Here is a 56,884-nt window from a genome sequence, read left to right as displayed (position 1 = left end):
TCCACCCAGCACAGGTGCGCGTGGCCGAGGTCCGGCTGCTGCTCGGTGGCGGCCTGGCACAGTGCCGTCGGCTTCTCCCCGATGGATACGACGCAGGTGTCACCACCCATCGGGTTCAACCAGGTGACAGCGCCCCGACCGGCCGGGGCGAACGACGCGTCGAACACCTCGTTGCGGCCCAGCCGCACGTAGCACGGCCAGTCGCCGTCGGCGGCGGCCCGGATCGCCTCGCGGGTCTCGGCCTCACCGGCGGGTACGGCGATCCGCACACCCGGCAGGCTCTGCATCACCGCGAGGTCCTCCAGGCAGTGGTGGGTCGGCCCGAACCACGCGCCGGACACCCCGCCGTACGGGCTGACCAGGACCACGGGGGCACCGAGGTACCCGAGGCCGAGCTTGACACTCTCCCCCGCGCGGAACGCCGCGAACGTGGCGAACGTGCTGACGAACGGCCGCAGCCCGGCGGAGGCGAGGCCCACCGCGATGTCCACCGCGGACGCTTCGGCGATACCGAGGTTCAGGAACCGGTCGGGAAACCGGTCCTGGAAACAGTGCTTGGGGCCGCCGAGATCCGCCTCCAGGCACACAATGCGCGGGTCGTCCGCGGCCAGCTCGGTCAGCTCGAGCCGGTACGCCTCCCGCGCGGACACCGTGGCCGTCATCACCGGATCGCCGCCTTCCACTGCCGCGCCCGCGCGGGACTGATCTTCACGTAGTGCGAGCCGGCCTTGCCCTCGGTGGCCGGCACGCCCTTGCCCTTCACCGTGGTGGCCAGCACCGCGAGCGGCCGGTCGGTCGGCGCCATCGTCCGCACCAACTTCTCGATGTCGTGCCCGTCGACCTCGGCCACCTCGAACCCGAACGCGGCCAGCCGGGCCGGCAGGTCGGTCAGCGGCGAGATGTCGGAGACGTACCCGTCGTTCTGGCCACCGTTGAGGTCCACCACCACGGTGAGCCCGCCGACCCGCTTGGCCTGGGCCACCTGTAGCGCCTCCCAGACCAGGCCCTCCTGCAACTCGCCGTCACCGACCACCGCGATGGCCCCGCCCGGCCGGTTCAGCAACCGTCGGGAGAGGGCCCAGCCGACCGCGTACGCGAGCCCGTGGCCGAGACTGCCGGTGGGGAACCGGACGCCGGGCACCTTCGGGCCGGGATGTCCGGTGTAGGGCGACCCGGCGCGGCCGTACCGGGGTGCCGGGTTCTCCTCGATGACGCCGACCTCGTGCAGCACCGCGTAGAGGGCGGCCGCCGCGTGGCCCTTGCTGAGGACGACCTCCGTGCCCGGCTCGGACCGGGCGACGGCATACGCGGCGACCAGGATGTCCACCACCGAAAGGCTGCCGCCGAGGTGACACCCGACCCCGCTGGCCGCCATGTCGACCACCAGCCGGCGAGCCCGGCTGGCCTGCTCCCGAAGCAGATCGATCTCGTCCATCACCGCACACACCAATCCCGTACGGCGGCGGACAACACCGTCCGCGCCCGCCGGTACTCGTCGGCTGACAGCCGCTCGTCGGGCGTGTGGTCCAGGTGAGCATCTCCCGGCCCGTACGCCACCATCGGAACGCCGCGCCACCTGGTGGCGAGCGTGTTCATGTCGCTGCTCCCCTTCTTCGCGAGCAGCCGTGGAGCGTCACCGGTCGCCGCGCGCAGCGCCCGGGTGAACGCCCGTACCAGCGGATCGGTCCGGGGTGTGCTCACCGGCGGCGTGGCGAGCAGCAGCTCACCGTCCTCGAAGACGGACAGCATGCTGTCCAGTTCGGTTCCCGGCGGGACCCGGACATCCAGCACCGCCGAGGCGGTCTGCGTGCCACCGGAGCCGCCCGAGGCCAGATCGAGCACCGCGAACAACGCTTCCGGACTGCACTTGCCGACCTCGGCCTCGACCTCGCCGATGAGGTCGACGAGGGAACTGGCGGCGGTCCGCCGTTCCTTGCCCGCCGTGTGACCGGTGGTCCGGGCGACATCCATCCGCACCTTGCAGACGCCGTGGTAGCCGATGGTCACCGCACCGGCGCCGCTGGGCTCGCCGATGATGACCGCGTCCGCCGGGTAGTGGTCACGCGCGTAGAGCGAACCGGACGCCGTCCGCTCCTCCTCCACGGTGCCGACCACCCGCACCGTGACACCCTCGGGTGGTTCGAACTCCACGAGCGTCTGCAGGAACACGGCCAGGCTGGCCTTGGCGTCCACGCAGCCCCGGCCGGTCAGCGCGGCACCGTCCCAGGCCACCGGCCAGCGGTAGGGGACGGTGTCCAGGTGGCCGAGCATCAGCAGCCGGCGTGGCCCGCTGCCGCGCGTGGCGACCAGGTTGCCGGCTGGGTCGATGACCGCGTGCACGCCCTTCTCGGTCAGCCACTTCAGCAGGTACAGCGCCAGTTCCCGTTCGCCGCCGGAGACCGAGGAGATCTCCACCATGCGGGTCAGCAGGTCCAGGTCCGGCTCCGGTGCGGCGGCCCGCCAGAACCGGGTACCGCCGTGGGTGTTTGCGGTGTGCGGGCCGGTGATGGCGACGTCAGCGGTCCCCTTCAGGGCCAGCTCCGCCGCCCGGACCTTCTGCCGCATCCGTCCGCTCGCGTACGTCATTCCCTCACCACTGCACAGGTGCGGCAGGGTGCTGGTGCGGTCGGACGGGTCGGCGAGCAGGCCCGGGGTGCCGGTCACCAGGCGCAGGTGATCGGCGTCGAGCGCGTTCGCCACCTCGGCGGCGAGCACGTCGGCATCGACGTTGATCGGCGCGCCGCCGTCGCTCGCGGTCACCGGCGGTGACACGCAGACCACGTCGAAGGTGTCCAGGAGGGACAGCAGCCGCGCCACGTCCACCGCGGAGACCGCGCCGGCGCGGTGGTCGCGGACCAGCCGCTGCCGGTCACCCTCGACCACCCGCAGCGGCCGGTTCGGGGTGCCCGTGACCAGCCCCTCCGGCGTGGCCGTCGCGGCGTAAACCGTCAACTCACGCTGGCCCAGGTTCTCCCGGATCCGGGGGAGGGTCAGCTGTTCGTACGCGGCGACGATGTGCGGCATCTCGTCGGGCGGGCAGTACCGCACCTCGTCGCCGGAGGCCAGTCGCAGCATCCGCATCGGGCGCTCGATACCGGCGTAGTAGTCAGCGATGTCGGCCGCGCCGCCGGCGACCAGCAACAGTCGGGCACCGCCCGCGCTCAGCGCGGCCAGGTCGTCGTAGACGGAGGCGTGCCGCAGGCTCGAACTGCCCACCTTGACCACGTACAGCGGCCGGTAGGGGAAGATCCCCGCCAACGCCTCGTTATTCATCACGGCCATCCGCCGGCCTCCGGGAGTCCTAGCCGTTCGTCCATTCCGTGGATTCGGTTCATCGCCTGCACCGCCTGGCCGGCGCCGCCCTTGATGAGGTTGTCCAGGGCGGACACCACCACCCAGCGGTCACCGGACACCACCGCCGCGACCTCGGCGACGTTGGCGCCCACGACCGTCTTGAGCATCGGCATCCCCATCGGGGACCGCCCGGCCGCCACCCGCACGAAGGGCGCGTCGGCGTACGCCCGGGCGAACGCCCGGCGCACGTCGCTCTCCCCCGCACCGGGCTTCAGCCGCCCGTACGCCGAGACCATGACGCCGCGCGCGACCGGCAGGCTGAAGGTGGAGAACTGCAGGTCCGGAGCCCGACCGGTCAGGTCGGTGAGGGCCTGGCGCACCTCGGGGGAGTGCCGGTGACCGTGCAGCTTGTGCACCCGGACGTTCCCGTCGCGTACGGCCGGATGCTCCACACTGCCGGTGCCGCTGCCGCTCGACCCCGACTTGGCGTCCACCACCACGTCCTCCGCCGCCAGGTCCGCCTTGAACAGCGGGTAGAGCGCGTAGATGGTGGCCGCCGCCATACAGCCCGACAGGTTGAGCACCGGTTCTGTCGGGGTAGGCGCGAACTCCGGGATGTAGTAGGGGATGGGCTGGCGCCAGCCGCCAGCCGACGCGGGATAGTGGCGCTCGACCTGGTCCGTCTGGCGCAGCCGGTAATCGCCGGCCAGGTTGATCACGACCTTGGCGCGGTTGGCCACGTCGTCGAGCACTGACGGCAGTACGCCGTTGGGCAGGCAGGCGAACGCGACGTCCACGTCCGGCATCTCGTCGAGCTTGCGCATGTGGTGCCCGCCGATCGACGTGTTGCGCAACCCCGGCACGACCTGCCCGACGCGCTGACCGGCGTGCCGGGCCGAGGACACGAACGTCGGCACCACCTGGGGGTGGGCGGCCAGCAGCCGGATCAGCTCGGCTCCGATGAACCCGCTGCCGCCGAGGACGGCGGCGCTGATGTGCTCGCTCACGCCGCCACCCCCGCCCGTGCGAACACCGCGTCCCGCACGTACGCGGCGACGTGGCCGGCGATGTCGACGCCGTGGATCTTCGAGGACTGGGCGAAGTCCGGGTTGGTGTTGACCTCCAGCACGTACATCTCGCCGGTCTCCCTGGACTCGGCCAGGTCGACGCCGTAGAACCCGGGGCCGAAGCACGCCACGACCCGGGCGCACAGTTCGCGGGCGCGGTCCGAGATCGGGATGGGCTCCACGGCGCCGCCCTGGTGGGTGTTGGTGCGCAGACCGGCGCCCACCTGGCGGTACGCCACGATCGGACGGTCCCCCACCACGTGCACCCGCTCGTTGAAGCCGGGCTTGGGCACGTACTGCTGCACCACGACGGGGAACTCCTTGCCGGCCGGGTCCAACGCCTCCCGGCCGCCGGCCCAGGCGTCGAACTGCGCCTCGTCGGTGATGCGGACAATCCCGCGTCCCCACGAGCCGCTGATCGGCTTGACGACAGCGTCCCCGCCGAGCTCGTCGACGTAGCCACGAACCTGCTCGACGGTGAACGCGACGTGCGTCGTCGGGTGCGGGACGTCGTGGTTGGCGAAGGCGATCGCCTGGAGATCCTTGGCGAGACACAGCCGCACCGCGTGCGGTGTGTTCAGCGTCTCGATGTCGGCGTGCTCGAACCGGGCCGCCATCGAGGCCAGTTCCCGGTGGGACACGTTGCGCAGCAGCACCATCCGGGGCCGCGGCGCGGCGTTGTTGAGTATGGCGGCGGTATGGCGGGGCAGCGCCGACTGCGCGGTCAGCCCGGTCGCCCGGAGCGCCCCCAGGAGCAGCCGCTCCTCCGGGCGCACCATGGTCACGGAGACCAGCACATCGGCCGTCTCACTCACCCCAGTCCTCCTCGATCTCCGGTGCGCGGTCGAGCCGGATCGCGGGCGTGACCTCGACTACCTCGTGTTCCTGGCCGCAGCCGCGGCACGACAGGATGTCGCCCAGCTCCGCCTCGGTCGACACGACGACCTCGGTGTCGCACTCCAGGCAGACCGGTGCGGTGGTCAGATTGGACATGGGATCCCTCCGGAAGACTAGGCTCGCTCGAAATCGATGATCATCATGTCGCGGGTCGCGACTGTCGCACCCTCGGGTCCGATCGGGGTAACTTCGTGTTCCATTGCGCGATCGTCGAGCAGAATGGTTTCCATAGGATTCACCATCGCGTGCTCGAACAACGGCTCGCTCTCACCCTTGCGGAAGACACGGCTGATGCCACCGGCGCAATTCTGCCGGCCGACCAGATGGATGGCCACATAGTCGTGGCCGTCGCTGTGCCGCCCCTCCGGGGCGGGCGCCGAAGTGCCTTCACTGCCGGCCGTCACACGGATCATGTGGACGGTTATCAACCAGTCGCTGTCAATTCCGCTGGCACGGCTGACAAAGCCCAGGTCGTGTGTGATGACGGCTTGGAAGTTCGCGTTCTCGTACGCCTCCGGCGTGATCGGCGCGAACTGCCTGGCCTGCCCACCGTAGACCCGGTTCACGTCCGTCGCCTGGTAGAACGGCTGGGCGGGCAGCGTTTCCAGGGCACCTCCGGCGCGTCCCAGCAGCCGCCCCAACCGGCGGTATCGGCGTGTCCGGTGGCTCGGTTGGACGTACGGGTCGATTGGAAGGTCCTCCCATAATTTCGCGAATTCATACCACCCGTCACTGACGGAAACGGGTAGTTGCTCGTGGGCCCACCCGTTCTTCACGATGTCCTGCGCGCGGAGCAGGGCGAAATTGTTGATAGGCATTGCGTGCCTCCCTTCTTATCCAGGAATGAACGTACTCGCGGGGCGGTACTCTGCACCCGACTGAGCTCCACTCAAGACCTCGGTAAATGGCACCCAGAACCCGTTTGAGCCGCCACCCACGCCGTTGTGCGTCGAGCTGCCGCTGGCGGAGTCGCGAGCCGGCGGGCGGCACAACGACCGTTGTGCTGGCCGACCTCGCCCGCACTGTTCACTGACGCCCGCCCGCGAGGCCCCCGTCGCCGCACCCTGCGCTCGGACCCGGTCAGACCTGCAAAGCTTCCCGTCAATCGCCTAGCGGTAGTAGCTCGGCCGGCTTCCCCGCATCGCCCGCGCCACTCCGACACGAGGCTGACGTGCGCAAACATCTCTAGTGTGGACATGGCGAGGGATGGCGGTCCAGATATGCTACCTTCAAAACCCGGTTAGCCGGTATCACGCAAGCGGACCTGCGGTTGAGTAGCGCCGTCGAGACGAACGAGTGTCTGTTGTGTACCGCTTGCGTGGCGACTTCTTGCTACACCTTGTCCAGGAATTGGGAGGTAGCCATGGTGCACCAACGACGCGCGGTCTATGCCCTCACCGCGTTGTCCGCCGCCACTTTCTGTTACGTCACCACCGAAGTGCTTCCGATCGGTCTGCTCACGCTGATCGCGCCGGACCTGGGACGCTCCAGGTCGGAGACCGGTCTGCTGGTGACCGGGTACGCGGTGGTGGTCATGATCGTGGCGCTTCCGCTGACCCGGGTCACTCGACGAGTACCCCGACGGCCGCTGCTCGCCGGCGCCCTCGGCGTGTTCGCCGCGGCGACGGCGGTGTCAGCCCTCGCCACCTCGTACGAGGTGCTGCTCGCCGCCCGGCTGGTGTCCGCCATCACCAACGGTGTCTTCTGGGCGGTGGTGTTCCCCGTGGCTATCTCGATGTTCCCCGAGAACATCCGAGGCCGCATCGTGGCGCGACTGTCGATAGGCAACGCTCTCGGCCCGGTCCTCGGCGTACCGCTGGGCACCTGGTTGGGCGGACAGGCCGGCTGGCGGGCCGCCTTCGTCGCGATGGCCGCCCTCGGCTTCGTCACCTGCATCGCGGTCGCCCTGCTCCTGCCGAGCGTCGCACCGCAACAGAGCGCGAGCGACGTGGGGCCGATGCCGGACCGGCAGCGTTTCGTGGTGCTCCTCGTCGCCACCATCCTCGCGGTCACCGGGGCCATGGGCGCGTTCACCTACATGACCGTGTTCCTCCTCGACGTGAGCGGGTTCGCCGCGGCATCTCTCGGCCTGCTGCTCTTCGTCCAGGGCTCGTTCGGCGTCGCCGGCACGTGGGCGGTCGGTCGGGTCCTGGACCGGTTCCCACTCGGTGTCGTGCTGGGGCTGCTCGGGCTCATCACCGCGGCGATGCTCGGCCTCTACGGGGTTGGTTCGAGCAAGATATTGACGATCCCTCTGCTCGCCGTGGCGGGCATGTCGTTCAGTTCGCTGATCGCGGGAATCCAGCACCGAATCATGCAGGTGGCCCCGTCGACCACCGACATGGCGTCCGCCAGCCTCAGCGTCGCGTTCAACTTCGGCCTCGCGGCCGGCTCGTTCATCGGCGCGGGCCTGCTGGCGACGGCCGGGGTCCGCGTCATCCCGTTGTTCGGTGGCCTGCTGACGGCCGCCGCGTTCGCGCTGCTCGCCTTCCACGAAATGTCCCGCAAGAAGAGGAGAGGCCATGAAACTGTCCGTCGTAATCCCGACCTACAACCGGTCGGACATTCTGCAGCTCACCCTTGAGTCCCTGGTCCGCCAGGACCTGGATCACGACGACTACGAGGTGCTGGTGGTCGACGACGGATCGTCGGACGACACCGCGGACGTCGTGAAGAAGTACATGGACCAGATGAACCTGCGCTACTTCTTCCAGGAGGACGAGGGTTACCGGGCCGCCGGGGCCCGCAACCTCGGCATCAGCCACGCCGAGGGCGAGATCACCGTCTTCATGGACGCGGGTGTGATGGCGCACTCCAGCCTCCTGCGCGTGCACCTCGCCACCCACGAGGCCTACAGCGAACCGATCGCCCTGTGCGGGTACGTCTTCGGCTACAGCCTGAACAACGAGAACGCCGACGAGGTCCTGGCCGACCTCGACGTCAACGATGTGGACGGCACGATCGAGCAGTGGCGTGAGAAGGGCCTGCACCCCGACATCAGGGAGGACTTCTTCATCCGGGAGGGCGACGACTTCTCCGACGCGCCGGCACCCTGGCTCATGTACTGGACGTTCAACTCCTCGGTGCGCACGGAACAGCTACGGCGGGTCGGCATGTTCGACGACGCGTTCCGCGCCTGGGGCGGCGAGGACGTCGACCTCGGCTACCGACTGCACCGCGACGGGGCCCGCATGTTCCTCAACCGCGACGCGGTGTCGCTGCACTGGCCGCACGCGCGGGACGGCGAAGGCGCCGACGCGGTCGCCAACTACCAGTACATGGCCCGCAAGTACGACACCCCCATCACGCGACTGCTGGACATCGTCCCGACCATCAACTTCTTCGTCATCAACGACGTCATCCGGGGCAGGAAGCTGACCCACTGACCTGATCGCAGCTGGTATGCGGCCCGCACGGGCCACCTACCTTCGCGGCGCCCTCTGCGCGCCGGCCACCGTCAATGCGACACCGGCCGGCGCGCTGCGCTGTTCGGCGACTTCCGCGGCCCGGATCCCATGGCACTTCTGCCGACTCTCGGGGAAATCTCCTCAGTAGTAAATCCCCGTTCTGATGAGCAGTTCCACAGAATCTATTGAGTAATCGGGAGAACGCTAGTGCGGTACCGCCGCCGGAGTACGTTGCTGCTACGAATATAAAGGAACTGCGGAAGGGCGGGATCGCGTTCAGCCTATCGGGAGAGCGGACACGAATTGTGCGCTCTCCCGTCACTGGTTCCAACGAGTCGAGCAGCAAGCGCGTACGAGATGGTCCGAGGTCCACCAGGGGCTGGCACCCGGCAATCGACCAGGAAGGTCGACCCTTTGGCCGCCGGACTCTCAATAGGCAGGTCCGGCGCACCGAAAGGAGCTCGGGCGCAGCCGGAACGCGGCCCGGTCGCGGGCACGCGGACCGGCGGACGGTAGAAGTCTGGTCGAAATGAGGCGGTCATGGGACAAGAGTCGGTTACCTCCATGATATTGGACGATGCCCGGTCGCATCGGTCGTTCGAGCAGGACTACTCACCAACCTCAATAGCCGAGGAACCAACAGGTGAGAGTTCTCGCGTGTCGTACGATCTGGCAGTTGTTGGTCTTGGCTATGTGGGTCTGCCCCTGCTGAAAGAGGCGGCCGCTGCCGGACTGCGCGTCATCGGAGTGGATATCGACGCCAATCGCGTCGATATGCTGAACAGCGGGAAATCCTACATCGACGACATCTCCAAGGACGATCTCGGCGAGATGCTCGACGCCGGCTTCCGGGCGACGACGGACCCGGCGTCGTTCGCCGAGAGCGCGGTCATCATCGTCTGCGTGCCGACGCCACTCAGCGACGATCACGGGCCGGACCTGTCGGCGGTGCGCAGCGCGGCACACATGGTCGCCGCCTGCCTGACGCCGGGCACCCTGGTCGTGCTCGAGTCCACCACGTACCCCGGCACGACCGAGGAGGTCGTCCGGCCGATCCTGGAGAAGTCAGGCCTCACGGCGGGGCGCGACTTCAGCCTGGCGTACTCACCCGAGCGCATCGATCCGGGCAACGGCCAGTTCGGACTGCGGAACACGCCGAAGGTCGTCGGCGGCCTCACCGAGAGCTGCCGTGACCAGGCGGCCACCTTCTACGGCAAGCTCGTGTCCCGGGTGGTGCCCACCTCCGGCCTGCGCGAAGCCGAGATGGCGAAGCTGCTGGAGAACACCTATCGCAACGTGAACATCGCCCTGGTCAACGAGATGGCGATCTTCTGCGAGGAACTGGGCATCGACCTGTGGGAGACCATCGAGGCCGCTGCCACCAAGCCTTTCGGCTTCCACAAGTTCCTCCCCGGGCCGGGAGTCGGCGGCCACTGCATCCCGGTCGACCCCTCCTACCTGTCGCACACCGTCCGCAAGCTCGGCTACACCTTCCGGCTGGCCGAGACGGCTGACGAGATCAACGGGCGGATGCCGAAGTACGTCGCCAGCCGCCTGCAGCGGGCGCTCAACCGGGAGCGGAAGTCGGTCAACGGCGCGCGCGTGATGCTGCTGGGTGTGACGTACAAGCCGGACATCGCCGACGACCGCGAGACCCCGGCCCTGCCACTGGCCCGTGAGCTGCTCAGCCTCGGCGCCGAGTTGTGTTTCGCCGATCCCTACGTACGGAACTGGACCGTCGACGGCGTGAGCATCACTCCGGTCGAGGCACCCCTGTACGCGGTCCACGACTGCGACGCCGTCGTGCTGCTGCAGCCGCACTCGGCGTTCGACCTCGCGGCCATTGCCCGGCGCTCCCGGCTGGTGCTCGACACGAGCGGCCGCATGGGGCGCTACGACAACGTCGAACGACTCTGAGCCGCGCTCCAGAAGACCTTCGGATGACTCACGGAAACGGACACCCACGATGACGTTCAGCTGGTCGCAGCAGCGCATTCTCATCCTTTCGCCGCACCCCGACGACGAGGTTCTCGGCTGTGGCGGATTGATCCACAAGGCGAAGTCCGCAGGCGCCGAGGTCTTCGTCCAGTTCCTCACGGTCGGCAACACCACCGACCAGTCCTCGTCGGTCTCTACCAGCCCGGAGGACCGCAACGACGAGATCAAGCGGGTCGCCGACCACCAACAGTGGGACGGCTGGCACATGGCCTTTCCGGGCGACGAGTACCACCTCCGGCTCGACCAGCTTCCCCGACTCGAACTCGCCAACATGGTGGAGCAGGAGAGCCCGCTCGCCATCGCCAGGCTGCGGCCCACGATGTTGATCGCTCCGCACCGTTCGAGCTACAACCAGGACCACCAGGCCGTGGCTGAGGCGGCCCACACCGCGACGCGGCCGTCCAACAACCGGCTACGCCATCACCCCGACTTCGTGCTGGCCTACGAGGAGGCGGCGGATCAGTGGCGAACCGATTCGGTTCCCATGCCCAACCTCCTGGTCGAGCTCACCGAGGAAGACCTCGGCAGCAAGCTCGAAGCGATGCGGCAGTACGCCACCCAGATTCACGAGCATCCACATACACGGTCCGAAGAAACCCTCCGCAGCCTCGCGGTCCTGCGCGGCATGCAGGCCGGCGTACCGCTGGCCGAGGCGTACCACATCATGCGGTGCCTGGCCTGACCGTCCGCGCCCGACACCCGCACCCCACCTGCTGCCGAAAGGAAGCGAGCAATGCGAATTCTTGTCACCGGGGGCGCCGGATTCATCGGCTCCCACCTCTGTGAATTCCTGGTTGAGCAAGAACACGACGTCACAGTGCTCGACGAGCTGTCCACTGGTTCGGTGGCAAACCTCGCCAGTTGCCTGGACGCCGGCACCGTACGCCTGGTCGAGGGGTCGATCCTCGACCGGGACCTGGTGAACGAGTGCGTCCGCGGCAAGGATCTGGTCTTCCATCTCGCCGCCGCCGTCGGCGTGCGAACCATCGTCGACAGTCCCCTGCACTCACTGCGGGTCAACCTGTACGGCACGGAGAACGTCGTCGAGGCGGCGGTCACGCACGGCGTGCCGTTCGGCGTCACGTCGACCAGCGAGGTGTACGGCAAGAACGACGCCGACGGGCTCCGCGAGGACGCCGACCGGATCCTGGGGTCCCCGCTGCTCAGCCGGTGGTCGTACGCGGCGGCCAAGGGTCTCGACGAGTTGGTGGCGCACATCCGCGCGTCCGAGACGGGCACCCCCTGCGTGAGTTACCGACTGTTCAACGTCGTCGGACCGCGGCAGACCGGCCGGTACGGCATGGTCCTGCCGCGGTTCGTCACGCAGGCGCTCAACCACGAACCGATCACCGTGTACGGCGACGGCACGCAGCGCCGGTGCTTCGGGTCGGTCTACGACGTGGTGCCCGCGATCGTCAAGCTGCTGCAGACCCCGGCGGCGCACGGTAGGGCGGTGAACCTCGGCGGGCGTGAGGAGGTCTCCATCCGCGGACTGGCCGAGAAGATCAAGGATTTCACCGGCTCGACCAGCGACATCCAGACGGTGCCGTACGAGGTCGCCTACGGTAGCGGCTTCGAGGACATGGCCCGCCGCATGCCGGATCTGTCACTGGCCCACGAACTCATCGGCTACACCGCCCGCTACGACCTCGACGACATCGTGCGGTCAGTCGTCACCGACATGCAGCGCGCAGGCGAACGCGAGTCGCTGCTGGCCGCCCCGTAACTCCGGACTCCCGGTCGCGTCGCCACGGCAGGGACCGGCCCGGCGCGGAGAGTGTCCTCCGCGCCGGGCCGTGACATCGGATCGGGTCAGGCGGTCACACACTCCGCCAGCACACCCGGGCCGGTGCCGGTGCCCTGGAAGCCGAAGTTGGTCGACTGCCGGCCGGCGACCCGGCCGTTGTAGCTCACGTTGGTGAACTCGACAGTGCCGCTGGAGCCGCTGGCCTGGGCGTTCCAGGTGCCGGTGACTCCGGCGCCGCCGGGCAGCACGATGGTCACGGTCCAGCCGTTGATGTCCGACTTGCCGGCGGTGACCGTCACGCTCGCGGTGAAGCCCTCGGCCCACTGGTTGATCGCCACCGATGCGTAGCAGCCGTCACCGGCCGGCGGCGTCGTATTCGGCGGGGTGACCGGCGGCGTGGTCGGCGGGGTCGTGGTCGGCGGCGTGGTGGTCGGCGGCGTCGTGGTGGGCGGGGTGGTGGTCGGCGGGTTCGGCGCGCCGTTGGCCAGGCTGAAGGCCAGATCGGGCTGGAACGAACCGGCAGTGAAGCGGCAGCCGTCCGCCTCACCCGGCGGCTTCACCCAGAGGTACGCGTCGATGTTGTTGTCGCCGGTGTTGGTCGTCGGGTACTGACCGATGCGCCGGTCGGTGTTGTCGTCGCCGCACCAGTCCCCGCTGGCGCCCCCGTTACGGCTGGTGTCGATGACCTGGCGCTTGCCCGAGATCCCCATGCCGTTGAGGGAGGAGATGACCGCCCGGCCGAAGTTCGCCTCGTTGGAGGTGGAGTTGTAGTTCGACACGTTGGTGAAGAAGCCGTCGGCGTACTGCACGCCGGCCGCCCGGAGCCGGTTGGCCGTCTCACCGGCGCTGTTCCAGGTGGAGTGGCCGCCGTCGAGGTACACCTTGGCGTTGGGGTTGCCCGACTTGATGGTGCGGGTGGCCGTCGAGATCGCCTGGTTGCGCGCGTTGATCTCGTTGGTGTTCAGGCAGGTCAGCAGGGCGAGCGAGTCGGTTTCCAGGATGATGATGACGGTCTGGTTGCCGAGTCCCCTGGCGAAGTTGGACACCCACGTCTGGTACTGGTTGAGGTCCGGCGCCCCACCGGCGCTGGCCCCGCCGCAGTCCCGGTTGGTGATCTCGTAGACCGCCAGCACCGGGATCTGCTGCGCCGCGTTGGCGGCGCCGATGAACCCGGAGACCTCGGACTGCACCGTCGAGGGGTTGAAGTTGGCGAACCAGCGCGCCTGCGGCTGACTCGCGATCTTGTCGCGGATGACGGCGGCACGCGAGTCACCGGGGTTGGCGGCGACCCAGCGGACGACGGCCGAGCTCGGGTCGCGGTAGAGCGACCCGGACAGTGTGCCGGCGGATGCGCTGCTGACGGCGAGGCAGACGCCGACAGCGGTGGCGCCCGCGACGGCCGCCACACCGATGGCCGCCGATCTGCGGCGGAGCGAGGAGAGGATGGCCACGTCGTGTTGCCTCCAGATCACATAGATGTGTCTAAGTTCATGGGAGCGTTCCCAGGACGGTAGCGGAGGCGCGCGCCGCTGCCAAGACGTGGACGCCCGTCGATGGGGCAATTGCCCGCGTTTGTAGGTCAAAGGCTCATGCGGCTCAACGCGACGCGGCTGTCGCCGGACATCCAGGCAGTGGTCAGTGCGAGGTCGGGGCGAGCGCTATGACCGGCCGAGTGCGACAGCGAGTCGGCGGACCGCTTCGTCCATCAACTCCGCCGGGGCAGCCGCGTACGTGAGGCGCAGGTGGGGCGCTGGAGCCTCGGCTGCGTACCAGGGCCGGCCGGGGAAGACGATGACGCCCGCGGCGGCAGCGGCGGCGGACAACGCCACGTCGTCAGTGCCGTCGGGAAGCCGGACCCACAGGTGCAGCCCACCGCGCGGAACGCCCTGCGGGGTCAGCGACGGCACGTGCCGCGCCAGCGCGGACAGCAGCGCCTCGCGCCGGGAGCGCAGCTCGTTTCGCAGGTTACGACGATGCCGGGCCCAGGCAGGTGCGGTGACGAACTCCAACGTGGCCTGTTGCAGCGGCCCGGCGACGAAGAAGTCGTCGAGCAGCCGGGCAGCCCGCAGTCGGGTGCCAGCCGGACCGCGCGCACCGATCGCGGCGACCCGGAGGCCGGGTGCGGCGGATTTGGTCAGCGAGCGCAGGTAGATGACGTGCCCGTCCGGGTCGTCGGCGGCCAGTGGCGGCGGCGGGTCGCCGTCGATGGCCAGGTCGCGGGCGTAGTCGTCCTCGATCAGGAACGCCCCGGCGGCGCGAACCTCGGCCGCGACCGCCGCTCGGCGCTGGACGGCGAGCGTCGCGCCGTGCGGGTTGGCGTAGAGCGGCTGGCAGTAGAACAGCCGGGCGCCGGTACGGGCAAACGCGACGGCGAGCTGGTCGGGCCGTACGCCATCGACGTCGGCGGGCACGGGCACCAGTCGCAGGCCCGCCGCGCGGGCGGCGGCCAGCGCGCCCAGGTAGGTCGGGGACTCCACGAGCAGGGTGTCGCCGGGCGTGGTCAGCGCGCGCAGCGTCGACGACAGTGCGGCCTGCCCGCCGGGGCAGATCACCATGTCGTCGGGGCGCAGCCCCGTGCCGGCCTCGCGGGCGAACCAGGCGCGCAGATCCTCGCGCCCCTCGGCCGGCCCGCGCTCCCAGGAGGACGGCTGCCGGGCCGCGCGGGCCAACGCCGCGCCGAGCGGGCCGGCGGGCTGAAGATTCGGCTCCAGATAACCACCGGACAGCGGAATCGCACCTGCGGGCGGTAACGCGAGTAACGCCTGCATCTCCTCCTCGCCCGGCCGGCGGGGGCCGAGCGCCACCGTCTGCCACGACAGGTCGGGCGCGCTCCGCTGGGCTGGCCGACCGGCCACAAAGGTGCCCCGGCCCGATCGGGTCTCGATCAGGCCCTCCGCAACGAGCTGCCGGATCGCCGCTGCCACCGTCACCGGGGAGGCGTGGTGGCGGGCGGTCAGCTCGCGTACCGAGGGCAGGCGCGTGCCTGCTGCCGCCGCGTCCACCAGGCTCCGCAGATCTTGAACAACAGAATCAACAGCGTTACCGTTGCCCATGACGGTACAGAGTAGCGCTACTGCCCCGGTGACGATAACAGCGGGACGCGGCGCCGGCCTCGCCCTCGGCGCACTGGGGGTGCTCGCCTTCAGCATGTCGCTGCCGGCCACCCGCCTCGCGGTGCAGGATCTCGACCCGTGGTTCGTCGCCTTCGGCCGGGCGGTCGGCGCGGCGCTGCTGGCGTACGCGTACCTGCGGTTCACCAGAGCGCCGCGACCCACCCGGGGCCAGTGGCAGCGGCTCTCGATCGTCGCGCTCGGTGTCGTCGTCGGCTTTCCACTGTTCACGTCGCTCGCGCTCACCACGCAGACCTCCGCGCACGGCGCGGTGGTCATCACGGTGCTGCCCGCCATGACGGCCGTCTTCGCGGTGCTGCGGTCGAACGAGCGCCCGCCCCCGTTGTTCTGGATCGCCACTGTCGCTGGACTGCTGTCGGTGCTCACGTTCCTCGCCGCCAGCGGCGCGGTGCACGGCGCCCTCTCCCTCGCCGACCTGTTCCTGCTGGCAGCGGTCGTGCTCTGCGGCCTCGGGTACGCCGAGGGCGGCGCGCTCGCCCGCGAGCTCGGCGGGGCCCGGACGATCTGCTGGGCGTTGCTGCTCTCCCTGCCTGCCACGGTGCCCATCACGGCCGTGGCGGCCGTCGCCCGTCCCCCACAGGCGGACGCCGTCGTCTGGTCGGCGTTCGGTTACCTCACCGTCGTCTCGATGTTCCTCGGCTTCTTCGCCTGGTACGCGGGCCTCGCCCGGGGTGGCATCGCCAAGGTCGGCCAGATTCAGCTGGCCCAGCCCGTACTGACCCTGATCTGGTCGGCGCTGCTGCTCGACGAGACCGTCACACCCGCCTCGATCGCGGCGGCGGTGGTGGTGCTGGCCTGCGTCGTGCTGATCCAGCGAACCCGGGCCAGCACCCAGGTGACAGTGCCCGCGTCGGCGACACAGCCCGGTCGCTGACCGTCACGACGGCGGATCCGTGCTCCTCGCCGGAGGCCAGCGCCGCCGGCCGGCCCGGTCAGACCGGCGCCAGGCCCAACGCGCGCACGTCGACCGCTACCTCACTGCCGTACGACTCGACGATGCGGCGCTCGAAAACGTCGGCGTCGACGGTGTATTCCTGCGGGCCCTCGACCTCCAGCACGTGCGCCGCCAGCACGCAGCCCACCTGTGCCGCCCGCTCGATGGGCAGGTCCGCGGCGAGCGCGGCGAAGAAGCCGGCCCGGAAGCCGTCGCCGACGCCGGTCGGGTCGACGATGGCGCCCACCCGCGGCGCCGGGACCAGGAACTCGCCGTCGCGCCCGGTGATCCGTACCCCGTTGGCGCCCAGGGTCACGACCCGCACGCCCACCCGGCGCAGGATGTCGTCCTCGCTCAGGCCGGTCTTCGACTCCAGCAGCGCCGCCTCGTACTCGTTCGTCAAGAGATAGCGCGCACCGGTGATCATCGCCTCGATGTCGGCCGACGACATCCGGGCCAGCTGCTGCGACGGGTCGGCGGCGAAGGGCAGGCCCAGTCGGCGGCAGGCGGCGGCACGGGCGAGCATGGTGTCCGGATTCTCCGCGGCGACGATGACGAGCCGGAGGCCGCCGGCCCGGGTGGCGACACCGTCGAGGCTGATCCGGTCGGGCTCGCCCATCGCACCCGGATAGAACGACGCGATCTGGCAGAGGTCGGTGTCGGTGGTGCAGATGAACCGTGCGGTGTGTGCGATGGAGCTGACCTGCACCTCCGAGCAGTCGACCCCGTTGCGCTCGAGCCAGCTGCGGTAGTCGCCGAAGTCGCCACCGACCGCGCCGAGCAGCACCGGCCGGTGCCCGAGTTGAGCCAGCCCGAAGGCGATGTTGGCAGCGACCCCGCCGCGACGGACGACGAGGTCGTCGACGAGGAACGAGAGCGAGACGGTGTCGAGGCTGCCGGCGACGAGTTGCTCGGCGAACCGCCCCGGGAAGCGCATCAGATGGTCGGTCGCGATCGAACCGGATACGGCGATCATGCGGACGGGCCCTCTCAGTAGCGGTAGTGGTCGGGCTTGTAGGGCCCCTCGACCGGGACACCGAGGTAGTTGGCTTGTTCCTTGGTCAGCTCGGTGAGGCGCACACCCAACGCGGCGAGGTGGAGTCGGGCGACCTTCTCGTCCAGGTGCTTGGGGAGGGTGTGGACACCGACCGGGTACTGGTCGGTGCGGGTGAACAGCTCGATCTGCGCGATGGTCTGGTTGGCGAAGCTGTTCGACATCACGAAGCTCGGATGTCCGGTGGCGTTGCCGAGGTTCAACAGCCGCCCCTCGGACAACACGATGATCGAGTGGCCGTCCGCGAACCGCCACTCGTCCACCTGCGGCTTCACCGTGATCCGCTCGACGTCCCCGCGTTTCGCGAGACCGGCCATGTCGATCTCGTTGTCGAAGTGACCGATGTTCCCCACTATCGCCTGGTGCTTCATGCTGGCCATGTGCTCGTTGGTGATCACACTGAAGCAGCCCGTCGCGGTCACGAAGATGTCAGCGGTCTCGACAACGTCATCGATGGTCGCGACCTGGTAGCCGTCCATCGCCGCCTGCAGGGCGCAGATCGGGTCCACCTCGGTCACGATGACCCGCGCGCCCTGACCGCGCAGACTCTCGGCGCAGCCCTTGCCAACGTCGCCGTAACCGAACACGACGGCGACCTTCCCGCCAATCAGCACATCGGTGGCCCGGTTGATCCCGTCGATCAGCGAGTGCCGGCAGCCGTACTTGTTGTCGAACTTGCTCTTGGTCACCGAGTCGTTGACGTTGATCGCCGGGAACAGCAGGTTCCCCGCCTGCTGCATCTCGTACAGCCGGTGCACACCGGTGGTGGTCTCCTCGGTCACGCCCCTGATCCCGGCGGCGACCCGCGTCCAGCGACGGTTGTCCTCCCGCAGCGACCGGGTCAACACACCGAGGATGACCTCGTACTCCTCGGAGTCCGCGCTCTCCGGCGACGGCACCGCCCCGATCGCCTCGAACTCGGCACCCTTGTGCACCAGCAACGTGGCGTCACCACCGTCGTCGAGGATCATGTTCGGGCCCTGCCCGTCCGGCCAGAGCAGCACCTGCTGGGTGCACCACCAGTACTCGTCGAGGGTCTCGCCCTTCCAGGCGTAGACCGGGACGCCCGCCGGGGCGTCCGGGGTGCCGGCCGGACCGACCACGATCGCTGCCGCCGCGTGGTCCTGGGTCGAGAAGATGTTGCAGGAAGCCCACCTGACCTGCGCGCCGAGCGCCACCAGCGTCTCGATCAGCACCGCCGTCTGAATCGTCATGTGCAGCGAGCCGGTGATCCGCGCACCCTTCAGCGGCTGCCGCGAGGCGAACTCCCTCCGGATCGACATCAGCCCCGGCATCTCGTGCTCGGCCAGCTCGATCTCCTTACGCCCGAAGGCCGCCAACGACAGGTCCGCCACCTTGAAATCGCTGAAGTTGCCAGTCATGCCCGCACCCTCCCCCAGCGGCGTCGAGGACCGTTGGAGTCCGGTTCAACGGTGCTCATGCGCCGCACCCGGGCCGCCTGGAGCCCGGGTGCGGCGCAGGAGCTGTCAGGAGTTGCGGCTGGCCGGGTCGACCCGGGCGTACGTGAGCAGGTCCGCCATCGTGAACTGGCCGGAGAAGCGGGCGGGCAGGGTCGGGCGCCAGCTGGGCTGCACGGTCAGGTAGCTCGCCGGGTCGAGTTGGGCGACGCCGATGAGCACCTCCGCCACGATCCGCCCACCCACCGCGCCCAACGAACCGCCGCCGGCCTGGAGCTGCGCCTCCTTGAGGATGTAGTAGAAGAGCGGGGTGTTGGCGTCCAGGCCGAGGCCGTACCCACTGAGCTCGGGGAAGTTGAAGCTGCCGAGCGCGGGCGCCCCGATGTGCGCGGCGATCCGCTGGCCCGACGGGATGCCGAAGGTCAACTGCCGGAGCAGGTCGCGGCCGAGCAGGTTGGCAGACGGCGAGCCGGACGGCGGCGGTGGCAGCGGGAAACCGAACAGCGGTGTCGAGTTGCGCACGTCGATCCACTTGCTCCAGCGCACCTGGCCGTCGAAGAACTGGAACCAGAACTGGTAGTCGAGGTAGCGGCGGGCGGCCCGCTTCCCGCCGCGCAGGTCGGCCGGGTCGGCGCCGCCCAGCGCCGAGTCGAAGAGCATGGCGTAGAACTCGTCGCCGCCGTTGCCGGTGCGGTTGACCAGGTAGGCCGGTCGTGGCTGGCTGTGGCCGAAGCGGAACGCCGCCGCGGTGAACTCGACCGGGATGAATGTCGCGTTCGGCTCCGGCCGGTAGAAGCGCCGGCCTCCGCTGAGCACCGTGGAGACGGTGCCCGGGCCGGCGATCAGCGGGAGGAACTCGTTGAGCACGATCCACTGGTAGTGCCAGGTGACGAGCCTGCGGGCGGCGGCGAAGACCTGCGACTCCGCTGTGCCCTGGGCGCGCACCAGGTCGACCACCCGGTTGTGGAAGAGGATGAACGCGGCAGTGATCTGCGCGATCGGCAGGTTCTCGTCGTTGCGGGGGTCGAAGACGATCGCCTTACCGCTGGAGTTGCGCGGCAGGTCCTCGAAGCGCCCGCCCGACTCGATCCTGAGTTTGGCGGGGTCGGATGAGGTGTACAGCTCCGGGTTCCCGGTCGGTCCGGCACCGTAGAGCGAGTCGAGGTCGAGGGCCGGCGTCCGGGGATTGGGCACCGTGGTCGGGTCGACCGGCGTGCCCAGCGGCGCCGTCGTCTCGAAGGCCAGGTCGTGGTCGACGAACTGCCCGAAGTACGTCATGCCCTGCGGGACCGAGAAGTTGTCGGGGTTGTTGATGCTGTGTTGCTGCAGGTCGGAGAGGGCCTCGGCGCCGACACCGAGCGGGTCGCGGGCGTCCATCGGGCCACCGACGCGGGACAGGTCGATCAGCGCGTTCCGCATCTGGGTCGTCGCCGACCCGAACGCCGGTAACGACGGGAACATCCGACCGAACCGGTTGGAGAACGCGGCCGCCGCCGGCGCCGCGTCGAGCAGGACTCCCCCGGTGCCGGCGAGGAGCGCGCCCGCGCCGACTCCGGCCAATAGTCGCCGTCGGCTGACACCTGGAGAAGCGTTGCCAATTGCCATGTCGGCCACCTTCCGTCCGCGGGCGCCCGCGTGGACGCACGGGCGGTAAACCCGCGAACCGGCAGCAGTGTGAACCCTCCCCTTAGTGGCGCTCTGGAGCTTCGGTGGTGTCCGGCTGGAGACCGGTGAGCATGGTGTCGACAAGCGAGGTGTCGTGTTTGGCGGCGCGGAACAGCGGATGGTCGAGCGTCGATCGGAGGAAGTCGCGGGTGGTGGCCACACCTGGCCCTTCGACGGCGCACTCGTCGAGGGCGCGGGCCATCCGGGCCAGGGCCTGGGTGCGGTCGGGCGCCCAGACGACCACCTTCGCGAGGAGCGAGTCGTAGTCGGCCGGAACCCGGTAGCCGGCGTACCCGTGCGTGTCGACCCGGACGAACGGGCCGGCGGGCAGGTCGAAGCGGGTCAGCTCACCCGGTGTCGGTACGAAGCCGCGCGCCGGGTCCTCGACGTTGAGGCGACACTCGATCGCGGTACCGCGCGGCGTCACGTCAGCCTGGGTCAGTGCGAGCCGTTCGCCGCCCGCGACGAGGATCTGTTGCCGCACCAGGTCGACGCCGGTCACCAACTCGGAGACCGGGTGTTCGACCTGCAGGCGGCAGTTGACCTCCATGAGGTGGAAGTCGTCCCCGCCGCCGACCAGGAACTCGAAGGTGCCCGCGCCCACGTAGCCGACGCCGAGCGCGCCGGTGACCGCGGCGGCGGTCATCCGGTCGACAAGGTGTTGCGGCAACCCGGGCGCGGGTGACTCCTCGATCAGTTTCTGGTGACGCCGCTGCACCGAGCAGTCGCGCTCGCCGAGGTGGACGCCGTTGCCGTAACGGTCGGTGAGCACCTGCACCTCGACGTGGCGCGCCGATTCGAGGTAACGCTCGATGTAGACCCGGTTGTCGCCGAAGAGCAGCTGCGCCTCGGCCCGCGCGGTGGCGAACTCGCCCAGGAACGAGGCCGGGTCGCGGACCACCCGAACGCCCCGGCCGCCACCACCGGCGACCGCCTTGATGATCAGCGGAAAGCCGATCTCCTCCGCCACCGCGCGGGCGTGGGCCGCCGACTCGACGGCGTCGGTGGTGCCGGGAAGCACCGGCAGGCCGAGGCCCGCCATGATGCCCCGCGTCCGGGCCTTGTCGCCCAGCGCGGCCATCACGGCGGGCGGCGGCCCGATGAACGTGATCCCGTCGGCCGCACAGATCTCGGCGAAGTCCGGGTCCTCGGAGAGGAAGCCGTAACCCGGGTGGATCGCGTCGGCCCCCGTGCGACGGGCCGCCTCGATGATGGCCGGGGCGCTCAGGTAGCTGCGCCGGCTCGGGCCCGGCCCGATCTGGACGGCCTCGTCCGCCAACCGCACCACCGCCGAGTCGCGGTCGACTGTCGAGTAGACAGCAACTGTCCGCAGCCCCATCTCCCGGCAGGTCCGCGCGATGCGGACCGCGATCTCGCCCCGGTTGGCGATCAGCACCGACTCGAACACCGTCAGTCCTCCGACACAGCTAAGGCGATCAGCCGCTCGCCGTACTCGACCGGAGTCGCGTTGGGCACCAGTACCTTCACGACCTCGCCCGCACGGTCGGCCTCAACCGGGATCATCATCTTCATCGCTTCCAGGATCGCGACCTGCTGGCCGGCCACGACCTGGTCGCCCTCCCGAACGAACGGGTCGGCGCCGGGCGACGGCGCGAGGTAGAGCGTCGCGACCATCGGCGCGCACACGTAGTGCAGCCCGGCGTCGGCCTCCACCGGCGGGGCCGCCGGGGCTGCCGCCACCACAGCCGCGCCGTCTGGCCACTCCACCTCGACCACCAGGTCGCCGTGCTGGAGTCGGGCGCGACGGACCGGGCCTGGCGTCGATCCGATCAGCCGCGCGAGGCTGCGGACCGCGGCGTCCAGCGGGTCGGCGTTACCCTCCGGCATTCGTCACACCTCCGATCTGTCGGAAGCGGGCCCGGCGATGGACCCGCACCTCCTCGCGGTGCAGACCGGCCAGCTCCGCCAACGCGTCGACGACCGCCCGGTGTACGGCCAACGCGGTCGCACCGGGATCGGCCGGCGCCCCGCCGGGCGGTTCGGGAACCACCCCGTCGACGATGCCGAGCGAGAGCAGGTCGCCGGCCTGGAGTTTGAGCTGTGCGGCGGCCTCGTCGGCCCGGCCGGAGTCGTTCCAGAGGATCGCGGCGCAACCCTCCGGGCTGATCACCGAGTACGTCGCGTTCTCGAGCATCAGCACCCGGTTGCCGACGCCGAGGGCGAGCGCACCCCCGCTGCCGCCCTCGCCGGTCACCACCGCGACGACCGGCACCGTCAGCCCGGCCATCAGTCGGATGTTGTCGGCGATGGCGAGGGCCTGCCCGTTCTCCTCCGCCGAGATGCCGTGGTAGGCACCGGGTGTGTCGATCAGCGTCACGATCGGCGCGCCGAGCTTCTCGGCCAGACGCATCAGCCGGGCCGCCTTGCGGTAGCCGGCCGGTGTCGCCATGCCGAAGTTGCGGCTGGCCACCTCGGCGACCGTGTGGCCCTTCTGGTGGCCGATCACCACGACCGGCCGCCCGTCGATCAGGCCGACGCCGCCGACGATCGCCGGGCAGTCACTCGCGAGCCGGTCGCCGTGCAGCTCCACGAAGCCGTCCACGAAGTGGCCGATGTAGTCGAGCGTGGAGGGGCGACCGAGAGCACGGGACCGTGCCACGACCGTCCACGGGTCCGCCGGGTCGGCGGGCGCGGTCGCCCGTACCCGGGAGTGCTCCGGGGTGAACGGCCCGGCCGCCGCGAAGGCCAGCAGCCGGGCGATGGTCGGCCGCAGGTTCGACCGGGGTACCAGGTCGTCGAGCATGCCGCGGGCAAAGAGGTACTCGGCGGTCTGGAAGCCGGCCGGCAGTGGCTGGCGCAGCGTCTGCTGGATCACCCTCGGCCCGGCGAAGCCGAGGCGGGCCCCCGGCTCGGCGAGGATGACGTCGCAGAGGGTCGCGAACGATGCCGCGACGCCACCGTAGGTCGGGTCGCTGACCAGGGAGATCGTCAGGACCCCCGCCTCGTCGAGAGCACCGAGCGCCGCGCTGGTCTTGGCCATCTGCATGAGCGACAGGGCGCCCTCCTGCATCCGGGCACCGCCGGAGGCGCTGACGATCAGCAGCGGCGTACGGGTCTCCAGTGCCAACTCGGCGGCCCGGGTGATCCGCTCACCGACACCCGCGCCGAGGCTGCCGCCGAGGAACCGGAAGTCCATCACCGCGGCGATCAGCGGCTGCCCCTCGACAGTGCCCCGGGCACAGACGACTGCCTCGTCCAGCCCGGTACGCCGACGGGCGGCTTCGAGCCGCTGCGGGTAGGGCTTGGTGTCGACGAACCCGAGCGGATCACCGAACGCGCCGACCGGGGGCAGCTCCTCGACCGAGTCGAGGTCGAAGAGCTGCTCGATCCGCTGGTGCGCGGTGACCTGGTCGTGGTGGTCGCACTCCGGGCAGACGCCCAGGTTGCGCTCGACACGGCGCTGGTAGAGCAGCGCCCGGCAACCCGGGCAGACCAGCCAGCTCTTACCGACGGGCGTGTTGACGGTGGCGGTCATGACTGCCCGCGTTCGGCCGCGGCCTTCTCCACGATCTCCCGGATGCGTGCCTGCTGCTCACGTGTGGTCCGGTTGAGGTGGGCGGTCATGCCCTCGTCGTCGGCGTGCCCGCCCGGGCGCATCTCGAAGTCCTGCACCCACCGCATCCGCACGCCGCCGTCCGGGATCTCGGTGTACTCCCAGAACAGGTTCATGTACTTGAACGCGCCGGTCTCCAGCCGTCGGGCCCGCACCACCCGGTCGACGCGGTCGGGCACCCGCTCGGAGACCCAGCTCCAGACCCGACCGGCCGGGTCGGGGTGCATCGTCAGGCGGAAGACGACGGCCCCGTCGGCGGACGTCGAGAGCACTTCCGTGCTGGCGTACTCGCTGAACAGGGAGGGCCAGTTGGGGATGTCGTTGGTCAGGTCCCAGACGAGGTCGAACGGTGCGTTGATGACGACCGCGTTGTCAGTGTGTCCGGCCATGGGTTCACCGATCCGCGAGTCGTTGGTTGACGTAGTCGACGGCGAGCCGGGGCGTCTGCATGATCGACACGGCGTCGTCGGGGATGCGCACCTCGTACTCCTGCTGCACCCGCGCCGCCAGCTCCAGCAGCGCGAGCGAGTCGTAGCCGAGGTCTTCGAACGGCGCGTCGAGCGTCGCCGGGTCGGCCCAGTCGGTCTGCTCGACCACGCCGGAGCTGCTCTCCAGGATCCGGCGCAGGTCGTCGAGGGTCAGCTGGCTCATGAGTTTCCTCCCGTCGGTCGCTGCCACCCGTCGCGGACGCCGCCGACCTGCGGCACCGGCGACTCGGGGTGCGGGACCTCCTCGGTGTCGACGTGGCCCAGTTCGGGGCGGGGTGCGAGCGGACTGATCTGGAACACGATCAGCGCGGTCTCACCACCGGCATTGACGATGCGGTGCCGCTGGCCGCGACGGACCATGAGAGCTTCGTCGGCCGCGAGCTTGACCTCCGTGCCGTCGACCCGGATCACGACCTCGCCGCGCACCAGATAACAGAACTTGTCCGAGTACGGGTTGTACTGCTCCGCCAGGAACTCGCCCGGCTCCAGCCGGACCGTGCCCATGAAGCCCTCCGTCGCGTCGACGGTCTTCGGGCTGAGCAGGATCCGCACCTCGCCGCCGATCCGGTTGATGCCGGGCACGTCGGTGGCGGCGACCTTCACTACCGGTTGCCGATGCATGGTCATCCCTTCTCTGCGACGAGCACGCGGAACGGCAGGTCCGTCGGGTGGACGGTGGCCGGGCCGAAGCCCGCCGCGGCGAGGGCCCGGTTGTAGGCGGCGACGGAGTGCGACTCCCCTTCGAAGGTCCAGACCAACATCAGCACCGAGAAGAGGTACGGCGCCGGGTCCAGCGCCGGCGACTCGTCGCCGGTGGTGAAGCCGACGATGACCAGCCGGCCACCCTGCTTGACCACGGAACCGAGCCGTTTCACCAGCTCGTGCACCCGCTCCTCGGAGAAGTGGTGGGTGACGTTGGTGAGCAGCGCGACGTCGTAGGGGCCACCGAGATCGGTGGTGAACATGTCACCGGGCAGGAACGACGCCCGGTCGCGTACGCCGAGCCGCTCGGCGTTCTTCTCGGTCACGGCGAGCACGTTGGGCCAGTCCAGCGAGGTCACCGTCGCCTGCGGGTTGTGCTGCGCGAGCGTGTAACCGTAGACGCCGTGGCCGCAGGCGACGTCGAGGATGTCGAGCTCGGCGCGCTCCTTCGCCCACGGCGCGAGCGCCTCGGCCATCACCTCGGCGGTCGGCTGGGCGACCTTCGTCGCGTACGCGGCGAAGTCCTCCCAGTAGCTGTACTCCGGGGTTTCGGCGTGCACGTCCAGGACGGTGCCGCCCTCCCGTACGGCGGCACTGAGGTCGCGCAGCGCGTCCCACTCCCAGTCGCTCGACATCACCTTGACCATCCCGCCCAGGTAGTCGGGACGGGTGCTGACCAGGTGGTCGGCGGCCGCCGGGGTGAGCGAGAAGTGCTCGCCGGTCCGGTCGGTGAGCCGGATCGCGGTGAGCGCGTCGAGCAGGATGCGCGCGCCGCGCGGGTGGATGCCGAGCTTCGGGGCGAGCCCACCGGCCGTCGCCGGGCCCGCGGCCAGGGCGTCGAAGACGCCCAGCTCGACGCCGGTACGCAGCAGGCTCGTCTTCTTGTATGCCTGCATCATCTCGTTGATGTCGCGGCGGGTCAGCGTCACGTGATGCTCCCTGTCTCGGGGCTCCAGGTGTAGAAGGGCGTGGCCAACGAGTCCTGCAGCTCGGTCATGCTGTCCGGCGCGTAGCGCTGCAGGTAGGCCGAGAGGCGGCGGTTGACCTCCTGGAAGTCCGCGCGGGCACGGGCCGCGAGGAGCTTGTCGAAGACGTCGGTGTCCGCCTCGAGCAGGTGCATGTAGAGGTCCTGGTAGCGGAAGAGGGTGCGCCGCGAGATGCCGACGACGTGGGGCATGTCGCCCTTGTCGTGTTCGGCGAAGAGCTCGGCGACGGCGTCGGCGTGACCGGCGGCCATCCGCATGACCATGAGGGCGCGGTAGGACATCTGCTCACGCTCCCCGCAGGATCGTGGCCAGGGCGGCGGCCAGGGTCTGCGCCGCGTTGTCCACCGGGCCGGCGCTGCGCCAGGCGACGATGCCGTCGGGGCGTACCAGCAGCGCGCCGCCGGGGCCGACGCCACAGCTGGCGAGCCACGAGCCGTCGTCGGCGAGGTCGCCGTCGGGGCCGGCGGTCAGTGCCCGGATCGGGACGCCGGTCTGCGAGGCGACGGTCTCGGCCGCCGCGAGCCACGTGTCGTCGCCGGGTGCGGTGGCCAGCGTCCAGCCCTCGGTCAGCACGTCGATCGTGGAGACCCGGCTGCCGTGGTGGTCGACCCAGCCGTGCGGCGCGCGCGATCCGGGTTGGCCGGTGAAGCTCAGCTCGCGGGGCAGCAGCTCGGTGTCGGCGGGCGCGCCGACGATCGCGTTCGAGGTGTAGCGGTAGCCCATCGTCACGATGACGAAGTCCCGATAGGCGGCCTTGTCCTCGTCGGCGAGCTGCCCCCGGGTGCGGAACAGCATCCACGCCTGGTCGGCGGTGGCCGCGCCGACCGGACGACGCTCGGCCTCGTAGGAGTCGAGCAGGCTCTCGTCGGCGTGCCCCTGGAGCACCTCGGCGAGCTTCCACGCCAGGTTGTGCGCGTCCTGTATGCCGGCGTTGACGCCGAAGCCACCGGCCGGGGGATGCGCGTGACAGGCGTCGCCGGCGAGGAAGACCCGCCCCGACCGGTACGCGTCGGCGACCATGTGCCGCGCGTCCCAGGGCTGGGCCGACTCGACCTCCACCTCCAGCTCGGGGTCGCCGGCGGCGATCCGGGCCAGCTCGACGCAGCGCTCCGGCGTGAAGTCGGCCGGCGACTGCCCCCGCTCGGGGTAGTAGTTGACGCCGAACATCCACCGCCCCGGCTCGATGAAGAGCAGCAGGCCCTGGGCCAGCTGGTTCATCAGGTAGATCAGGGTGAACCGTGGTGCGGTGTCGGGCAGGTCGACCTTGGCGCGGAAGATGATGCTGACGAAGTTCCCGGCGACACCGTTGCTGCGGTTTCCGATCTGGAGCATGTCGCGGACGGGGCTCTTCACGCCGTCGGCCGCGACGACGTAACGCGCCCGGATCGTGCGGGTGGTGCCGTTGTCGTTGACTGTCGCTGTCACGCCGTCGGAGTCCTGGACCAGCCCGACCAGCTCGTTCTGGAAGCGGATCTCCGCGCCCGCTTCGACGGCGGCGTCGAAGAGCAGCGGCTCGTAGTGGTCCTGGCCGCACCAGATCGGCCAGCTCGGGGTGAACGCGTCGTAGTCGACGTCGTGGGCCTCCATGACGAACGACTTGTGGAGGTCGGCCAGCGACTGGGCGCCGAGCATGACCAGTGGCGTGGCGCGGCCGGCGCGGACGAGGTCGAGTTCGGCGCCCGGCCCGACGATCTTCATGCCGGCCTCCTGCACGGCCGGCTCCAGGCCGACGGTGCGGAAGATCTCCACCGTGCGGGCGTGCAGACCGGTCGCGCGGGGGATCGTCGACAGCCGGGGCCGACGTTCGACCAGGATCGGCCGGATCCCCTTACGGGCCAGGAAGAGCGCGGTCGACAGGCCGACCGGGCCACCGCCGACGATCAGGACGTCGGTGCTTCCGTCAGACATGAGCGTCCTCCGTGTAGACGACTTTGTAGAGGTGGCGTTCCGGCGTGGCGATCGCGCGTACCTCGCCGAAGTGCGGATGGACCTCGGGGTTCTGCAGCATCGCGGTGAAGTGCTCCTCGCTCTTCCACTGCGCGTAGTTGACGACCCGGGTGCCGTCGAGGCTGGCGTGGATGTTCGCCGACACGAACCCGTCCACCTTGGACATCACCGTGTCGGTCGCCTCGATCAGGATGTCGACGAGCTTCTGCTGGTTGGCCGGCTCGACGGTGAAGACGTTGACCATCGTCACGACCGGCTGGTCGATGCCGATGTGTGCCATTGCGGGCTTCCTTTCCTAGATCGGACGCGCTTCGAGCAGGGCCCAGCCGCGGGACGCGGGGGTGTTGACCAGCTCGAAACCGGACGCGGTGAACAGCGCCTGCCACTCGCGGAGGTCGCGCTCCTTGCCGCCGAAGAGCACCAGCATGTCGATGTCGATGATCTTGGCGTGGTCCCACTGGTTGCGGGGCGGCACGATCTGGTCGATCGCGATCAGGCGGGAGTCGGCGTCGCCGATCGCCGCCCGGATCCGACGCAGCAGCGTGACGCAGGTGTCGTCCGGCCAGTTGTGGACGATCGACTTCAGGATGTACGCGTCGGCACCGGCCGGCAGCTCGTCGGTGAAGAAGTCGCCGCCGCGCACCTCGACGCGCTCGGTGACCCCGAGCTCCTTGAGCAGCGGTTCGGCGTCGGCCACCACCTCGGGCAGGTCGAAGAGGACGCCGGTGCCCTCGGGGTGGCGCTGGAGCATCTTGGCCAGGAAGTAACCGTTGCTGCCACCGATGTCGGCGATCCGGCCGAACCGCTCGGGCGCCAACTCCGTCGCGAACCGGTCGGCGAGCCGCCGGCTCCAGTGGGCCATGAAGCCCTCGAAGAACCGGTTGGCCTCCGGGTGGGCCTGCAGGTAGTCGTAGAAGCCCATGCCGAAGACCTTGTTGAAGGCAGGCTCGCCGGTCCGGACACTGTGCAGGATCTCCGCGTACGGGAGGCGGTTGAAGTCGGCGCCGCTGAACTGCACCATCGGCCGCAGCCCGCCGATCCGGGCCGACGTCAGCCCCTCGCCGAGCGGCGTCAGCGCGAACGACCCGTCCTCCTGCTCGTCGAAGATGCCGACCGCCGCGGCGGCGCGGAGGATGCGGCGCAGCGCGTCCTCGTGTGACTCGGTCGCCGCCGCCAGTTGGGCGACCGGCACCGGCCCGTTCACGAGCAGGTCGGCGACGCCCAGCTCGGTGACCACATAGATCACGTTGGCGATCTGTTTGGCGCTTCCCAGCACCGCGATCTGCCGTTCACGCAGGTCAAGTGCCTGCTGCTCGTCCAAGTTGGCGACGGCGGCGAGGCTGGCGTCGGTCATCGTCCATTCCTTTCGTCGGTCACGACCATGGCCGCGTTGAACCCGCCGTAGCCCCTGGCGAGCACGAGCGCCGCGCGTACGGGTGTCTCCCGCGCGACGTCGCGTACCAGGTCGAGTCGCAGGCCCTCGGCCGGCTGGCGGATGTTGGTGGTGGGCGGGATGACGCCGTGTCGGATCGACAACAGCGCGGAGACCAGGTCGAGCGCCGCCCCGCCCGAGTAGAGCCGGCCGGTCATCGTCTTGGGCGCGGTCACCGGCACCCCTCGGGGGCCGAAGACGGCGCTGATCGCCTCGGCCTCGACACGGTCGAGCTCCGCGACCCCGGCGCCGTCGGCGAAGACGACGTCGATGTCGGCTGGCGTGAGACCGGCGTCGGACACTGCCATCTCGGCCGCCCGACGCAGACCCGACGGGCGGCCGGAGCCGGGCCGGGGGTCGAACGTCGCGCCGTACCCGGCGATCACCCCGTAGACGGCGGCTCCGCGCCGGGCCGCCGCGTCCGCGTCCTCCAGCACGAGGATCGCCCCGCCCTCGCCGGGCACGTAACCCGACGCGTTGGCATCGAACGGCAGGAACGCCGTGGCCGGATCCCGCCCGGTGCTGAGCAGGCCGTTGGCGAGCTGGGCCGTCCAACCCCACGGGCAGAGCGACGCGTCGACCCCACCGGTCATCACGAGCTGCACGCCCTTGCGCACCTGTCGCCGGGCCTGCGCCACCGCGTCGAGCCCACCCGCCTGCTCGGTGACGAGCACCCCGGTCGGCCCCCGCATCCCGTGACGGATCGAGATCTGACCGGTGTTGACGGCGTAGAACCAGGCGAACGACTGGTAGGCGCTGACGTGCTCGGAGCCCTTGCTCCAGAGCTTCTCCAGCTCACGGTGGCCGAACTCGAAACCACCCGACGCGCTGGCCGTGACCACACCCATGCCGAACTCGGGCAGCGCCGACGGGTCGACGGACGCGTCGGCCAGGGCCCACTGCGCCGCCGTCAGCGACAACCGGGTCATGTGATCGGTCTGCGCCATCAACCGGCTCGGGATGTGCTCGGCCGCCTCGTATCCGGGAACCTCGCCGGCCAGCTGCGCCGGGTAACCCGAGGGGTCGAAACGGCTGATCGGCCCGATGCCACCCACCCCGGCGACGGTGGCCGCCCAGAAGGCGTCGCGTCCCAACCCGTTGGGCGCGGCCACCCCGACTCCGGTGACGACAGTGGTCATGCCACACGCGCCAGGAGCATCGCGCTCTGGAAGCCGCCGAACCCGCTGCCCACGCTCAACACCACGTCGGTCTGCTGCTCGCGCGCGGTCAGCGGCACGTAGTCGAGGTCGCACTCCGGGTCGCGTTCGTGCAGGTTGGCTGTCGGCGGCACCACGCCGTGCTTGATCGCCAGGGCCGACGCCGCGATCTCGATGGAGCCGATCGCACCGAGCGAGTGGCCGATCATCGACTTGATCGAGCTGACCGGCGTGCGGTACGCGTGGTCGCCGAGGCTCCGTTTGAACGCCGCCGTCTCGTGCCGGTCGTTCTGCTTCGTACCCGAGCCGTGCGCGTTGATGTAGTCGACGGCGTCGCCGGACAGCCGGGCGTCGGCGAGCGCGACCCGGATCGCCTCGGCCATCTCCCGTCCGTCGGGTCGCAGGCCGGTCATGTGGAACGCGTTGGAGCGCGAGGCGAACCCGACCAGCTCGGCGTAGACCTGCGCACCCCGTCGGCGGGCGTGCTCCAGCTCTTCGAGGACGAACATCGCCGAACCCTCACCGAGCACGAAGCCGTCGCGGCTGTTGTCGAAGGGCCGCGACGCGTGCGTCGGGTCGTCGTTGCGGGCCGTGGTCGCCTTGATGGCGTCGAAACAGGCCACCGTGATCGGCGAGATCGGGGCGTCGGTCGCGCCGGCGATCATCACGTCGGCCGAGCCCTCTCGGATCAACTCCCGGGCGTGACCGACGGAGTCGAGACCGGACGTGCAGCCGGTGGAGATCACCGTCGCCGGACCTTCCGCGCCGACCGACCACGCCACCTCCCGGGCGAACGAGCTCGGCACCAGGTAGTCGTAGAGGTGCGGAGTGGCGTACCGGTGGTCGGTCAGCCATTTCCGGCCGCCGTCGCTGACCACGACGTACTCCTCTTCGAGGCTCATCGTGGCCCCGACCGCCGTGCCGACGCTGACCCCGACCCGGGTCGGGTCGGCGGCCTCGAAGCCGCTGTCGGCGAGCGCCTCGCGGGTGCAGACCACTGCCATCTGGGCGGCCCGGTCCATCCGGCGGACCTCCTGCGGCGACAGGCCCTCGGCGACCGGGTCGAAGTCGGCCTCCGCGGCCACCCGCGACCGGAACGGGGTCGCATCGAAGAACGACAGGGTACGGGTGGCCGTACGGCCAGCGGTCAACAGTTCCCAGAACGCCTTGGTGCCCAGTCCGCCGGGGGCGATGACGCCTGTCCCGGTGATGACCACCCGACGGTCGGATGTGCTCGTCATGGAAGACCTCCTGGCCGCGATGTCCGTGTGAAAGCTAGGGACGGCCGGTCGAACGGCGCTGGAGCGTCGGTCGAGGGCCTGTCACGAGGCCCTGGCGAGCCCCGGGCGCAGTGGCCCGCCGGCGGCCAACACCTCCCGCTGGAGCCGCTGGAGGTCAGGCGAAGGGTCCAGGCCCAACTCCTCACTGAGCACCCGGCGCAGGTGGTGGTACGCCTGCAACGCCTCGCCACGGCGTCCGGACCGGCTGAGCGCCACGATGAGCTGGCGGTGGAACCACTCGTTGAGCGGGTACGTGCCCACCAGATAGCGCAGCTCGCCGATCAGCTCGCGGTGCCGGCCGAGCGTGATGTCGGCCTGGATGCGCAGCTCCAACGCCCGGATCCACTGCTCCTGCAGGTGGATCGCGTGCGCCTCAAGCGCCGGCCCGAACGTCACGTTGGCGCCCACCGGCCCCGTCCACATGGCCAGCGCCCGCCGCAGCACCTCGGCGCCCTCCTCGGGGCGGTCCGACTCGATGTGCGTACGGCCCTGGTCGAGCAACGTCTCGAACACCTCGGCGTCGAGTTGACCCGGCTCCACCCGCAACAGGTAGCCGCGGGCGCGGCTCTCCAGCACGGTCCGGTCCGGGGTCTCTATGCCCTCTTTCGCGAAGAGCTTGCGCAGGTGGTAGATGTAGGTCTGCACAGTGGTGACAGCGCTCCGCGCCGGATCGTCACCCCACAGCTCCCGGATGATCGAGTCGACCAGCACGACCCGGTTGGCCCGCATCACCAGTAGCGCCAACACGGTCCGCACCTTCGGCGGCGTCGGCGTGCAGATCCGGCCCTCGTGGATCACTTCCAGCGACCCGAGGATCTCGTACCTGACCACAGTGGTTCCCCCATTTCGCAGAGCACTCGTCGAGACGCTCTCAAGCTATGGAGGTGGCGGAGTGGGTCGGAACGACCGCGGGTAGCGACATCGCGGGTTCTTCCGAGGATCGATGCGTGTCGAAAGTTGTACGGCGGATACCCCTTTGATCGCTCGATGCTTCCTCCAGGCAACCTCCACCGCAGGAGGGAAGACTCGCCGGGCCCGCACGCTCCCTGGGTTAGGAGTCACACATGTCGCGCCGCCTCTTCACCTCCGAGTCGGTCACCGAAGGTCACCCCGACAAGATCGCCGATCAGATCAGCGACGGCATCCTCGACGCGCTACTGGCGCAGGACCCGCACAGCCGGGTCGCCGTCGAGAGCCTGATCACCACCGGTCAGGTCCACGTCGCGGGCGAGGTCACCACGCAGGCCTACGCCGACATCCCGCGCATCGTGCGGGAAACCGTCCTGGGTATCGGCTACGACTCGTCGAAGAAGGGCTTCGACGGCGGCTCCTGCGGCGTCAGCATCTCGATCGGCGCCCAGTCCCCCGACATCGCGCAGGGCGTCGACACGGCGATCGAGCTGCGCGACGGCTCGTCCGGCGGCGGGCTCGACGCCCAGGGCGCCGGCGACCAGGGCATGATGTTCGGCTTCGCCTGCTCGGAGACGCCGGAGCTGATGCCGCTGCCGATCGCGCTGGCCCACCGGCTGGCCCGTCGCCTGGCCGCCGTCCGCAAGGACGGGACGGTGCCCTACCTGCGGCCCGACGGCAAGACCCAGGTCACCGTCGAGTACGACGGCCTGCGCCCGGTACGGCTCGACACCATCGTCGTCTCCACGCAGCACGCGGCCCACATCTCCCTCGACGAACTGCTCACCCCCGACATCCGCGACCACGTGATCACGCCGGAGTTGGAGGCGCTCGACCTCGACACCGAGGGCTACCGGCTGCTCGTCAACCCCACCGGCCGGTTCGAGATCGGTGGCCCGATGGGCGACGCGGGCCTGACCGGACGAAAGATCATCGTCGACACCTACGGCGGGTACGCCCGCCACGGTGGCGGCGCGTTCTCGGGGAAGGACCCGTCGAAGGTCGACCGGTCGGCGGCGTACGCGATGCGGTGGGTGGCGAAGAACGTGGTCGCCGCGGGCCTGGCGGAACGGTGTGAGGCGCAGGTGGCCTACGCGATCGGCAAGGCCCACCCGGTGAGCCTGTTCGTGGAGACGTTCGGTACGGAGACGGTGCCGCTCGACCGGATCGAGAAGGCGATCGGTGAGGTCTTCGACCTGCGCCCCGCGGCGATCATCCGGGACCTGGACCTGCTCCGCCCGATCTACCAACAGACGGCGGCCTACGGTCACTTCGGCCGGGAACTCCCGGACCTGACCTGGGAACGCACGGACCGCGCCGCGGACCTCAAGGCCGCCTGTTGAGGGATTTCCCCGGTCACTAGCGCGACGGCCGACGAGGGCGTGGCACCAACCGGTCGTGTGGCAGCGTCACCAGTGACGCTGCCACCGCCTTGTTGACCGCGTCGATGCGGGAGACCGCGCCCAGCTTGGCGAAGATGCGACGCAGGTGGCTCTTCACAGTGGCCTCGGTCAGGTCGAGCCGGCGCGCGATCTGGGCGTTGGTCATCGCCTCGGCCGCGAGTTGGAGGATCTCCAACTCGACGGCGGACAGCATGGCGGACTCCGCGCTCTGCACCTGCACCAGGCTCTGGCCGGAGACCGAGAGCAGCACCGAGCCGCTGCGGTCCCGCGCCTTGTGGATCGCGGCCACCAGCTCCTCACGACCCACGCTCTTGAGCAGGTAGGCGCGCACCCCGGCGGCGATCAGACGGCGCAGCAGGTCGGGGCTGTCGTACATGCTGAGGATGACGACGGCGCTGTCGGGCGACACCTCCCGGATGCGGCGCACCGTGACCACCGGGTCGTCACCGGGGATCTCCACGTCGAGCAACACCACGTCGGGGCGCTCGGACGCCGCCTTGGCGACCGCGGTGGCGGAGTCGCCCGCCTCGTCGACCACGTCGAGGTCGGCGTGGACCTCGAGCACCCAGCGCAACCCCTCGCGGACGAGAGCATGGTCGTCGACTATCAGGATGGTGGTGGCGCCGGTGGGAGACCCGTCGTCGGACCGCGTCAACCTAACCCCCAGACCCCGTCCCCCGCCGCCAACGTGCCCATGATGTCGCACCGTATCGCGGGCGTGTGACGCCGCAGCTATCGTGGCGCCCTCCCGACACGAAGAACGCCACGATCGCCGCGCGACTCTGTCAGTCTCGGATGGACAGACGGACCAACTCACCGATGCCGAGGCCCTTGTTGGCGATGTAGAAGCTGCCGTCGCCGGCGATGGCGAACGACATCGGGGAGTCGAGACCGGCGCTCGCCAACTCCCGGTGGCTACCGTCGCGCTCCACCCGGATCAACGCACCGGTGGAGTCTCCCGAGCTGAGCCCGTTCTTCGCGATCTCCAGCACGACCAGCCGGCCCCGCTTGTCGAACGCGAGATCGATGATGTTGGTGAAGCCGGTCGCGTAGATCGTCGGCTCCTGCCCCGGCGCCAGACGCCACACCCGCGCGCCGCCGTTCGGGAACGGGTGCCCGGTCAACTGTCCGATGTAGAGCGCGCCGTCCGGCCCCTTGGCGATGGTCACCGGCACGAACTGGATCGGCGTCGTCGAGCCGGGCGGCAGACCCCACTCCGGCGGCGCCGGAACCTGCTCCTGCGGCCAGACGTGTTCGGTGGTGACCACGCCGCGCCTGTCGATCCGGAGCACGTCGTTGGCGGCCGCGTCGAGCGCGTAGATGTCACGCCCGTCGGCGACGACGGCGTAGGGCTGGCTCTCCGGGATGACGCCGTCGGGGTTGTGCTGCCCCTCGTAGGCGGAGAGGTCGCCGAGGACCGACCAGCGGTGCTTCCCCTCCACCCGCAGGATCGTTCCCATCGCGGCTCCGGCCGCACCGAGCAGGTCGCGCGAGACCGGGTCGGTGCTGTAGCCCATCGCCACCAGCAGTTTGCCCTGCCGATCGAAGGCCAGGTCGTGCGCCCCGTAGACGGAGAAGCCGGCGCCGGTGCTGCGCAGCGACGGCAGGCCCGTCACGACCCGCTTCTGCCAGCCGTGACGGACCGCCGTGATCGCACCGGTCGAGCCGTAGCAGAGGGTGGTGCCGAACGTGCCGGGGATGCAGACGTCGTCGCCGCCGAGGCCGGCCTCGGCGACGAGGACGGTGCCGGCGCGGTCGATGGCGACACCGCGGGGGTTGTCGAGGTTGCGGGCGACAACTGTCAGTCGCCCGGTGGTCGAGGTGGCCGCTGTGGCGGGCGCGGCAATGCCGGCCACCAGTACCAGCGGCACGGCCAGCGACAGCGTTCGTCGCATCGCGTCGAGCATGGGTTCTCCTCAGCAAGAGGGGTTCGGATGCGTTCGACGCTGCCGGCGTTGCCTCGAGGCCCGGTGGAGGGAGGCTCGACAGGCCCGCCTACTCGGGCTGATTCGGGGTGCCACGCCCCAGCTCGTAGGGGGAGTTCACGCCCTCGTAGGCGAGGTGCATGACCATGCCGTTGGCCGCGTGGTCGAGGTTGTGGCAGTGGTCCATCCAGAGCCCCGGATTGTCCGCCTTGAAGCCGATCTCGTAGATCTCACCGGGGATGATGTCGAGACTGTCGATCCACCACGGCGACCCGGTCGCGGCGACCCCGTTGCGGGACAACACCAACGCGTGATGGCCGTGCAGGTGCATCGGATGGTTCTGGTGGCTGCGGTTGACGATCCGCACCTTGACCACGTCGCCCATCCGGACCATCAGCGTCGGCGTGTGCGGGAAGCTGTGCCCGTTGATGATCGGCACGAGGTGGAGGCCGCCGTTGTAGAAGGACAACCGGTCGTCGAGGAGCTGGGTGAACGAGCGGTCGTACGACGAGCCCGTGTCGAAGGGCCGCGAGCCGCCGGAGCCGTACGAGAGCGGGTCGAACAGGTCGCCGTCGTCGACGATCTTCGGCGTCGAGGTGTCACCGGGAGGCGCCAGGACCAGCCCGGCGTCGCGGTTGGCGAGGTCGGTCAGCCGCACCGCGCCCGCCGGCATCGTGAAGGTCACGTCGTAGCGTCCACCGGTCGCCAACCCGAATCTCGGGTTGGTCAGCGGGGTCGGACCGTTGACGTCGACACCGTCGATCGCGGCGACCCGCACCGGCGCGCCGTTGACCGTCAACGACCGTGGGCGGCTGTCGGTCGACGGGTTGTTGTCGGTGTTGATCAGGCGCAGTCGCACCGGTGTGCCCGGCGCGATCTCCTGCCGTTGCACTGTGTCGCTGGTGCCGAACGAGACGATGTTGTCGTCCGGCGTACGCCACTCGTGTGCCATCACCACGACGTCGCGCTCGCCCGGCGGTGGGCCGTCGCGCGGCTCGACGATCAGCGCGCCGAACAGTCCTCTCCGGATCGCCTCAAGGGGGTTCTGGTGGGTGTGGTACCAGAACGTGCCGACCTGCTCGGCGAGGAACCGGTAGGTGAAGGTGCCGCCCGGCTCCACCGCGTTCTGCGTCGCGCCGGCGACGCCGTCCTCACCGTTGGGCACGTCGAGCCCGTGCCAGTGGATGGTCACGTTCTCGTCGGGAATCTCGTTGTGCAGCGTCACCTCGACCAGGTCGCCCTCACGGACCCGCAGCTCCGGCCCGGGCGACTGCCCGTTGTACGTCAGGGCGTCGATCTCGGTGCCCGACGACAGCCGTACCGTGGCGTTCTTCGCGGTCAGGGTGAAGGCCTTGTTGGGCTTGCCGGTCCGCGGCCCCCGCAGGTCGTCGACGGAGACCCCGCCGTGACCGCCGTGACCGAACGACGGGCCACCGCCGTAGTCGACGTTGTCGTGGGATATCATGCTCATGCGGTCGGGCAGCCTGCTGCTCTGCGCCACGTAGGTGATGCCGGCGGCCACGACGAGCACCACGACGGCGGCCTGCGCGGTGGCACGCAGGGCGCCGGCCCGCCGGCCACGGCGCGCGAAGTCGGTGGCGGTGACGACCCGCAGACGGTGCCCCTGCCAGAGCCACAGCACCACCACCGACAACAGGATCGGCGCCGCGTGGGTCGCGATGTCGTCGAGGTAGGAGGGGACCGGACGGGACACGTACGCGAAGTAGACGCCAACGACAGTCGCCACGGCCGTCACCTGGACCGGCACCACGAATCTGGGGTTGGCGACGGCGGCGCGCGTCTCGGCGTCGATCGGTGCGTCGTCGCGGTTGGCCAGGGCGCGCAGGCCCGGCACGGTCCACACGGCGACGGCAAGCATCGGCAGCAGCAGGAGCGGCATCTGCACGATCACCCGGTTGTCCGCGAAGATCCAGTCCACGGCGAGCATCAGCCCGATCGCGACGCACTTGAGGACCAGCACCACCAGGGCGGCGACGAGCAGGCGCAGCAGCCGACGGGCGCTGGTCCGCAGCGCCGCGGGCGTCGGCCGCCAGGCCAACCGCGTGGCGAGGATCGCCGCGGGCAGCCAGATCAGGAACAGGACCCCGGCCAGGATCCCGTCGGCGTTCTCTCCGACCTCAAACATGACGCCAACATACGGAGCGGGCGGACCACCCGACATCCGTTGACGAACGGCCGGGGGGTACGGCGATCACCGTAGCCGCAAGCCGCTGCGAAACAGCTGCCGTAGTCAGCTAGCTGCCCGGCGCGACGAGCCCGGTCTGGTAGGCGAGCACGACGAGTTGCGCCCGGTCGCGGACGCGGAGCTTCACCATGGCCCGGTGCACATGGGTACGGGCCGTGGCGGGGCTCATCGACAGCCGGCGCCCGATCTCCTCGTTCGTCAGCCCACTGGCCACCAGGCTCATCACCTCGCGCTCGCGGTCGGTCAACACCCCCAGCCGGCCACCGTCGACCGGCGCCGGGGCGACCTTGCTGACGAACGCGCTCACCAGCCGGCTCGTCACCCGCGGCGAGATCAGCATGTCGCCGCCAGCCACCACCCGGACCGCCTGACGCAGCTCGTCGGGCTCGATGTCCTTGAGCAGGAACCCGCTCGCGCCGGCCCGCAGCGCCTCGAAGACGTACTCGTCGAGCTCGAAGGTGGTCAGGACGATGACCCGCACGGCCGGAAACCGCTCGACGATCGCGGCCGTGGCCTTCACCCCGTCGAGCACGGGCATCCGCACGTCCATCAGCACGATGTCGGGCCGGGTCGCGGCGACCATCTCGACGGCCTGGGCACCGTTGGACGCCTCACCGACCACCTCCAGGTCGTCGCTGTGGTCGAGCAGGCCCCGGAAGCCGGCCCGCACGAGCGTCTGGTCGTCCGCCAGCACCATCCGGATCGTCACGCTGTCTCCTCCACCTCGACCGGCAGCCGCGCTGCCACTCGGAACCCCCCGCCCTCCGGCCGGGGGCCGGCGTCGAGGGATCCGCCCGCGGCCGTGGCCCGTTCCCGCATGCCGGCCACCCCGTGCCCCCGCCGGCTCGCCGCGGCCCCGACCCCGTCGTCGACGACCTCGACCGTAACGGCGTCACCGGCGTAGGTGATGGTGACGTCGACAGTGGTCGCCTCGGCGTGCTTGACCGTGTTGGTGATCGACTCCTGCACGATCCGGTAGACCGAGAGCGCCACCTCCGGCGGGATGGGGCGCGGGATGCCGGCGACCCCCGAGCGCACCTTCACGCCGGCCTGCTCGGCGACCGCGAAGACGCGGGCCAGATCGGGCACCTCCCCGGCGTCGCGGAGCATGCCGATCGCCGAGCGGACCTCGTGCATCGCGTCGCGCGCCGCGCCCCGGATGCTCCGCAGCGCGGCCCGCGCCTCGGCCGGCTTGCTGTCGAAGATGTCGTCGGCGAGGCTCGCCTGCACGCTGATCGCGGCGATCGTGTGGCCGAGCACGTCGTGGACCTCGCGGGCGATGCGGAGCCGCTCCTGGGCCACCTCGTGCTGACGCTCCTGGCGCATCACGGCGAGGCGCTGCTGTGCCTCGGCCAGCCGGATCCGGCGGGTGCGGATCGTCTCGGCGAGCAGCACCACGGCCGCGAGCAGCGAGCCCTCTTCGAGGGTCGCCGACAGGGCGGGGAAGAAGCCCTCGCCGAGCAGCGTGTAACGCATGATCAGCTCAAGGACGACGAAGAACCCGGCGACGACGAGCGCCCAGGTGAACCGGCCGGCGGCCGCGACGGAGAAGAGGGCGGCGGCCAGCGGGAGGGCGGGGGGGATGCCCGGGTACTCGAGCGCGTAGTAGATCATCAGTGCGGTGACCGAGCCGACGAGCACCAGCAGCGGCCAGCGGCGCCGGAAGACCAGCAGCAGCCCGATCACCGCGCCGATCGCGTAGGCGCGGGCGTCCGGCGGCCGGGCGCCGGGCTCGTCGGCGACGCGGATCGCCACCGCCACGACGGCCGCGACGACGACCGCGATGAGGGCATCGATCGCGATCCGTCGGATGGCCGGGGTCATGTCCGCAACGGTACGACGCGCGCACGGTCCGTTAACGCGGGCCCCTTCCTAACCGGAATCCGTCAGCAAGGGGCCCGTGCCCCTTCAGCCGCGACGGAGGGTCAACAGGGTCTGCCCGGTGGGGATCACCGTGCTGCCGTCCACCCGGAGCCCGGCCTTCTCGCCCAGTTCGGCGTACTCGCGCCAGGTCCTCGCCTTGCCGGCCATCAGCGAGAGCAGGCGCAGGTCCATCTGGGTGATGAACATCAGCCGGGCCGGGTCCTCGGGGAAGTTGTCGTTCTCGTCCTTCACCAGGATCTGCACGATCAGCACCTTCCCGCTCGTGCCGATCGCGTCCGCCGCCCGCTGGAGGATCTTCTCGGCGGCGCTGTCGTTCCAGTCGTGCAGCACGTTCGACAGGATGTAGATGTCGGCGCCGGCCGGGAGCGGGTCGAAGATGCTCCCGCTGACCACCTCCGCGCGGTCGGCGATGCCCGCCGCCTCGAACCGGGCCCGGCCCTGCTCGACGACGCCCGGCAGGTCGACCACGGTGCCGCGCAGGTGCGGTTGGGCCTTGAGGATCTCGGTGAGCAGGGCGCCGGTGCCGCCGCCGACGTCGACGACGTGGTTGACGGTGCTCCAGTCGTAGCCCTGGACGACCTGGTCGAAGTAGCTCGCGTGGGTGGCCATCAGCGCGCCGAACGACGTGGCCCGGTCGGGGTTGGTGGCCAGGTCGTCCCAGAACTCGATGCCGTAACGCACCGGGTACGCCGCGTCGCCGGTGCGGATCGAGTGGGTCAGCGAGCTGAACGTGCCCTCGATCCGACCGGCCATCGAGTCGACGTCGAGCCAGGGGCGCTGGGCGGCGGGGTGGTCGGTCTTGAGGAACTCGGCCGCTTCCGTCAGGGCGTACACCCGGGGTTCGGTCTCCTTGAAGACGCCGCGCACGGAGAGGTAGCGCAGCAGCCGGTGCAGCGCGTCGGGGTTGGCCTTCGTCGCCGCGGCGAGCTCGTCGAGCGTGGTGGTGCCCGCGGCGATCAGGTCGGCGAGGCCGAGCGTCGCCGCGGCCCGCACTGCCCACGGCGTGATCGTGTCGGTCAGCGAGTAGAGATTGACCCGATTTTCCGTCATGGCGGCGAGCTTCGACGACGGCGCTCGAGACCGGCTCGAAACCACGTCGATCGACCCGTTCTCCAGTCAGGTTCGAGTGGGCGGGCGCAGGCTGCGCCTGTCACGGCCGCCATGCGAAGGGGACACGATGGGCGCCAGCCACCAGGAGCGCGGAGCGATCGAGGTCATTCAGGACCTCATGCAGCAGAAGTGGGTCTACGAGCTGTTCGGCGAGATCGGCGCGCGCCAGGGTGCCTCGGCCGCGCACGTCGAGCAACTGCGGGCGGTCGACGCCGCCGCGCACGTGTTCTGGCCGTTCCAGGCGCCGCCCTTTCCGATCATCGCGGCCACCGCGAGCGGTTCGACGTTGACCGACATCGACGGCAACGACTACCTCGACTGCCACATGGGGTACGGGGCTCAGGCGCTGCACGGTCACAACCCGGCCCCGGTCGTCGACTTCGTCCGCGAGCGCCTCGGCAAGGGCACCGGCAACGGCTACACCAACGCGCTGGAGCTGGAGCTCGCGACGCTGCTGCGGGAGATCCTCCCGCACAACGAGAAGTTCGCCTTCCAACACTCGGGTACGGGCGCCACCCAGTCGGCGATCCGGCTCTGCCGTGCGTTCACCGGGCGGCGGATGGTCGCCAAGTTCGAGGGCACCCTGCACGGGTCCCACGACCTGGCCGTCCACAACACCGCACCCTGGTATCACGGGCATCCGGCGGTGCCGTTCCCGGAGATCGGCAAGGACGGCATCCCGCTGGTCTCGGCGTTCGCCGGTGTCACCCCGGCGGAGCCGCGCGACCTGCTGATCCTGCCCAACGACACCGCGCTCGCCGTGGAATTGATCGAGCGCCACGCGGGCGAGTTGGCCTGCATCCTCGCCGAGCCGGCCGCTTCGTCGTTCCCGTTCGAGGAGACGACGATCCCGATGATCCGTGAGGTGGCGGTGGCCGCCCGGCGGCTCGGGGTGCCGTTCATCCTGGACGAGGTGCTGACGGGTTTCCGGTCAGGGATCGGCGGCGCCGCGCAGAAGTTCGACATTCCGACCGACCTCGTCACCTACGGCAAGGTGATCAGCGGGCTCGGGCTGCCGCTGTCGGCGATCGGCGGTCGGGCCGACATCCTCGACATCTCGCAGACCAGCGGGCAGTCGTGGACCGACTTCGGCCAGAAGACCGGTCTGCAGGGCAGCCACACCGGCAACTACCTGTCGGTGGCGGCGTCGCTGGCCACGCTCCAGTTGCTCCGGGACAAGGGGCCCGCCTACTACACGGACCTCAGCGCCAGGATCGACCGGGTCCAGGCGCGGCTGGCCGCGTTCCGGGCGGCCGAGGGGATCCCGCTGCGGATGGTGGGGTTCGGCGACTACATCGGGTGTTTCCAGTTCCTCCCGGAGGACTCCTACACCGACTACCGGGTCTACTCGCGGGCGCTCAACCCCGCGACGTTCATCCTCACGCTGCTGTTGCGCAAGCGCGGCATCTACACGCTCGGCATGCCGATGTTCTTCGCCGGCGGCGCGCACAGCGACGCCGACGTCGACCGGCTGACCGACGCCGTGCTGGAGAGCACGCTGGAGCTGCGCGCCAACGACTTCCCCTTCGACCTGGCGTGGCCGGCGACGTCCCAGTGGGGTTCGGGTTCCACCGAGTGGGGCTCGGGTTCCTCCGACTGGTCGTAACCGCACCCTGCGTCACCGGGCCCGGGTCAGTTTCTGACCCGGGCCCTCCTCATGTGCCGTACAGGTCATACGCAAATAGCCGTACTTGACTAATCGTACGCGACGGCGTGTAGTCGGAAGGTGGGTCCGCTGTCGACCCCCGTCCGACTTCAGGAGGAACGCGATGACGGAGAGCTGGACCGACGAACACAGCGCCGCGCCACCCAATCCGCGCCGATGGCTGATCCTGGCCGTCGTTCTGGCCGGGGCGTTCATGATCCTGCTGGCCACGACGATCGTCAATGTCGCGGTCGCCCCGATCCAGCGCGACCTCCGCTCGACCTACACGGCGATGGAGTGGGTCATCGCCGGCTACGCGCTCGGATACGGCCTGCTACTCATCCCCGCCGGCCGGATCGGCGACCGCTTCGGCCACCGCAAGCTGTTCCTCATCGGCGTCGCGGGGTTCACGCTCGCGTCGGCGGCGTCGGCGCTCGCGGCCACACCCAACCAGCTGATCGCCTTCCAGGTGGTGCAGGGCATGATGGCCGGCATCCTCAACCCGCCGGTGCTGGCGCTCATCCAGACCACGTTTCCGGCAAAGGAGACGGGTAAGGCCTACGGGATCTACGGCGCGATCGGCGGCATCGCGACCGCCAGCGGCCCACTCCTCGGTGGCCTGCTGATCGCGTGGGACCTCGGCGGCTGGGACTGGCGGCCGGTGTTCCTGCTCAACGTGCCGATCGGCCTGGCCACGTTCGTCGCCGCGCTGATCCTGGTGCCCGAGTCGCGAGGCCGCCGCGGCGGGCTCGACGTGATCGGCATGCTGCTCGTCTCGGCCGCCGTCCTGCTGCTGGCCGTTCCGCTGGTCGAGGGCCAGCGCCTGGGTTGGCCGGCCTGGACGTTCGTCTCGATGGCAGCAGCGCTGCCCGCGCTGGCCGCCTTCGCGGCATGGGAGTTGCGCCGCGCCCGGCGCGCCCAGGTTCCGCTGGTGAGCATGCGCCTGTTCGCCCACCGCTCGTTCTCCGCCGGCGTCGGCATCAGCCTCTGCTACTTCGCGGGCTTCATCGGCCTGCTCTTCGCACTCTCGCTGCACCTGCAGATCGGTCTGGAGAAGTCCGCCCTGACGACCGGCCTGATCCTGCTGCCGTTCTCGTTCGGCACGCTCGTCGGCGCGGCCATCTCCGACAACGTCGCCCGTGCCCTCGGCCGGGGCGTCCTGATGCTGGGCGCGGGCATCGTGATCGTGGGCATGGTGGGCATCATCGCCACGATCCACTGGTGGGGCTCCGGCCTCGAACTGCTGCCGGCCCTGCTCCTCGCCGGCTTCGGCTCGGGCCTGGTGATCGCGCCGAGCGTCGAGATCGTGCTGGCCGGCGTGCCCTGGCAGGACGCGGGAGCGGCCAGTGGCGTGCTCGGCACCGCCCAGCGTCTCGGCCAGGCCGTCGGCGTCGCGGTGGCGGGCGTGGTCCTCTTCGGAACGCTCGGCTCCTACTCGGCCACGGCCGCGGAGAAGGCCAGCCCGGAGCTTCAGGCATCGCTTGTCGCCGCAGGGCTGCCACCGGCGGAGGCGAGCGCGGCGACGACCGCCTTCGCCGACTGCTTCATCCGCCAGTCCCGCGCGTCGGATCCGACGGCCACGCCGCCCGGCTGTGCGGACTCGGCGCCGGGTCCGGTCGGCGCGGCCTTCGACAGCGCTGCCTCATCGGCGCTGGAGACCAACTTCAACCGGGCGGTCCAGTTCACGGTGGGCGCCGTCCTGGTCGGCGTGATCCTCACGTTCCTTCTCGTCTACCTGCTGCCGCGCCGGCCCGAAGAGCCCTGGGCCGAGGCGAGCAAGCCCGACTGGAACGTGACCACCACCCGGCAGCCCGCTCGGTGACGTGCCGCCAGCCCCGGCCCCGCAGATGCCCCCGGGGCCGGGGCTGGCACCGTCACGACGTGGTCATCGACGTCGGTTGGTTGGCCATCAGCTCGGGCAGTTGGTCGAGCAGCTCGTCGTGCCAGGCGAGTTCGGTACGGAGTCGGAGCTCGGTATGACGGAAGGTCGTCCACTCCAGACCACGGATGTGTGGCGCCGCGATCTCCCGGAGCGCCAGCCACGAGTCGAGCTGCGCGGCGAGGGCCTGCCGCCGCGCCACGATGATGGCCCGGAGCGCGTCTTCGCCGAGGTCGATCACATTTTGCAGGGCCAGGTCGACCGGGTCGTGGCGGAGCTTGGTGTCACGCAACGCCTCGTCGCGGTGGTCGATCAGCTCCGCCGCGCCGGCCGCGGTGAGCGCGTAGATCGTGCGGGCGGGCCGGTTGCCCTCCTGCTCGGTCCGGACCGCCTCGATGACGCCCTCGACCTGCATCCGGTGCAGCGCGCCGTAGAGCGACCCCGGTTTGACGTCGCTCCACAGCTCGGTACGGTCGACCTGGGCCGCCCGGCGGATCTGGTGCCCATGCATGGGGCCGCCACGCGCGAGCGCTCCGAGCACGAACAGGCGAGTGCTATTCACGGCATTAGTCCAACACGAGTGCCCGTTTGCGGGCAAGTTGCGCAGAGCAATCCTTGAGTAACCTGCTATCCGCCGTGAAACGTCGGGTCGACGCACAGCCTCGGCAGGACGATCAGCGAAGCCGCGATGGCCCGGTTGACCGCGTCGATGCGCGACACCGCACCGAGTTTGGCGAAGATGTTGCGCAGGTGGCGCTTGACCGTCGCCTCCGACAGGCAGAGCCGCCCGGCGATCTGGGCGTTGCTCATCGCCTGACCGACCAACTGCAGCACCTCGCGCTCACGGTCCGACAGTGTGCTGTGCACCGGCCCCTGCACCTGGGTCAGGCTCTCGCGCGACACCGCCAGCATCACCGGAGCGTCATCGGCGCGGGCGCGGCGGATCGCCGCCACCAACTCCTGGCGCGTCGAGTTCTTCAGCAGGTAGCCGCAGATGCCAAGGGTCAACAACTCACGCAGCAGCGTCGGACCGTCGAACATGCTGAGGATGATGACCCGGCTCGCCGGGGCGACATCACGGATCCGGCGCACCGTCGTGGTCACCCCGTCGCCGGGGATCTGCACGTCGAGCAGCACGATGTCGGGCTGGCGGACGCGGATCTCGTTGACCGCCGCACAGCTGTCGCCGGCCTCGCCGACGACAACGAGATCGCGCTGGGCGTCGAGGATCTCCCGGAGGCCGTCGCGAACCACGACGTGATCGTCGACGAGCACGATGCGGGTCGGCTCGACCATCGTCGCGGTCACCGGCCGGCCCCCGCCCCGACGGCGAGCAGCGGCACGACGAGTTCGACGGACACGCCCTGGCGGCCCGCCGCTCGCACCGCGAGGCGACCGCCCACGGCGGCCGCGCGCTCAGCCATCGCGCGCAGGCCGGAACCGTCGCGCTCCGCGGCGAGGTCGAAGCCCACCCCGTCGTCGACGACAGTCGCCCGCAGCTCGTGCGGGGTGATGTCGACGACCGCATGGATCACTCGGGCACCGGCGTGGGCGACCGCGTTGCGCAACGCTTCGCGGACGACCAGGAACACCTCGTCGAGCACCTCGGGCGGCACCCACGACTCGTCGCCGTTGATCTCGGTGTGCAGACGCGTCTCGCCCGTCTCGACCGTCGACAGGAAGTTGGCGAGCGCCTCGTCGAGGGACCCGAGCGGCTGGGAGAGGCGAAGATCGGCGATGAGCACCCGCAGGTAGCCGACCGCGTCGTGGAGCGACTCCCGGGCGATGACCACCCGGCGGTCGACGTCGCCTCCGTGTCGTTCCTGGGCGAGCTCGTGCGCCTCCAGGTTGCGGTACGCCGCGCTGAGGCTGTGGCCCAGTCGGTCGTGCAACTCGCGCGCGATCAGCGAGCGTTCCGCGATCTGCGCCTGGTGGACCTCGTTCATCAGGCCGGCGGCGTAGCGCGAACTCGCGTCGAGCAGCCGGGTCAGTGTCGTGCGGGTGAGCGCGTCGGCGACCAGGGCCAGGATCGCGCCCTGGTCGGGCCGGCCACACAACTGCTCCAGCGCGTCGGCCAGCAGGATGTCGGCCAGCGCGACGACAGCGCGGAAGCACTCGCGTGGGTGAAGGTCGACGCCCTCGGCGGGCGCCGTCGGCGGCGGTGCCGACAGCGGGTCGGTCGTCTCGCGACCAATCTCGACGACCGTCTCCCGGACCAGGACGTCGGCCTGCGTCGTGTAACTGTCGACCAGGTCAGCGACCCCGCCGAGATCGTCAGTCGCAGCGGCGAGACGCTGACGGTAGGCGGCGAGAATCGGTTGACGCCTGCGTTCGAGAACCTCGGCAGCGGTCCTCCGCAGCGCATCGTTTCCATACACCATCGCGGATCCCCCGGTGTGTGCCCTTGTTGCTCCCCAGGTGCGGGCACGAACGGCTCTCCCCAGCGCCGGCTGCCCGCCGTGTCGCCCGGCTCCCCCGTGCGCGGACGACAAAGCACTCAGATCGGATCGGCCTTCTACGAGTTGTCACGGCCGACTACTCGCACGAGTCTACGGTCTCACCGCACACCGTTGGAAGGATCGAAGCTTAGCTTTTGGTAGTCACACCAAAACTTAAGGTGAAATCCACGCTTCGCCGCTATCAGCTTTCGACGCCGCGTTGAGGGACCTCCGCGACAGTTCCCCCGAGACCTCGACCCATCAGGAGCGGAGCGACCAATGGTGAGCAGACGCAACGTCATGAAGGCCGGCGCCACCGCGGGCGCAGCCGCGCTGGTCACGACCACCGCGGCGGCAGCGGCGCGCGGATCCACCCCGCCCGCGACGCCGGCCCACGGCGCCCACACCGGTCACGGGGGGACGGCGCACGTCGCGGCCGCCGCCGCCCCGTTCACTGTCCGGATGCCGATACCGCCCGTGCAGCAGCCGATCGCCTCGGTAGGCAACACCGACTTCTACGTCGTTTCCACCCGTAAGGCTCAGGCCGAGATCCTGCCCGGGACGCGTACCGAGGTGTTGACCTATGACGGGCTGTTCCCCGGCCCGACGTTCCGGGTCAAGACGGGCCGGCTCGCGGTCATCGCCCACAGCAACCACCTCGACATGCCGACCGCGGTACACGTGCACGGAGGCCAGACCCCGTCGAGCAGCGACGGGTTCCCGACCGATGTGCTCGACCCGGGCAGGAGCCGGATCTACAGCTATCCCAACAAGCAGCGGGCCGCCACGCTCTGGTACCACGACCACGCCCATCACATGGAGGCGGAGCACGTGTTCCGCGGGCTCGCCGGCTTCTTCCTGATCGACGACCCGGCCCAGGCCGACCTCCGGCTGCCGTCCGGCAACTACGACGTCCCGATCATGTTGCGCGACGCGCGGTTCGCCGACGACGCGAGCCTGGTCTTCGAGCACGACGACTTTCAGTTCCGCAACACGATCCTCGCCAACGGCAAGCCGCAGCCCTACTTCCAGGTGGCCGCCCGCAAGTACCGGCTGCGCTTCGTCAACGCGTCGAACCTCCGCACGTTCACCCTGCGGCTCGGCAACGACGCCGAGGTCACCCAGATCGCGAGCGACGGCGGGCTGCTCGCCGGGCCGACGCCGATCCGCTCGTGGAGCCTGACGCCCGGCGAGCGGATCGAGATCGTCGTCGACTTCGGCGCGTTCCCGGTCGGCAGCCGGGTCTTCCTCGACGACGCGGTGGCCGGGCCGGTGCTGCGCTTCGACGTCAACCGAACCGCCACCGACACCAGCCGGGTGCCCGACCGGCTGAGCACCATTCCCGCGCTGCCGGCGGCCACGAAGGAACGGGCGTTCACGCTCAACCTCAACCCGGCGACCGGCCAGTTCCTCATCAACGGGCAGCAGTTCGACGCCGACCGGGTCGACACCGAGATCAAACGCAACACCACCGAGGTGTGGACGGTGACCAACGGCGACACGCTCTTCGGCATCCCCCACAACTTCCACCCGCACCTGGTCCAGTTCCGGGTGCTCAGCCGCAACGGTCAGCCGCCCGCCCCGGGCGAGGCCGGGCTGAAGGACACCATCTCGGTGGGGCCGGGTGAGACTGTCCGGCTCCAGGCGACATTCGGGCCGTACCTTGGCCGGTATGTCTACCATTGCCACATGATCGACCATTCCGCGAGTGGGATGATGGCACAGATGAAGATCGTTCCCTGACCCTGAGAAAGGTTTCTTGTGCCCTCTGCAGAGAAGACTGTGCAGATCGGACGGACTCCCGAGGTCGTCTTCGCCTTCCTCGCCCGGGGCGAGAACGACGCACGCTGGCGTCCCAACGTGCTCGACGTCGCTCGAGTCTCGGGCGAAGGGGTCGGCGCTCGCTACCGACAGGGGCTCAAGGGCCCCGGCGGGAGTCGCATCCCGGCCGACTACGAGGTGACCGGGTTCGAGCCGGGACGGCGACTGGCCTTCCAGGCCACCGGCAGTGTGGTACGCACCCAGGGCGAGTACACGCTCACACCGGCCGACGGCGGCGGGACGAAACTCACGCTGAAGTTGGCGTGGCAGCCGAGCGGGCTGTCGCGCTTCCTCGGGCCGGTCGTCGGCAAGACCTTCGAGGAGGAGATCGCCGCCCTCGACGCCCTGCGCGACCTGCTGGAGAGCGAAGCGTGAGCCGGTAGTCCTGGCGGCAGCCGCCAACGGATGTCGGGCCCGGAGCCGGTCAGCTCCGGGCCCTCATCCTGCCCTTGGTCAGGGGCTGGTGCAGGTGACGCTGCTGGGTGCGGTGGCCCCGTTACCGGTGGCGGTGAAGCCGAAGTTGGTCGAGGCGTTCGGACCCACAGTGCCGTTGTAGGGGGCGTTCCGGACGGTGACACTGCCGGTGGTGCCCGTGTTGACGCCGCTCCACAGGCTGCTGATGGCCTGACCACTGGCCAGGGTCAGGCCCACGGTCCACCCGGTCAGGGCAGCCGTGGAGTTGTTGGCCACTGTCACCTCGGCCTGGTAGCCGCCGGGCCAGGTGTTCAACGTCCGGTAGGTGGCAGTGCAGGTGCCCGGCTCGCCGGTGGGCGGCGGAGTCGTCGGCGGCGGGTCGGTGGGCGGCGGGTCGGTCGGCGGCGGGGTGGTCGGCGGCGTGGTCGACTCGAACTGGCTGAAGAACCTCCAGATCTCACCCGAGGTCCGGGTCCGCGAGTCGTTGGGGCTGCCCGACCCGTCGACCGGGCTGGGGGTGTGATCCCCGTCGAACGCCGCCCACTGCACCGGGTAGCCGGCCCGGCAACCCGAGTAGGCGGTGGTGATGTGGGTGAGGCTGCCCCGACTTGGCTCGCGCGGACTCTGCGCGGTGCACCCGTTGTTCCGGACGAACGTGTCGCGCAGTTGTCGCCCCTGCGAGATGTTCAGCACGCTGTCGTAGATGCCGTGGATGCCGAAGTAGGCGACGGGTTGGGTGCCGCCGTTGCAACCGCTGAGGTTGGCACCGGAGATCACGGTGACCGCGCGGATGACGGTGGGCCGGGCGCAGGCCACCGCGTAACTCATCGCCCCGCCGTAGCTCCAGCCCAGGGCGAAGCGCTGGGTGGTGTCCACGCAGAGGTCGTTCTCGATCTGCCGGGAGATGTCGTCGAAGAGGGTCAGGTCCCGACCGTTGGTGTTGGCCCAGCCGGCGTTGATGCCCTGCGGGGCGACGAAGATCGCGCTGTTGTTCGACAACGGCTGGAGGCCGTAGTAGCCGGCCGAGGTGACGTTGTTCGCCGAGCCGTTCAACCAGTGGAAGCCGAAGATCAGACGGTACGGGCGGTTCCGGTCGTACCCGTCCGGGATCCGCAGGTTGTACGTACGGCTCTGTCCGCTGCTCTGGATCGTCCGGGTCCCGCTGGCGAGCGTGGGGGCCTTGCCGCAGCCGGCGGTCGCCGCGAGGGTGCCGTTGGTGGCGGCAACCGCCGTCGCACCGAGGCCGCCGCTCAACACGCCGCCGGTGGTGGCCGCGAGGAGAAGCGCCGCGGCCGCGATGGATGGGAGGAAGAACCTACGTCTCAGCATTGTCTGGGCTCCTTGCCGTTCGGCGTCTCGTGCTCGTGGCTCGGCGGCGGCACCGGGGGTGTGCGGCCGCCACCCGTCGAGGCCGGGGCTGCCTACGGTGGAGCGTCGGAAGCTGGGCATGCGGCCGGCGCGACATCGTCCGACGACCAACAGTGGTCGCCTGGCATCGACGGGGCCCGGACTGGTCACCGACCGGGAGGCGGGAGGGGAGTGCCCTCGGCGCGTCTTCGCCGGCTGGCTCGGGTGACCGGGAGCGTGCCCTTCACTCCCGGATGAAAGATAGCATGTTATCGATAACACACCGAGCGGTTCGTGGCGCTCGGGCTCACGTCCCGAACGGCCGGGACGCCCACTCGGCGGCCACTTCCCGCAGGTCACCGGTGCGGAAGAGCGGCGGCTCGTGCAGCAGGAAGTCACGGTGGCTGATGTTCCAGGCGTACGCGCCGGCCATGGCGAAGGCCAGCACGTCGCCCACGCCGATCGGCCCGGCGGTGCTGGAGAAGGACAGCACGTCCTTCGGGGTGCAGAGCTGCCCGACCACGGTGACCGGCCCGCCATCGGTACGGGGACCGGCGGCACCGCGTCGCGGGTGCACGGTGAACGGCTGCGCGTGCCCCTTCGCGGCCGGTGTCCGCAGGTGGTGCGTCCCGCCGGCCACCACCACGAACCACTCGCCGTAGGAGCGCTTCACGTCGATGACCTCGGTCAGGTACGCCCCGCAGTGGGCGGTGACCGACCGGCCCGGCTCGATGCGCAAGCGCACTCCCGGATAGCTGTCCAGGACGTCCGCCAGGGCCCGGCCGTAGCCCTCCCAGTCGAACCGCGCGTCGGGGTCGGTGTAGTCGACTGTCATGCCGCCGCCGACGTCGACCTCGGCGGCGTCGACCTCGGCCACCGCCCAGTCGACCACCGCGGCGGCGACCGTCGCGGCGAGCGGTGCGTCCAACCCGCTGGCCAGGTGGGCGTGGATTCCGCGGACGTCGATGCCGGCGGGTGGGCGGCGGGCACACCCGACGGCGTCGGCCGGGTCCATGCCGAACGGGCTGGGCCCACCGCCCATGACCAGGCTCGCGCCCGGCGCGTCGACCGGCAGGTTCACCCGCAGCAGCACCTGAGCCGACCGGCCCGTGGCGGTGGCGAGCGCGCCGAGCCGGGCCAGCTCGGTGGGCGACTCGACGTGGATGCGGTGCACCCCGGCGTCGAGCGCGGCGGCGAGGTCCGCGTCGGTCTTGCCCGGCCCGGCGTACGCAGCCGGCGCCCGTCCCGGCAGCACCTCGGCCAGCCTGCGCAGCTCGCCCCGGCTCGCGGCCTCGAACCCGTCGACGATCGGGGCGAGGGTTCGCAGCACACCGGGGTCCGGGTTGGCCTTGACCGCGTAGAGCAGCTCGACCGGCGGGGGCAGCGCCGCCCGGACGGCTCGGGCCTGCCCGGCCAGCGCGTCGAGGTCGTGGACGTAGACCGGTCGGGTCATCGTGGCCCACCCATCGGGTTCGGAACCGGCACGAACGGCGCGGCCCGGTCGGCGTCGCGCCGCCAGCGGACCAGCAGGTTCGCCTTGGCCAAGAACGGCTCCCCGTCGAGCAGCACGCGCAGCTCGGCGGGATCACCGAGGTCGGCGGCGACCGCCTCGACGACGCCCCGCAGCTCCTGCCACAGCCGCTTCTCAATTCCCGGCCGCGCGTCGGCGAGAGCCCCGCTGATCCCACCGAGATGGTTGACGAACAGGCAGTAGACGATCCGGCGGTGGGCGGCGCGGGGACCGTAACGGACCTGCGCCGGGACGCCGTCCGGCCAGGTGGCCCACCGGTCGGCGTCCAGCTTCACCCCCTCCAGGTCGCGCAGCAGCATGCGTACCGGGCGACGGTCCCGGTCGAGCACCACGACCACGTTCTGCAGGTGCGCCTCGTGCACGACGCCGTGGCTGAGCCAGCTGCGCAGCACCGCCGGCACCAGCAGGCCGACGTACGCCCGCCACCAGGCGACCGGATCCGCTGTCACCAGCGGTGCGCCGGCGAGTGCCGCCGCCAGCACCGGGGTGTCGCCGGGACGCAGGTGCGGGCGCAGACCGCTGCGCAGGATCGTCCCGTACGCCTCGTCGGGGCCGGCGACGTCGACGGTGCGGTACGCGGGCTCGGCGAGCAGCCCCACCCCGTCCGGCAGCGGCACCCGGGCCAGCAGGTCGGTCAGCGCCACCGCCCCGGTGAGTTCGTAGCGGGCGTTCTTGCGCAGGCAGTTGGTGATCCGTACGTGCAGGCTGGTCTTCACGAACAGGTCGGCCCCGGGGGCGTAGAGGGTTCGGACGCTCGCCGTCGGCCGGACCGGCACACCGGCCGCCCCCAGGTCGCGCAGCAGTGGGTGGGCGGGCGGGACCAGCGACAGCTGCCAGGGGTGCACCGGCAGGGCGCGGTGCCCGCGCGGGGGCCGGGGCGGGTCGAGCGCGGCCACGAGCGCATCGAACGGTCCGGCGTCGGCGGTCAGGTCGTCCGGTACGGCGAGCCAGTGCAGCCGGAACGCCGTGCGCAGCTCCGGCGCGTACGCCCGCCAGCTGTCCGGGTCGCCGCTGCGCCACTTCGGGGTGGGGTGGTGCGGGTGGCCGAGGACCAGCGACTGCTCGGAGTCGACGTACGCGTCGATGGCGGGCTCACCGGTAGGGGTGGGGTCCGCGGCGGGTCGGTCGGCCAGCAGTCGGGCCACGGTGTCCCGGCTGGCCCGGACCTGTTCGACGAACTCGTCATTCGCCAGCCCGGTACGGATGGTCAGCTCCGCCGCGACGAGGGCGGCAAGCCCGTCCGCGTCCAGGTCCGCCCACCGTCCGCCGCCGATGTCCCGCTGCACCGGGCCGGTGTAGCGGTGCGCGCCGATCGCCGAGGCTCGGGCCACCGCGCAGCGCACTGTGACGTCGAGGTGGCGCAGCAGCAGCCGGACGGCACCGTCGACCACCGTCGGGGTGTCACCCGGCGGGGCCAGCTCGCGCAGCAGGCAACCGAAGACGGTGTGCGCGGCGGCCAGGTCGGCGAGCTGACCGGTGTCGGTGGCCGGCCGGGAGCGCAACTGGGCGCTCGTCATCGTGTCTCCCGCAGGTAGTTCGGGCCGGTACGCAGGTAGTACTTGTTGATGTCGGTGCAGCCCAGCCGTTGTTTGGGCAGCAGGGTGCCGGCGGTGAGCATCGCCTTGACGGGCAGTTGGGTGGCGTTCAGGACCCGCTCGGTGAAGGTCCGCCCCGCCGGGCCGTCGCCCCACCGGTCGCGGGCGGCGGCGAGCCGGGGCACCAGCGCCTCGGCCGGTGTCGGCACGGACAGCCCTCGGGCGGCCAGGGCGAGCAGGGGCGCGGCAGCGGCCAGGTGCAGGGTGATGGTGATGAACACGTCGGCCAACTCGTGCGGGTCGCGCACCCACATCCGGTCGTCGTGCAGGGTGAGACCGTTCGTGCCGTCGTGCCGCGCGTCCAGCCGGGCGCCGTCGTTGTCCTTGTACAGCAGGCCGACGGTGCCGTCCGGGTGCACCAGCAGGTGGATGTTCTGCGGGTGGGCCTCCAGCGCGATCCCGTGCCGGAGCCAGAGGAAGACGTGCCAGTCGAGCAGCAGGTCCAGATAGGACTCCAGCAGTGCGACGGGCCGCTGCGGGCTGATCCGGTCGAGGACCGTGCCGGCCACCGGGTCAGCGGCGGCGAGGGCCGCGACCGGCACCACCTGAACGCCGGCCAGGTCGCGCGGAAACCGGCGGAGCAGGAAACCGCGTCGCTCGTCGCCGTCGACGTGCGCCCAGGTGCTCTCGTCGGCGTGCCGGATCCGGCCGACGAAGCGGGGTTCGGTGCTGGCGATCCGGTCGAGCAGTGCCGCGACAGCCCCGCCGTCGGCGAGCGAGCCCGGTTGCAGGGTGCGTCGGTTGCGCGCGCCGAGACTCGCTGTCGGCAGCGGCAGTTTGAGATGCAGGTACGGGTCGTGGTCGAGTGCCACCGTCCGCATGGAGAGGGTGGGTCGCACCGGGGTCACCGGCAGGTCGACCACCGGGAGCGCGTCGCGTGCCACGGTGAGCGGGTGCGCCGGCAGCAGCAGCTGATCCGGTCGCGGCGCGGGCGGCCACCAGGGCGGGAGTTGGCCGGTGAGCCGGACGTCCGTGGCGGGGGCGGCGTACCAGCGCAGCGCGAAGCGTGGAGCGTGCTCCGGGGCGTACCGGAGCAGTTCGCCGTCGCGCAGACCGTGCCGGCACCGGTCGGTGGGGTAGACGGGGTGGCCCTGGTGGGCGGCGAGCACGTCGTCCAGGAGCGCCGTCGGCAGGCCGGTCGGGGTGCTCGCCCGTTCGGCGGCCACCTCGGTGAACACCCGCTCCCGGCTCCGGGCGGCGAGCCGCCGGGCTCGCAGGTCGGCGCGGCACTCGACGGCGAAGTCCCGCCAGCCGGCCTCGGCCTCGGCGTTGCCGTGCGGGGCGAGCAGCGTCAACAACCCCTCCAGGGTCTCCGTACGCCGCGCGTCGCCACTGCCGTCCACCAGCAGGACCGTCGGCGCGGAGCTGCGCAGGGCCTGCTGGAACCCGTCCGCCCGGACCGGTATGCGCAGCCGGCCGGCGGGGTGCGACACCTGCCACCAGTCGGGCCCGTCCGGGCGGCCGGCGGTGAGCAGACCGAGGTGATCCTCGCGCAGCAGGGCGTCGAGCACCCGGGTGAAGACCTCGCGCTCGCAGTCGTCGCTCACTCGACGATGGTCCACTGCAGGTCGCCGCGGAGGGCGGCCAGTGACTGCCGGACGGCGTTCTCGTCGGGGCCGATGCCGTGCAGCACGGCGAGGTAGTCGCGGTTGGTGCCGGTGTGCGCGGCGGTGCGGCCCACCTCGCGCAACGGGTGGCAGCCCAACCGGACGTCGCCGTGGACGGTGTCCAGCCGGCCCGGCGCGGCGACGAGACGGCCGGACCGGTCCGCGCAGACGTACTCGACCCGGGCGTGTCGGTCGACGGTGTCGGGCAGGCGCAGGGCGGCCAGCGGCTCGCCCAGGTGCAGCCGGATGACGTACTCGAACAGCGGCACACCGAGCAGTTCGGCGAGGATCAGGTCCATCCGGTCACCGATGAGGCGGTAGTTCACCTCGATGAGCCGGACCCGGCCGTCGGAGATGACGTACTCGGTGTGGCAGGCGCCGAAGCCGACCCCGAGCGCGTCGAGTCGGGCCCGGAGCTGGGTGCGCGCCGGCTCTGCCGGGGGCGACCAGGCGAGGCTCTCCTCGGTGAAGGTCGGTGGCGAGCCGAGGGCGGTGCGCCACCCGCCGAGGGAGGCCAGCTCGGTGCCGTCGCCGAGGGTCTCGAAGGTCCGCAGTTCACCGTCGAGGTACTCCTCGACCACCAGCGCCACGTCGGGCCGCCGGTTGCGGATCTCGGCGACCCGGGCGACCAGCTCGGCGTGGTCGACCACCAGGTACGCGTCCTCACTGGCCACCCCCTCGCGGGGCTTGACCACCGCCGGGAACATCTCGTTCGGCACCTTTGGCGGGTCTGCGGGGTCGACGGTGACGACGCGTACCCGATCGAGGCCCGCGGCGGCGATCACCCGGCGGGCGGCGGCCTTGTCCTTGCAGAGACGGGCGGCGTCCGGGTCCTTGCCGGGCAGGCCGAGCTTTCGGGCGGCGATCGCGGTGGCCTCCTGGAGGTGGTCGCTGTTGGACAGTAGCGCCACCGGTCGGGTCGCTGCCGTCGCCGCGACCACGGCTGCCGCGTCGCGGACCGCGCACCGCGTCACCGGCACGTCCGCAGGCCA

General features: G+C 70.5%; 51 protein-coding genes (2 of these 51 cut by a window edge). 11 read left to right on the top strand and 40 right to left on the bottom strand.

Annotated features, from left to right (window positions below; genetic code table 11):
• The 7 genes in view from ACX27O_RS04215 to ACX27O_RS04185 are tightly spaced (at most 17 nt apart) and all read right to left on the bottom strand, a layout consistent with a single transcriptional unit that may run on beyond the window.
• Positions 1 to 662, bottom strand: partial view of a transketolase family protein gene (locus tag ACX27O_RS04215; protein ID WP_030329319.1) — the 5' portion only. The gene continues 244 nt to the left of window position 1, outside the view; the window shows 662 of its 906 coding nt (coding positions 1-662); it begins with the start codon at positions 660 to 662; the stop codon falls past the left edge of the window.
• Positions 662 to 1,435: a 1-deoxy-D-xylulose-5-phosphate synthase N-terminal domain-containing protein gene (locus ACX27O_RS04210; protein WP_030329321.1), complete on the bottom strand. Its 774-nt coding sequence runs from the start codon at positions 1,433 to 1,435 to the stop codon at positions 662 to 664. The genes ACX27O_RS04215 and ACX27O_RS04210 overlap by 1 nt, the downstream gene beginning before the upstream one ends.
• Positions 1,435 to 3,282, bottom strand: a complete 1,848-nt coding sequence (locus tag ACX27O_RS04205) for a M20/M25/M40 family metallo-hydrolase (protein WP_247676287.1) — start codon at positions 3,280 to 3,282, stop codon at positions 1,435 to 1,437. Before ACX27O_RS04205 ends, ACX27O_RS04210 begins: the two co-directional genes overlap by 1 nt.
• Complete coding sequence (argC, locus tag ACX27O_RS04200) at positions 3,273 to 4,301, bottom strand: N-acetyl-gamma-glutamyl-phosphate reductase (RefSeq protein ID WP_458938967.1); 1,029 nt, start codon at positions 4,299 to 4,301, stop codon at positions 3,273 to 3,275. Before argC ends, ACX27O_RS04205 begins: the two co-directional genes overlap by 10 nt.
• Positions 4,298 to 5,176, bottom strand: coding sequence for an ATP-grasp domain-containing protein (locus ACX27O_RS04195; protein ID WP_307857895.1), 879 nt, complete (start codon positions 5,174 to 5,176; stop codon positions 4,298 to 4,300). Before ACX27O_RS04195 ends, argC begins: the two co-directional genes overlap by 4 nt.
• Positions 5,169 to 5,354, bottom strand: coding sequence for a hypothetical protein (locus ACX27O_RS04190; protein WP_030329330.1), 186 nt, complete (start codon positions 5,352 to 5,354; stop codon positions 5,169 to 5,171). Before ACX27O_RS04190 ends, ACX27O_RS04195 begins: the two co-directional genes overlap by 8 nt.
• A gap of 17 nt (positions 5,355 to 5,371) precedes the next feature.
• Positions 5,372 to 6,076, bottom strand: a complete 705-nt coding sequence (locus ACX27O_RS04185) for a 2OG-Fe dioxygenase family protein (RefSeq protein ID WP_030329333.1) — start codon at positions 6,074 to 6,076, stop codon at positions 5,372 to 5,374.
• Positions 6,077 to 6,621: 545 nt separating this feature from the next.
• Between ACX27O_RS04185 and ACX27O_RS04180 the strand changes: the two genes are divergently transcribed.
• The 5 genes from ACX27O_RS04180 to ACX27O_RS04160 all read left to right on the top strand — a co-directional run bounded on the left by ACX27O_RS04180 (position 6,622) and on the right by ACX27O_RS04160 (position 12,389).
• Positions 6,622 to 7,842: an MFS transporter gene (locus tag ACX27O_RS04180; protein WP_051708204.1), complete on the top strand. Its 1,221-nt coding sequence runs from the start codon at positions 6,622 to 6,624 to the stop codon at positions 7,840 to 7,842.
• Positions 7,781 to 8,644 (top strand): glycosyltransferase, encoded by an 864-nt coding sequence (locus ACX27O_RS04175; protein WP_036410872.1) that lies wholly within the window; start codon positions 7,781 to 7,783, stop codon positions 8,642 to 8,644. Before ACX27O_RS04180 ends, ACX27O_RS04175 begins: the two co-directional genes overlap by 62 nt.
• 678 nt (positions 8,645 to 9,322) lie before the next feature.
• Positions 9,323 to 10,582 carry a nucleotide sugar dehydrogenase gene (locus tag ACX27O_RS04170; protein ID WP_036410874.1) on the top strand — a complete coding sequence of 420 codons (1,260 nt, stop codon included), beginning with the start codon at positions 9,323 to 9,325 and terminating at the stop codon, positions 10,580 to 10,582.
• Positions 10,583 to 10,631: 49 nt separating this feature from the next.
• Positions 10,632 to 11,345 (top strand): PIG-L deacetylase family protein, encoded by a 714-nt coding sequence (locus ACX27O_RS04165; protein WP_030329342.1) that lies wholly within the window; start codon positions 10,632 to 10,634, stop codon positions 11,343 to 11,345.
• Positions 11,346 to 11,396: 51 nt separating this feature from the next.
• On the top strand, positions 11,397 to 12,389 hold the full coding sequence (locus ACX27O_RS04160; RefSeq protein WP_030329343.1) for an NAD-dependent epimerase/dehydratase family protein: 993 nt from the start codon (positions 11,397 to 11,399) through the stop codon (positions 12,387 to 12,389).
• Between the two features lie 86 nt (positions 12,390 to 12,475).
• Here ACX27O_RS04160 and ACX27O_RS04155 read toward each other — a convergent pair whose 3' ends face one another.
• Both ACX27O_RS04155 and ACX27O_RS04150 read right to left on the bottom strand, forming a co-directional pair.
• Positions 12,476 to 13,861, bottom strand: a complete 1,386-nt coding sequence (locus ACX27O_RS04155; RefSeq protein ID WP_210857538.1) for a glycoside hydrolase family 6 protein — start codon at positions 13,859 to 13,861, stop codon at positions 12,476 to 12,478.
• A 207-nt stretch (positions 13,862 to 14,068) separates the two neighbouring features.
• Entirely contained in the window at positions 14,069 to 15,463 is a 1,395-nt protein-coding gene (locus ACX27O_RS04150; protein WP_458938966.1) for an aminotransferase-like domain-containing protein, read from the bottom strand.
• 28 nt (positions 15,464 to 15,491) lie between these two features.
• Between ACX27O_RS04150 and ACX27O_RS04145 the strand changes: the two genes are divergently transcribed.
• Entirely contained in the window at positions 15,492 to 16,415 is a 924-nt protein-coding gene (locus tag ACX27O_RS04145) for a DMT family transporter (RefSeq protein ID WP_309140689.1), read from the top strand.
• Between the two features lie 58 nt (positions 16,416 to 16,473).
• Here the strand turns inward: ACX27O_RS04145 and ACX27O_RS04140 are convergent, their stop codons facing one another.
• The 17 genes from ACX27O_RS04140 to ACX27O_RS04060 form a co-directional block, all read right to left on the bottom strand.
• Positions 16,474 to 17,451 carry a carbohydrate kinase family protein gene (locus ACX27O_RS04140; protein ID WP_210857535.1) on the bottom strand — a complete coding sequence of 326 codons (978 nt, stop codon included), beginning with the start codon at positions 17,449 to 17,451 and terminating at the stop codon, positions 16,474 to 16,476.
• A 14-nt stretch (positions 17,452 to 17,465) separates the two neighbouring features.
• Positions 17,466 to 18,911 (bottom strand): adenosylhomocysteinase, encoded by a 1,446-nt coding sequence (gene ahcY / locus ACX27O_RS04135; protein ID WP_210857534.1) that lies wholly within the window; start codon positions 18,909 to 18,911, stop codon positions 17,466 to 17,468.
• 105 nt (positions 18,912 to 19,016) lie between these two features.
• Positions 19,017 to 20,552, bottom strand: a complete 1,536-nt coding sequence (locus ACX27O_RS04130) for a peroxidase family protein (RefSeq protein WP_156057346.1) — start codon at positions 20,550 to 20,552, stop codon at positions 19,017 to 19,019.
• Positions 20,553 to 20,634: 82 nt separating this feature from the next.
• Positions 20,635 to 22,020 (bottom strand): acetyl-CoA carboxylase biotin carboxylase subunit, encoded by a 1,386-nt coding sequence (locus ACX27O_RS04125; RefSeq protein WP_030329350.1) that lies wholly within the window; start codon positions 22,018 to 22,020, stop codon positions 20,635 to 20,637.
• Between the two features lie 2 nt (positions 22,021 to 22,022).
• On the bottom strand, positions 22,023 to 22,460 hold the full coding sequence (locus tag ACX27O_RS04120) for an acetyl-CoA carboxylase biotin carboxyl carrier protein (RefSeq protein ID WP_030329351.1): 438 nt from the start codon (positions 22,458 to 22,460) through the stop codon (positions 22,023 to 22,025).
• The gene (locus ACX27O_RS04115) at positions 22,447 to 24,108 is read right to left on the bottom strand and encodes an acetyl-CoA carboxylase carboxyl transferase subunit (protein ID WP_030329352.1); all 1,662 of its coding nucleotides are present in this window, start codon (positions 24,106 to 24,108) and stop codon (positions 22,447 to 22,449) included. The genes ACX27O_RS04120 and ACX27O_RS04115 overlap by 14 nt, the downstream gene beginning before the upstream one ends.
• Entirely contained in the window at positions 24,105 to 24,575 is a 471-nt protein-coding gene (locus ACX27O_RS04110) for an SRPBCC family protein (RefSeq protein WP_210866524.1), read from the bottom strand. The genes ACX27O_RS04115 and ACX27O_RS04110 overlap by 4 nt, the downstream gene beginning before the upstream one ends.
• Positions 24,576 to 24,579: 4 nt before the next feature.
• Positions 24,580 to 24,837 carry an acyl carrier protein gene (locus tag ACX27O_RS04105; RefSeq protein ID WP_030329356.1) on the bottom strand — a complete coding sequence of 86 codons (258 nt, stop codon included), beginning with the start codon at positions 24,835 to 24,837 and terminating at the stop codon, positions 24,580 to 24,582.
• Positions 24,834 to 25,295 (bottom strand): cupin domain-containing protein, encoded by a 462-nt coding sequence (locus ACX27O_RS04100; RefSeq protein WP_081883721.1) that lies wholly within the window; start codon positions 25,293 to 25,295, stop codon positions 24,834 to 24,836. The genes ACX27O_RS04105 and ACX27O_RS04100 overlap by 4 nt, the downstream gene beginning before the upstream one ends.
• Before the next feature lie 2 nt (positions 25,296 to 25,297).
• Positions 25,298 to 26,305, bottom strand: a complete 1,008-nt coding sequence (locus ACX27O_RS04095) for a class I SAM-dependent methyltransferase (RefSeq protein ID WP_458938965.1) — start codon at positions 26,303 to 26,305, stop codon at positions 25,298 to 25,300.
• Positions 26,302 to 26,643, bottom strand: coding sequence for a TcmI family type II polyketide cyclase (locus ACX27O_RS04090; RefSeq protein ID WP_458938964.1), 342 nt, complete (start codon positions 26,641 to 26,643; stop codon positions 26,302 to 26,304). The genes ACX27O_RS04095 and ACX27O_RS04090 overlap by 4 nt, the downstream gene beginning before the upstream one ends.
• A 4-nt stretch (positions 26,644 to 26,647) precedes the next feature.
• Positions 26,648 to 28,270, bottom strand: coding sequence for an FAD-dependent oxidoreductase (locus ACX27O_RS04085; RefSeq protein WP_458938963.1), 1,623 nt, complete (start codon positions 28,268 to 28,270; stop codon positions 26,648 to 26,650).
• On the bottom strand, positions 28,263 to 28,589 hold the full coding sequence (locus ACX27O_RS04080) for an antibiotic biosynthesis monooxygenase family protein (RefSeq protein WP_030329365.1): 327 nt from the start codon (positions 28,587 to 28,589) through the stop codon (positions 28,263 to 28,265). The genes ACX27O_RS04085 and ACX27O_RS04080 overlap by 8 nt, the downstream gene beginning before the upstream one ends.
• Positions 28,590 to 28,604: 15 nt before the next feature.
• Positions 28,605 to 29,663, bottom strand: a complete 1,059-nt coding sequence (locus tag ACX27O_RS04075) for a methyltransferase (protein WP_210857528.1) — start codon at positions 29,661 to 29,663, stop codon at positions 28,605 to 28,607.
• Complete coding sequence (locus tag ACX27O_RS04070; RefSeq protein ID WP_210857527.1) at positions 29,660 to 30,880, bottom strand: ketosynthase chain-length factor; 1,221 nt, start codon at positions 30,878 to 30,880, stop codon at positions 29,660 to 29,662. Before ACX27O_RS04070 ends, ACX27O_RS04075 begins: the two co-directional genes overlap by 4 nt.
• The gene (locus ACX27O_RS04065) at positions 30,877 to 32,139 is read right to left on the bottom strand and encodes a beta-ketoacyl-[acyl-carrier-protein] synthase family protein (RefSeq protein WP_210866528.1); all 1,263 of its coding nucleotides are present in this window, start codon (positions 32,137 to 32,139) and stop codon (positions 30,877 to 30,879) included. Before ACX27O_RS04065 ends, ACX27O_RS04070 begins: the two co-directional genes overlap by 4 nt.
• Before the next feature lie 81 nt (positions 32,140 to 32,220).
• Positions 32,221 to 33,009 carry an AfsR/SARP family transcriptional regulator gene (locus ACX27O_RS04060; RefSeq protein ID WP_051708209.1) on the bottom strand — a complete coding sequence of 263 codons (789 nt, stop codon included), beginning with the start codon at positions 33,007 to 33,009 and terminating at the stop codon, positions 32,221 to 32,223.
• Positions 33,010 to 33,242: 233 nt separating this feature from the next.
• Between ACX27O_RS04060 and metK the strand changes: the two genes are divergently transcribed.
• Complete coding sequence (gene metK / locus ACX27O_RS04055; RefSeq protein ID WP_030329373.1) at positions 33,243 to 34,430, top strand: methionine adenosyltransferase; 1,188 nt, start codon at positions 33,243 to 33,245, stop codon at positions 34,428 to 34,430.
• 16 nt (positions 34,431 to 34,446) lie between these two features.
• Here the strand turns inward: metK and ACX27O_RS04050 are convergent, their stop codons facing one another.
• From ACX27O_RS04050 to ACX27O_RS04025, 6 genes are all read right to left on the bottom strand, one after another.
• Positions 34,447 to 35,145, bottom strand: a complete 699-nt coding sequence (locus ACX27O_RS04050) for a response regulator (protein WP_051708210.1) — start codon at positions 35,143 to 35,145, stop codon at positions 34,447 to 34,449.
• A 130-nt stretch (positions 35,146 to 35,275) separates the two neighbouring features.
• Positions 35,276 to 36,397 (bottom strand): ScyD/ScyE family protein, encoded by a 1,122-nt coding sequence (locus tag ACX27O_RS04045; protein ID WP_458938962.1) that lies wholly within the window; start codon positions 36,395 to 36,397, stop codon positions 35,276 to 35,278.
• A gap of 88 nt (positions 36,398 to 36,485) precedes the next feature.
• Positions 36,486 to 38,561, bottom strand: a complete 2,076-nt coding sequence (locus tag ACX27O_RS04040; RefSeq protein WP_458938961.1) for a multicopper oxidase family protein — start codon at positions 38,559 to 38,561, stop codon at positions 36,486 to 36,488.
• A 109-nt stretch (positions 38,562 to 38,670) separates the two neighbouring features.
• Positions 38,671 to 39,330 (bottom strand): response regulator transcription factor, encoded by a 660-nt coding sequence (locus ACX27O_RS04035; protein ID WP_358124503.1) that lies wholly within the window; start codon positions 39,328 to 39,330, stop codon positions 38,671 to 38,673.
• Complete coding sequence (locus ACX27O_RS04030) at positions 39,327 to 40,445, bottom strand: sensor histidine kinase (protein ID WP_030329382.1); 1,119 nt, start codon at positions 40,443 to 40,445, stop codon at positions 39,327 to 39,329. The genes ACX27O_RS04035 and ACX27O_RS04030 overlap by 4 nt, the downstream gene beginning before the upstream one ends.
• 84 nt (positions 40,446 to 40,529) lie before the next feature.
• Positions 40,530 to 41,555, bottom strand: a complete 1,026-nt coding sequence (locus ACX27O_RS04025; protein ID WP_458938960.1) for a methyltransferase — start codon at positions 41,553 to 41,555, stop codon at positions 40,530 to 40,532.
• A gap of 127 nt (positions 41,556 to 41,682) precedes the next feature.
• On the opposite strand from ACX27O_RS04025, the gene ACX27O_RS04020 reads away from it, so the two are divergent.
• Together ACX27O_RS04020 and ACX27O_RS04015 are read left to right on the top strand one after the other, a co-directional pair.
• Complete coding sequence (locus ACX27O_RS04020) at positions 41,683 to 43,221, top strand: aminotransferase class III-fold pyridoxal phosphate-dependent enzyme (protein WP_051708213.1); 1,539 nt, start codon at positions 41,683 to 41,685, stop codon at positions 43,219 to 43,221.
• Between the two features lie 163 nt (positions 43,222 to 43,384).
• Positions 43,385 to 45,082 (top strand): MFS transporter, encoded by a 1,698-nt coding sequence (locus ACX27O_RS04015; RefSeq protein WP_051708214.1) that lies wholly within the window; start codon positions 43,385 to 43,387, stop codon positions 45,080 to 45,082.
• 52 nt (positions 45,083 to 45,134) lie between these two features.
• Here ACX27O_RS04015 and ACX27O_RS04010 read toward each other — a convergent pair whose 3' ends face one another.
• The 3 genes from ACX27O_RS04010 to ACX27O_RS04000 form a co-directional block, all read right to left on the bottom strand.
• Entirely contained in the window at positions 45,135 to 45,701 is a 567-nt protein-coding gene (locus tag ACX27O_RS04010) for a PadR family transcriptional regulator (RefSeq protein WP_210859445.1), read from the bottom strand.
• 65 nt (positions 45,702 to 45,766) lie between these two features.
• On the bottom strand, positions 45,767 to 46,447 hold the full coding sequence (locus ACX27O_RS04005; protein WP_245233539.1) for a response regulator: 681 nt from the start codon (positions 46,445 to 46,447) through the stop codon (positions 45,767 to 45,769).
• Positions 46,444 to 47,520, bottom strand: a complete 1,077-nt coding sequence (locus tag ACX27O_RS04000) for a sensor histidine kinase (protein WP_030329395.1) — start codon at positions 47,518 to 47,520, stop codon at positions 46,444 to 46,446. The genes ACX27O_RS04005 and ACX27O_RS04000 overlap by 4 nt, the downstream gene beginning before the upstream one ends.
• A 336-nt stretch (positions 47,521 to 47,856) precedes the next feature.
• Here ACX27O_RS04000 and ACX27O_RS03995 point away from each other — a divergent pair, with 336 nt between their 5' ends.
• The gene (locus tag ACX27O_RS03995; protein WP_210859442.1) at positions 47,857 to 49,320 is read left to right on the top strand and encodes a multicopper oxidase family protein; all 1,464 of its coding nucleotides are present in this window, start codon (positions 47,857 to 47,859) and stop codon (positions 49,318 to 49,320) included.
• Positions 49,321 to 49,338: 18 nt separating this feature from the next.
• The gene (locus ACX27O_RS03990) at positions 49,339 to 49,773 is read left to right on the top strand and encodes an SRPBCC family protein (RefSeq protein WP_030329399.1); all 435 of its coding nucleotides are present in this window, start codon (positions 49,339 to 49,341) and stop codon (positions 49,771 to 49,773) included.
• Positions 49,774 to 49,851: 78 nt separating this feature from the next.
• Here ACX27O_RS03990 and ACX27O_RS03985 read toward each other — a convergent pair whose 3' ends face one another.
• From ACX27O_RS03985 to ACX27O_RS03965, 5 genes are all read right to left on the bottom strand, one after another.
• Positions 49,852 to 51,141: a CE1 family esterase gene (locus ACX27O_RS03985; RefSeq protein WP_458938959.1), complete on the bottom strand. Its 1,290-nt coding sequence runs from the start codon at positions 51,139 to 51,141 to the stop codon at positions 49,852 to 49,854.
• A gap of 325 nt (positions 51,142 to 51,466) precedes the next feature.
• Positions 51,467 to 52,612, bottom strand: a complete 1,146-nt coding sequence (locus tag ACX27O_RS03980; protein WP_458938958.1) for an alanine racemase — start codon at positions 52,610 to 52,612, stop codon at positions 51,467 to 51,469.
• Positions 52,609 to 54,207 carry an IucA/IucC family protein gene (locus ACX27O_RS03975; RefSeq protein WP_358124487.1) on the bottom strand — a complete coding sequence of 533 codons (1,599 nt, stop codon included), beginning with the start codon at positions 54,205 to 54,207 and terminating at the stop codon, positions 52,609 to 52,611. The genes ACX27O_RS03980 and ACX27O_RS03975 overlap by 4 nt, the downstream gene beginning before the upstream one ends.
• On the bottom strand, positions 54,204 to 55,832 hold the full coding sequence (locus ACX27O_RS03970) for an IucA/IucC family siderophore biosynthesis protein (protein WP_458938957.1): 1,629 nt from the start codon (positions 55,830 to 55,832) through the stop codon (positions 54,204 to 54,206). The genes ACX27O_RS03975 and ACX27O_RS03970 overlap by 4 nt, the downstream gene beginning before the upstream one ends.
• A protein-coding gene (locus ACX27O_RS03965) for an ATP-grasp domain-containing protein (protein ID WP_030329408.1) crosses the window boundary here: on the bottom strand, positions 55,829 to 56,884 show its 3' portion. Its footprint extends 114 nt past the window's final position; 1,056 of the gene's 1,170 nt are visible here — the last part of the coding sequence; its start codon lies beyond the right edge, outside the window; it ends in the stop codon at positions 55,829 to 55,831. Before ACX27O_RS03965 ends, ACX27O_RS03970 begins: the two co-directional genes overlap by 4 nt.

Source organism: Micromonospora sp. SD19, from assembly GCF_054462275.1.
This window is presented reverse-complemented; position numbering and strand designations above follow the sequence as displayed.

Excerpts from the sequence above, each read along its gene's own strand:
- ACX27O_RS04210 (WP_030329321.1), bottom strand. The coding sequence starts at position 1,435 with ATGGACGAGATCGATCTGCTTCGGGAGCAGGCCAGCCGGGCTCGCCGG.
- ACX27O_RS04205 (WP_247676287.1), bottom strand. The coding sequence starts at position 3,282 with ATGGCCGTGATGAATAACGAGGCGTTGGCGGGGATCTTCCCCTACCGG.
- ACX27O_RS04190 (WP_030329330.1), bottom strand. The coding sequence starts at position 5,354 with ATGTCCAATCTGACCACCGCACCGGTCTGCCTGGAGTGCGACACCGAG.
- ACX27O_RS04185 (WP_030329333.1), bottom strand. The coding sequence starts at position 6,076 with ATGCCTATCAACAATTTCGCCCTGCTCCGCGCGCAGGACATCGTGAAG.
- ACX27O_RS04180 (WP_051708204.1), top strand. The coding sequence starts at position 6,622 with ATGGTGCACCAACGACGCGCGGTCTATGCCCTCACCGCGTTGTCCGCC.
- ACX27O_RS04175 (WP_036410872.1), top strand. The coding sequence starts at position 7,781 with ATGAAACTGTCCGTCGTAATCCCGACCTACAACCGGTCGGACATTCTG.
- ACX27O_RS04165 (WP_030329342.1), top strand. The coding sequence starts at position 10,632 with ATGACGTTCAGCTGGTCGCAGCAGCGCATTCTCATCCTTTCGCCGCAC.
- ACX27O_RS04160 (WP_030329343.1), top strand. The coding sequence starts at position 11,397 with ATGCGAATTCTTGTCACCGGGGGCGCCGGATTCATCGGCTCCCACCTC.
- ACX27O_RS04150 (WP_458938966.1), bottom strand. The coding sequence starts at position 15,463 with ATGGGCAACGGTAACGCTGTTGATTCTGTTGTTCAAGATCTGCGGAGC.
- ACX27O_RS04140 (WP_210857535.1), bottom strand. The coding sequence starts at position 17,451 with ATGATCGCCGTATCCGGTTCGATCGCGACCGACCATCTGATGCGCTTC.
- ahcY (WP_210857534.1), bottom strand. The coding sequence starts at position 18,911 with ATGACTGGCAACTTCAGCGATTTCAAGGTGGCGGACCTGTCGTTGGCG.
- ACX27O_RS04130 (WP_156057346.1), bottom strand. The coding sequence starts at position 20,552 with ATGGCAATTGGCAACGCTTCTCCAGGTGTCAGCCGACGGCGACTATTG.
- ACX27O_RS04120 (WP_030329351.1), bottom strand. The coding sequence starts at position 22,460 with ATGCCGGAGGGTAACGCCGACCCGCTGGACGCCGCGGTCCGCAGCCTC.
- ACX27O_RS04115 (WP_030329352.1), bottom strand. The coding sequence starts at position 24,108 with ATGACCGCCACCGTCAACACGCCCGTCGGTAAGAGCTGGCTGGTCTGC.
- ACX27O_RS04110 (WP_210866524.1), bottom strand. The coding sequence starts at position 24,575 with ATGGCCGGACACACTGACAACGCGGTCGTCATCAACGCACCGTTCGAC.
- ACX27O_RS04105 (WP_030329356.1), bottom strand. The coding sequence starts at position 24,837 with ATGAGCCAGCTGACCCTCGACGACCTGCGCCGGATCCTGGAGAGCAGC.
- ACX27O_RS04100 (WP_081883721.1), bottom strand. The coding sequence starts at position 25,295 with ATGCATCGGCAACCGGTAGTGAAGGTCGCCGCCACCGACGTGCCCGGC.
- ACX27O_RS04090 (WP_458938964.1), bottom strand. The coding sequence starts at position 26,643 with ATGTCCTACCGCGCCCTCATGGTCATGCGGATGGCCGCCGGTCACGCC.
- ACX27O_RS04085 (WP_458938963.1), bottom strand. The coding sequence starts at position 28,270 with ATGTCTGACGGAAGCACCGACGTCCTGATCGTCGGCGGTGGCCCGGTC.
- ACX27O_RS04080 (WP_030329365.1), bottom strand. The coding sequence starts at position 28,589 with ATGGCACACATCGGCATCGACCAGCCGGTCGTGACGATGGTCAACGTC.
- ACX27O_RS04075 (WP_210857528.1), bottom strand. The coding sequence starts at position 29,663 with ATGACCGACGCCAGCCTCGCCGCCGTCGCCAACTTGGACGAGCAGCAG.
- ACX27O_RS04070 (WP_210857527.1), bottom strand. The coding sequence starts at position 30,880 with ATGACCACTGTCGTCACCGGAGTCGGGGTGGCCGCGCCCAACGGGTTG.
- ACX27O_RS04065 (WP_210866528.1), bottom strand. The coding sequence starts at position 32,139 with ATGACGAGCACATCCGACCGTCGGGTGGTCATCACCGGGACAGGCGTC.
- metK (WP_030329373.1), top strand. The coding sequence starts at position 33,243 with ATGTCGCGCCGCCTCTTCACCTCCGAGTCGGTCACCGAAGGTCACCCC.
- ACX27O_RS04045 (WP_458938962.1), bottom strand. The coding sequence starts at position 36,397 with ATGCTCGACGCGATGCGACGAACGCTGTCGCTGGCCGTGCCGCTGGTA.
- ACX27O_RS04040 (WP_458938961.1), bottom strand. The coding sequence starts at position 38,561 with ATGTTTGAGGTCGGAGAGAACGCCGACGGGATCCTGGCCGGGGTCCTG.
- ACX27O_RS04030 (WP_030329382.1), bottom strand. The coding sequence starts at position 40,445 with ATGACCCCGGCCATCCGACGGATCGCGATCGATGCCCTCATCGCGGTC.
- ACX27O_RS04025 (WP_458938960.1), bottom strand. The coding sequence starts at position 41,555 with ATGACGGAAAATCGGGTCAATCTCTACTCGCTGACCGACACGATCACG.
- ACX27O_RS04020 (WP_051708213.1), top strand. The coding sequence starts at position 41,683 with ATGGGCGCCAGCCACCAGGAGCGCGGAGCGATCGAGGTCATTCAGGAC.
- ACX27O_RS04015 (WP_051708214.1), top strand. The coding sequence starts at position 43,385 with ATGACGGAGAGCTGGACCGACGAACACAGCGCCGCGCCACCCAATCCG.
- ACX27O_RS04000 (WP_030329395.1), bottom strand. The coding sequence starts at position 47,520 with ATGGTGTATGGAAACGATGCGCTGCGGAGGACCGCTGCCGAGGTTCTC.
- ACX27O_RS03995 (WP_210859442.1), top strand. The coding sequence starts at position 47,857 with ATGGTGAGCAGACGCAACGTCATGAAGGCCGGCGCCACCGCGGGCGCA.
- ACX27O_RS03985 (WP_458938959.1), bottom strand. The coding sequence starts at position 51,141 with ATGCTGAGACGTAGGTTCTTCCTCCCATCCATCGCGGCCGCGGCGCTT.
- ACX27O_RS03980 (WP_458938958.1), bottom strand. The coding sequence starts at position 52,612 with ATGACCCGACCGGTCTACGTCCACGACCTCGACGCGCTGGCCGGGCAG.
- ACX27O_RS03975 (WP_358124487.1), bottom strand. The coding sequence starts at position 54,207 with ATGACGAGCGCCCAGTTGCGCTCCCGGCCGGCCACCGACACCGGTCAG.